The organism is Promicromonospora sp. NFX87 (assembly GCF_048564965.1).
In the GTDB taxonomy this organism is placed as follows: domain Bacteria; phylum Actinomycetota; class Actinomycetes; order Actinomycetales; family Cellulomonadaceae; genus Promicromonospora.
In genome coordinates this window covers 1,086,997-1,142,247 of the sequence record NZ_CP183413.1, presented here as the reverse complement: position 1 = coordinate 1,142,247, position 55,251 = coordinate 1,086,997, and the positions used below count along the sequence as shown (strand labels likewise).

The following is a 55,251-nucleotide window of genomic DNA, read 5'->3' as shown; positions in this document are numbered from 1 at the left end:
GCGCCGACGGCGGGGTGGTGTCCGACGAACCGCGAGTCCGACACCACCACGGGCAGCCGGGGCGGCAGCGCCAGCGAGTCCGGCGTGGCGGTCTCGGCCCGGATGATCACCAGGCCGTCGATGGCCTGGTGCGAGAGCCGGGTCGCCGCGGCGGAGACGACGTCGGACGACGGGCTCTCGACGTCGATCAGCGTCACCGTGTAGCCCTCCCGGCGCGCCGCCTCGACGACCGCCTCGACCGTCCGGGACTCACCGGTCCGGGCCAGCCGGTGGGCGATCACGCCGATCGTCCGGAAGCTGCCGTACCGCAGGGCACGCGCCGCGGTGTTGGGCGCGTAGCCGAGCTGCGCCATCGCCGCCAGCACCTTGTCACGCGTGACGGGGCGCACGTTGTCCAGACCCATCGACACGCGCGAAACGGTCTGCGTCGACACACCCGCCAGCGCGGCTACATCGGCCAGGGACGGACCTCTGCCCTCCACGGCATCCACCTCCTCGTGACGCGCCGGCGCACCGGCGCGCATTTGACACCTCGGTAACTCACGAGCACCCTAGTCCGGGTCACCATGTTTACGTCAACACGACGCCATGCTGACCCCACTCGTGAAGGAGCGACTTCTCTTGACCACGCTCGCATCGCCTCCGGCCGTGCCCAAGAACGTGCCCAGGACCATGGGACGGATGCGACACCGCAACCGCTGGACCGGCTGGGGCTTCGTCGGTCCGTTCATGATCGTGTTCGCCCTGGTGTTCCTGGCGCCGATCATCTACTCCCTGTACCTGAGCCTGTTCCAGACCAAGCTGGTGGGCGGCACCTCGTTCGTCGGGCTCGACAACTACGCCCGGGCGCTCGGTGACCCGCAGTTCTGGGACGGCGTCGGCCGCGTCACGCTGTTCCTCGCGGTCCAGGTCCCCGTGATGCTCGGCATCTCGCTGCTCGTCGCCCTCGCGATCGACAGCGGCCGCCTCTACGGGCGCGACTTCTTCCGGCTCACGATCTTCCTGCCGTACGCGGTGCCCGGCGTCGTCGCCGCACTCATGTGGGGCTTCATGTACGGCGACCGGTTCGGCCTGGTCGGCAACGTCAACGACCTGCTCGGCACCAGCATCCCGGACCCGCTCGCCTCCGTCCTGGTGCTCCCCGCGATCGGCAACATCGTGACCTGGGAGTTCGTCGGCTACAACATGCTGATCTTCTACTCGGCGCTGCGCGTCGTGCCGGCCTCCCTCTACGAGGCGGCGGAGATCGACGGCGCCGGGCCGTGGCGGGTGATCTCCGCGATCAAGCTCCCCGCGATCCGCGGCGCGCTCGTCGTGGCGACCATCTTCTCGATCATCGGCTCCTTCCAGCTCTTCAACGAGCCGAGCATCCTGCAGGCGCTGTCGCCCAACTACATCTCGACGCACTACACCCCCAACCTGTACGCCTACTCGCTGTCCTTCTCCGGCCAGCAGTACAACTACTCGGCCACGGTGGCGATCATCATGGGCGTGCTCACGATGCTCGTGGCCTACGTGGTGCAGCTGCGCGGCATGCGCAAGGAGGCCTGAGCCATGAGCACCAACACCCTGCTGACCGCGCCCACCGTGCGGAAGCCCCGGCCGCGCCCGCGCATCAGGAGCCGCCGCAGCTCGCACGCCCGGCCGACGCGCAGCATCCTGCTCACCGTGCTGACCGCGCTCGTCGGCATCTACGCCCTGATCCCGCTGGTGTGGCTGCTGATCAACGCGACCAAGACGCAGCCCGACCTGTTCAGCTCGTTCGGCCTGTGGTTCAGCAGCGACTTCGCGCTCTGGGACAACCTGGTCGGCGTCGTCACGTACGACGACGGCGTGTTCGGCCGCTGGTTCCTCAACACCCTGATGTACGTGGTGCTGGGCGCCGGCGGCGCGACCCTGCTGGCCCTGCTCGGCGGCTACGGCCTCGCCAAGTTCAACTTCCCGGGCAAGCGCGCGGTGTTCGCGACGGTGATCGGCGCCGTGGCCGTGCCGGGCACCGCCCTGGCCGTGCCCACGTTCCTCATGTTCGCGAACATGGGCCTGACCAACACGCCCTGGTCGGTGATCATCCCGTCGCTCATCTCGCCGTTCGGGCTCTACCTCATGTGGACGTTCGCCGCCGACGCGGTGCCGGACGAGATCATGGAGGCCGCCCGGATCGACGGCGCCAGCGAGGCCCGCACCTTCTTCCAGGTGGCCCTGCCGATGCTGGCCCCCGGCATCGTGACGGTGCTGCTGTTCACCGTCGTCGCGACCTGGAACAACTACTTCCTCCCGCTGATCATGCTGCGCAACCCGGACTGGTACCCCCTGACCCTGGGCCTGAACGCGTGGAACCAGCAGGCGACCACGGCGGGCGGCGAGGCCATCTTCAACCTCGTCATCGCCGGCTCGCTCCTCACGATCCTGCCGCTCATCGCGGTCTTCCTGCTCCTGCAGCGCTACTGGCAGTCGGGTCTCGCCGCCGGCAGCGTCAAGGAGTGAGCATCCCCCGCACGGCCATCCCGCACGGCCATCCCGCACGACCACAGAGACTCCGTTCGACTGACGATGATGTGAGAGGAACCACCATGACCATCCGCCACCACCGCGCAGTAGGTGCGCTCGCCGCCGCGAGCGCCCTGGCGCTCACCCTTACCGCGTGCGGGTCCGGGTCCGCCGGCGGCGACGCCCCCGCGGAGGAGGTGTCCGCTTCAGACATCTCCGCGGCGCTCGAGGAGGGCGGCGACCTGCTGGTCTGGGCATGGGAGCCCACGCTGGACAAGGTCGTCGAGGACTTCGAGGCCAAGTACCCCAACGTGAACGTCGAGATGGCGAACGTCGGCACCGGCAACGACCACTACGTCGCCCTGCAGAACGCGATCAGCGCCGGCTCGGGCGTCCCCGACGTCACGCAGATGGAGTACTACGCACTGCCGCAGTTCTCCATCGGCGAGTCGCTGGCCGACCTCGCGCCCTTCGGCGCGAGCGAGCTGGAGAGCTCCTACTCCCCCGGTCCGTGGGGCGCGGTGACCAGCGATGACGCCGTGTACGGCCTGCCGATGGACTCGGGCCCGATGGCGCTGTTCTACAACGCCAAGACGTTCGAGGCCGCCGGCGTCGAGGTGCCGGCCACGTGGGACGAGTTCGCCGACGCGGCGAAGAAGATCCACGACTACGACTCCAACACGTACATCACGTCGGACAGCGGCGACGCCGGTTTCGCGACGTCGATGATCTGGCAGGCCGGCGGTCACCCGTTCAAGGTGGACGGCACGAACGTCACGGTGAACCTTGCCGACGAGGGCTCGGCCAAGTGGGCCGAGACCTGGCAGGGCCTCATCGACGACGGCCTCCTCTCCGACGTCCCCGGCTGGTCCGACGAGTGGTTCCAGGGCCTGGGCAACGGCGAGATCGCCGCGCTCGTGACGGGCGCCTGGATGCCCGCGAACCTCGAGTCCGCCGCCGCCCCGGCGTCGGGTGACTGGCGCGTGGCCCCCATGCCGCAGTGGACCGCCGGTGAGACCGCGACCGCCGAGAACGGCGGCTCCGCGCTGTCGGTCACGGAGGCGAGCGAGAAGAAGGCGCTGGCCTACGGCTTCCTGGAGTACGCGAACGCCGGTGACGGTGTCGCCACGCGTCTCGAGGGCGGCAACTTCCCGGCCACGGTCGCGGACCTGAACGACCCGGAGTTCCTCGCCGTGGAGTCCGAGTACTTCGGCGGGCAGAAGATCAACGAGGTGCTCTCCGCCTCGGCCCAGGGCGTCGTGCCCGGCTGGCAGTACCTGCCGTACCAGGTCTACGCGAACAGCGTGTTCCCGGACACGGCCGGCCAGGCCTACACCGGCTCGACGTCGCTGGCCGACGGCCTGAACGCCTGGCAGAAGTCGATCGTCAGCTACGGCAACGAGCAGGGCTTCACGGTCAGCGAGTAGCTCTCCGGCTGAACCAGAACGCCGAAGTAGAGCGCCTGTCCCCCCTTTTCGATGAGGCTCGCCACGTGCGAGAACGGGACAGGCGCTCTACTTCGGCGAGCCGCCACATCACCCCCAGAGGAAATCGCATATGGCCATGTTCGAGATCGGACCCGAGGACTTCCTGCTCGACGGCGAGCGGATGCAGGTCGTCAGTGGCGCACTGCACTACTTCCGCGTCCACCCCGACCAGTGGGCCGACCGGATCCACAAGGCCCGGCTGATGGGCCTGAACACCATCGAGACGTACGTCCCCTGGAACTTCCACGCGCCGGTCCCCGGGGTCTTCGACCTGGACGGACGGCGCGACCTGGGCCGGTTCCTCGACCTGGTGGCCGCTGAGGGCCTGCACGCGATAGTGCGGCCGGGCCCCTACATCTGCGCGGAGTGGGACGGCGGCGGCCTGCCGGCCTGGCTGCTGGCGGACCCCGCCGTCGGTGTGCGCCGGCACGAGCCGGGCTTCCTCGACGCGATCGGCAAGTACTACGCCAGCCTGCTGCCGCTCGTCGCCGAGCGTCAGGTGACGCGCGGCGGACCGGTGCTCATGGTGCAGGTCGAGAACGAGTACGGCGCCTACGGCGACGACCCGCTCCCGGAACGACAGAAGTACCTGCGTGCCCTGGTGGACCTGGTGCGCGCGCAGGACATCGAGGTCCCGCTGTTCACCTGCGACCAGGCGAACGACGAGATGCTGCAGCGCGGCGGCCTGCCGGAGCTGCACAAGACCGCGACGTTCGGGTCGCGCACCACCGAGCGGTTCGAGGTGCTGCGCAGACACCAGCCCACCGGTCCGCTGATGTGCATGGAGTTCTGGAACGGCTGGTTCGACTCCTGGGGGCTGGAGCACCACCTGGCGCCCGCCGAGGCGAACGCCGCCGACCTGGACGACCTGCTCACGGCCGGCGGCTCCGTCAACCTGTACATGTTCCACGGCGGCACGAACTTCGGGCTCACCAGCGGCGCCAACGACAAGGGCATCTACCGGCCCATCGCGACGTCGTACGACTACGACGCGCCCCTCGCGGAGGACGGCACCCCCACCGCGAAGTACTGGGCGATGCGCGACGTGATCGCGCGGCACCTGCCCGTGGCGTCGGCCGAGGAGCTGGGCGAGCGTTCGGCGGCGCCCGTGCTCGACGTCGCGCTCACCGCGCACGTGACACTCCCCGACGTCCTGCCCGGTCTGCTCCGCGAGGAGCCGCACGCCTATCCGCACGTGCCGAGCACCGACGACCTGGAGCTGTGGTCGGGCTTCGCCCTCTACCGCACCGACCTCCGGGCCGACGACGCCGTGCTCAGCGTCGGCGAGATCCGCGACCGCGCGGTCGTGCTGGTCGACGGCGAGCAGGTGGGCGTGCTCGACCGCGGGTCGCACACGTTCGCCGTCGCGCTCCCGGCGCGCGCGGGCGAGCTCACGCTGCTGGTCGAGGACCAGGGGCGGGTCAACTACGGGCGACGGATCGGCGAGCCCAAGGGGATCATCGGGCCGGTACGCACCGCCGTGCGGATCGTGGACGAGTGGCAGGCTGCCGCGCTGCGCGTCGAGGACGCCCCGAAGCTGCTGCGGGCGGCCCTGGACGCTGCGGCCGGTGACGGGGCCGACGGCGCCGCGGTAGCGGGCCTGCACCGGGGTACGTTCGACTCGGTCGCCGGGGCGGACCACTTCCTGCGCCTCGACGGCTGGACCAAGGGTCTGGCGTGGGTCAACGGCGAGCTGCTCGGGCGCTACTGGAGCCTCGGCCCGACGCACACGCTGTACGTGCCGGGCCCGCTGGTGCGCGAGCAGGGCAACGAGCTGGTCCTCCTGGAGCTCCACGGCGCGGCAACGAGGCGCGCGTCATTCGTGGCCACCCCGGACCTGGGCGTCACGGAGCAGTAACCCGACGCCAAGTTCCGCGAAGTAGAGCGCTTGTCCGGTCTCCCCGCCAGGGAGACCCGGACAAGCGCTCTACTTCGCGGACCTTCCTCAGCCCTTGACCGAGCCGAGCATCACCCCCGAGACGAAGTACCGCTGCACGAACGGGTAGACGCACAGGATCGGGATGATCGTCAGGATCATCGTCACCGACTGGATGTTCGCGTTGATGGCCGCGGTCGTCGTACCCGCGGCCGCCGCCCCCTCCGACGCGGTGGTGGACGCGCCCGCGATGAGGTTGCGCAGGAAGAGCGTGACGGGGAAGAGCTCCTGCTTGTCGAGGTAGAGGAACGCCGCGAACCAGTCGTTCCAGTACGCGACCGAGTAGAACAGGACCATCGTCGCGATGACGGGCTTCGACAGCGGCAGGACGATCCGGCGGAAGATGCCGAACCAGCCCAGCCCGTCGATCTGCGCGGCCTCCTCGAGCTCCCGGGGCAGGCTCTCGAAGAAGGCCTTCATCACCAGCAGGTTGAACACCGAGATCGCCCCCGGCAGGATCACCGCCCACATGGTGTTCTTCATGCCGAGAGCGGAGATCAGCACGTAGTTCGGGACGATGCCGCCGTTGAAGAACATCGTGAAGACGGCGATCCCGATCAGCACGTTCCGGCCACGCAGGTGCGGCTTGGAGATCGCGTACGCGAACGTCGTCGTGAGGACCATCGCGATGGTGGTCCCGAGGAACGTGTACAGGACGGTGTTGCCGTACGCGTTCCAGAACGTCCCGTTCTGTGCGACGGCCCCGTAGGTGTCGAGGTTGAACCCGACCGGCCACACGCTGACCAGGCCGGCCTTGATCGCGCCGGGGCTGGAGAACGACTGGGCGAGCACGGTGACGAACGGGTAGAGCATCACCGCGCACACCAGCAGGAGCACCGCCGTGTTGATCGCCGTGAAGGCCCGGTAGCCCCTGGTGTCGCGCGGGCCGACCGATACCCCCGAGCGCGCCGAGACGGACCGCACGGTCATGGCGTTCTGCGTCACCACAGGCTTGCTCCCGTCAGTCGTCGCGAGATGAGGTTCGCCGACAGCACCATGACCAGCCCGATGCAGGCCTGGAAGAGCCCGATCGCCGCCGCGTAGCTGAGGTTGTTGGACACGAGCCCGACGCGGTACAGGTACGTCGAGATGACGTCGCCCGTGGAGTAGGTCAGCGGGCTGTAGAGCAGGAGGACCTTCTCGAACCCGACGTTGAGGAACGTCCCGATGTTGAGGATGAGCAGCGTGATCATCGTGGGCCGGATGCCGGGCAGGGTCACGTGCCACGTCTGCCGCCACCGGTTGGCGCCGTCGATCCGGGCCGCCTCGTAGAGCGAGGCGTCGACGGTCGTCAGCGCGGCGAGGTAGAGGATCGTCCCCCAGCCGAGGGTCTGCCACACCTCCGACCCGACGTAGATCACGCGGAACCACTCCGGACGCTGCAGGAACGGGATCGCCTCCCCGCCCACCGCCTCGGCGATCTGGTTGACGGTGCCCTGCAGCGACAGGAGCTGCATGACCATGCCGGCGACGATCACGACCGAGAGGAAGTGCGGCAGGTAGGAGATCGACTGGACCACCCGCTTGAACGCCTTCTTGCGCACCTCGTTGAGCAGCAGGGCCAGGATGATCGGCAGCGGGAAGCCGACGATCAGCGTGAGCGCCCCGATGGTGACGGTGTTGCCGAACACGTGCCAGAACATCGGGTCGTTGACGAACATCTCGATGTAGAGCAGCCCCACCCATTCCTCGCCGAAGATGCTCCCGCCCGGCCGGAACCGGCGGAACGCGATCACGTTCCCCAGCATCGGGCCGTAGCGGAAGATCAGGAGGAACACGACCGGCAGGAGTGCCATGAGGTACAGGACGCCGTCCCGCCGCCACACGACGCGCCACGGCACCTTGGACCCGTGGCCGCCCTGCCGGCCGTCGGCTCGCGGTCGGCCGACCGCGGGCCGACGGCCGACCACCGTCTCGGCGACCACTATCCGTTGCTCTCGGCGAAACGCTGGTGGGCACCGTTGATGAGGTCCAGGTACCCCTGCAGGTTCTGGCCCTCGAGCTCGGCGACGTACGCGTCCCACTCGCTGAGGTCGCGCTCACCGAGGATGAACTTCAGCGTGTTCGTGTTGACGGTGTCCGTGAGCGTCGTCGTCAGGAGCGAGGCCTGCTCGAGCTCCGCCTCGTTCAGCGGCGCGGGCGGGAACGGGTCGCGCGGGGTCCGCGTCGAGAGCACCGAGTCGATGTAGTCGACGAACTGCGGCGAGTTGTACGACTCCTTGAGGGCCCTGGACTCGGTGGAGCCCGCGAGCACCTCGTTGGAGAAGCCCAGGTCCTTCGCGATGTCCTTGCCCTCGCCGAAGTTGATGTTGAACGCGTCGAGCGAGTAGCCCGGCTCGAGCGTGAACTTCCCGTCGTCGGACTTGGTGTAGGTCTCGCCCTCGACGCCCCAGCGCAGCATCTCGCGGGCGTCGGGGTTGTAGTACAGCCAGTCCAGGAACTGCAGCATGGCGATGAAGTGCGGGTCGTCCTTGGCCTCGGCGTTGACCATGAAGCCGTTCCAGAAGTTGCGCGGCTCGACGACCTGGCCGGCCGGTCCGCCCGGCGGCGCGATCTGGACGACCTCGTGGTTGCCCTTGCCCGCGGTCTCGTCGAGCGCCGTCGAGAACTCCTGCACCGTGCCGTTCGCACCGGAGGCGGCGAAGACCTCGCCGGCGGCGAACTTCTCGGTGACGGTCCCGGCGCCGTCGTTGGTGGCGGTGAACGACTCGGGGTCCAGCAGACCGTCGTCCACCAGGCCGCGGAAGTACGTGACCATGTCCCGGTAGCCGTCCGACGTGCCGGCGTAGACGAACTCGCCGGACGCCTCGTCGAAGAACGTGCCGTCGCCGAAGCCCCAGCCGGCCCTGGTCCCGAAGGCGTGCGACGCGTAGTTGAGCATCGACGCGCCCTCGAAGCCGTCGGCCAGCGGGTAGCTGTCGGGGTACTTGGCCTTGATCTTCTCCAGTCCCGTACGGAGCTCGTCCCAGGTCTCCGGGATGGGCGCGCCGACCTCGTCGAACACGTCCTTGCGCACCAGGAGCGTGAAGACCGGGACAGAGACCTCCTGCAGGCCGGGCATCATGTAGTACTTGCCGTCCGCCTGGCGCAGGTTGTCGATCATCGGGCGCAGGTCCCACTCCTCCACGTACTTCTGGAAGTTGGGCATGTACTCCTCGTAGTCGCTGAGCGGCAGCACGGCGCCCGACGCCGCGAAGCTCTTCTCCTCGCCCGTGTAGACGAGCGGGATGATGTACGGCGCGTCACCGGCGCTGAGGAGGAGGCTGCGCTTCTCCGTCGCGTCGCTGAACGGGATGTTGGTCAGCTCGAGGGAGACGTTCGTCCGCTCCTCGATCTCGTCGAAGAACTGCCAGGAGTCCTTGACCGGGGACTCGGGCCAGTCCGTCCAGAGCATGGAGAAGTTCATCGGCTCGGTGGCCTTGAACTGCTGGTCGGCCGCGAAGGTCTCCATGGAGCCGGCGGTCTGCTCGAGGCCGTCGACCTCGCCGTCCCCGCCGCCGTCCGCGGTGCACGCCGCCAGGGCGACCAGCACCGTGGCGCCCAGGACCGCCGTCATGCGCCGGCCCACGCGGCGCGCTCGTCGGGATCTCGTGTCACGAGTCATGTCTCTCCTCATTGAGAACTGAGCCCGAGCGTCGTTACCCGGGCGTCGCCTGCGACGGTCACCCTCGACCGAAACCGTTTTCGACTGCCGAATTTTAGCGTTAAACTAGGCCAGAGCAGGGCGCCCGTCAACCCCCTGGTCCAGCCCCGGAGGTAGCAAGCAGATGGTCACGATGAGCGACGTCGCCCGCGAGGCCGGTGTCTCGATGATGACCGTGTCGAACGTGCTCAACGGCCACCGCCGCGTCGTGGCACCCACGCGCGACCGGGTCATGACCGCGATCGAGAAGCTCGGGTACGAGGTCAACCTCACGGCGAGACACCTGCGGTCGGGCCGCACCGACACGATCGCCCTGATCGTGCCGAGCTTCCACGACTACTTCAGCGCGGTCGCGGACCGGATCGCGCCCATCGTTGAGGCGAGCGGTCGCCATCTCGTCCTCGAGCGCACCGGCGCACGGCCCGAGAGCGAGATCGAGTCGTTGAGCATCGCCCGCCTGCAGATGTACGACGGCGTGGTCCTCTCCGTGGCCGGGCTGGACCGCGAGCAGCTGGAGAGCGTCAGGACCAGGGCGCCGATCGTCCTCCTCGGAGAACGGGAGGTGCCCGCGCGGTTCGATCACGTCCGGCTCGCGAACGAGGAGGGTGCCCGGCTCGCCACCGCGCACATGCTCGCCCGGGGCGCGCGCAGGATCCTCGTGCTCGGCGGCGCGCCGGGCGACACCTCGGGCATGGCCTCGTTGCGGCGGGCAGGGTGGGAGGCGGCGCACCGCGCGGCGGGAGTCCCTGCCGACGGCGCGCTCGTCGTCCCGGTGACGACGTACTCGGCACGCGAGTCGCGCGAGGTGCTCGGCGGCCTCCTCGACGCGGGCCTGCGCGTCGACGGCGTCTTCGCGGTGACCGACACCGTCGCGCTCGGGGCGATGGCCGCGCTGGCCGACCGCGGGATCGTCGTACCTGACGACGTCCAGGTGGTGGGGTTCGACGACCTGGACGTCGGGAAGTACCTGTCCCCGGGGCTCACGACGGTCGACCCGAACCACGACGAGGTCGCGCGGAGCGCGATGCGCCTGCTCGAACGGCGGATGGCGGGCGACGACGACCCGCCCGAGCGCGTGATGGTCCCCGTCCGCCTCGTGGTGCGGGGCTCGACGCGCCCCTGAGGCGGCCCGCTGGTCGAGCACTCGTTGGTCGAGCTTGTCGAGACCAGGGCCGCCGCAGACCTACCTCGGCAGGATGACCCGGGCGCTGTCCTTCCAGACCTCGGACACCAGCGGCACGCCCGGGCGGTAGGCCAGGTAGGTGTGGCTGGGGGCGTCCAGCACGGTGAGGTCGGCGCGAGCCCCGATACCCAGGTGGCCGACGTCGTCCCGGCGGAGCGCCACAGCGCCGCCCGCCGTCGCCGACCAGAGGGCCTCGGCGGGGCTCATCCCCATCTCGCGCACCGCGAGCGCCACGACGAACGGCATCGACGAGCTGTAGCCCGAGCCCGGGTTGCAGTCCGTGGCCAGCGCTACGGGCACGCCCGCGGCGAGCAGCCGGCGTGCGTCCGGGTAGGGCGACCGGGTGGAGAACTCGACGGCGGGCAGCAGGGTCGCGACGGTGCCGGAACCCCGCAAACCGTCCGGGCCAGCGGACCAGGACCCGGCCAGCGCGTCGACGTCGGCGCCGGTCAGGTGGGTGCAGTGGTCGACGCTCGCCGCGCCGACCTCGACCGCGAGCCGGACGCCGGGGCCCGCCGACAGCTGGTTGCCGTGCACCCGGGCGCCGAGCCCTGCCCGGATGCCGGCCAGCAGCACGGCCCGGGACTCCTCCTCGTCGAACGCGGTAGGCGCTGCGGGCTCGCAGAACACGTCGACCCAGCGGGCATGGGGCGCACAGGCGGCGAGCATCGGCCCGGTCACGAGGCGCAGGTAGCCGGGGCGGTCGTCGGCGTACTCGGCGGGCACGGTGTGGGCGCCGAGGTAAGTCGTCTCGTGCGTGAGCTCCCGGGCGATCCGCAGCGTCCGGGCCTCGGTGGCGACGTCCTGGCCGTAGCCGCTCTTGATCTCGACGGTGGTGGTGCCCTGTGCGAGCATCTCCCGGACCAGGGCCTGGGCGCGTGCCCGCAGGCTCTCCTCGGTCGCAGCGCGCGTGGCGGCGACCGTGGTCGCGATGCCGCCGCCGGTGTACGGCTCGCCGGTCATCCGCGCGGCGAACTCCGCGGACCGGTCGCCCGCGAACACCGTGTGCGAGTGGGAGTCGACGAAGCCGGGGATGACGGACCGTCCGCCGAGGTCGACGGCGACGTCCGCCGCGGGCGCCGACGCGGCGGGCCCCGTCCATGCGACCCGGCCGGCCTCCATGATGACGGCGGCGGCACCTGTCACGATCCCGAGGCCGCCCGCTCCCCCGGATCCCGGAGCCCCCGCCCCCGTTGGTCGAGCCTGTCGAGACCCGCCGTGCTCCGGATCGTTCGTGACCAGCTCGCCGATGTTCGTCAGCAGCACGCTCATGCTTCGCTCCCCTGTGTCCTGTCCCGGCCGGCGACCGCCCAGGCCTCCTCGATCGCGTCCGCGAGCATGCGCCCGACGTCCCCGGCCCGGTGCTCGCCGCCGCGCACCACCACCTCGCCGCCCGCCACGACGTCGGACACGTCGCCCGCACCCGCGACCAGCGCGACCTGCGCCGGGTCGATCCCCGCCGTGCGCACCGTGTCCAGCCGGACCGCCACCAGGTCGGCGGGCGCCCCGACGGCGATCCGCCCGGCGTCCGGCCGGCCGAGCGCGGCGTGCCCGGCGGACGTCGCCAGCTCGATCAGGGTCGCGGGCGGGAACGAGCCCCGCCGTCCCGTCGCGAGGCGTTCGTGCTCCTCGACGCCGCGTGCCTCGGCGAGCACGTCGGCGCCGACGTGCTGGTCGGTGCCGACCGAGAGCGGGCTGCCCGCCCGCAGCAGCCGCAGGCCGGGGGCGATGCCGTCGGCGAGGTCGCGCTCCGTCGTCGGGCAGAGGCAGACGCCCGTGCCCGAGGCGCCGAGCAGCGTCACGTCGTCGTCGGTCAGGTGTACCGCGTGCACGGCGGTGGTGCCGGGGCCGAGCGCTCCGGCGTCGTGCAGCAGGCGCGTGGGCGTGACGCCGAGGGCCGCGAGCGCGGCCTCGTTCTCCCCGGGCTGCTCGGAGAGGTGCACGTGCAGCGGCGCCCCGGTCCGCCGGGCCCAGCGGGCCAGGTCCGCGAGCTCCGGCAACGTGACAGCACGCACCGAGTGGGCGGCGGCGCCGACGAGCACGCGGTCGTCGCCAGCCCAGGCGGCGCGCAGCGCGTCGACGCGGCGCGCCCACGCCGCGACCGTGCCGTCACCGAAGCGTGCCTGCTCGGGCGCGAGCGGCTCGTGACCGTCGGGCCCCAGGCCGCCGTGCAGGTAGCAGGTGTCGAGCAGGGTGAGGTGTACCCCGGCGTCGCGCGCGGCGGAGCGCAGGGCCTCGGCCATGGCGTTCGAGCCGCCCTCGGCCGCCGGGTACGGCGTCCCGTCGGCGCGGTGGTGCACGTAGTGGAACTCGCCGACGGCGGTGGTCCCGCCCAACGCCATCTCCGCGTACACGGCGCGCGCCAGCCGCTCGTACAGCTCCGGGGTCAGGGCCGTGGCCAGCGCGTACATCCCCGCGCGCCAGGTCCAGAAGGATCCGCCGTCGGCGTGCGTCCGCCCGCGCAGGGCGCGGTGGAACGCGTGCGAGTGCGCGTTGGCCAGCCCGGGCAGCACGACGCCGCCCAGCCGCACGTCACCCCTCGACGCCGGCACACCCGGCTCGACACCGACGATCCGGCCCCCGTCTACCTCGACCCGCACGGACTCGACGACGCGACCCGCCGCGCCGCCGTCCCCGGGTACCCACGCCCGCTCGCACCAGAAGCTCATCGGGTGCCCCCGCTGGTGTCCCCGGATGATCGGTAGGACGTCAGGTCATCGGCATTCCGGGGTGCCGACCACCTGACATCCTGCCGACCACTCGGGGCCGTGAGCAGGTCTGCCAGGGCCGCCGTGAGCGCGGCCACGCCGGCGTCGCAGTCGGCCTCCTCCGCGAGCTCGGCGGGCGAGTGGGAGATCCCCGTGGGGTTGCGCACGAACAGCATCGCCGTCGGCACGCCGGCGGCGGCGAAGATCCCGGCGTCGTGCCCGGCGCCCGTCCCGATCACGGGTGCGGGCAGGTCGGAACCGGGCCGCCCGACGACGTCGGCGAGCCGCGCCGCGAGCGCCGGATCGAACACGGTGGCGGGCGTCCACGACTCCTCGACGGGCCCCCAGCCCCCGGTCGGCCCGGCCGAACGTAGGCCCGGTCGGTCCTCGAGGCCCGTTCCGGCGACCGGCCCTACGTTCGGCGCACCAACGGGTCCCGAGAGAGTGGACAGGACGGTGCGGACCGCATGCTCCGTTTCCGCGCGGGCGTCGATCCAGGCGCGGACCCTGGACGGGATCGCGTTGACGCCGTTCGGCTCGACCTGGACCTTGGCCAGCGTCGCGAGCGCCCCGGCGTGCTCGGCGGCGGCGCGGACGTCGGTGATGAGCCGCGCGAGGTCGAGCATCGGGTCGTGGCGGTGGGCCAGCGGCGTCGTGCCCGCGTGGTTCGCCTCGCCCGCGAGGTCGACGCGCCAGCGGCCGTGCGGCCAGATGGCGGCGCCGACGGCGACCGGCGCGGCCTCGTCCGCGGGCAGGTCAGCGAGGTAGCGCCCCTGTTCCACGTGCAGCTCGACGAAGACGCCGACCCGCGCGAGGGCCTCGTCGTCGCGCCCGTAGTGCTCCAGCGGCACGCCCCCGGCGCCGCTGGTCGAGCCGCCGCCGGTCGAGCCACCGCCGGTCGAGCCTGCCGAGACGGAGCTCGACCAGCGAGGCACCCGCCCCAGCACGTCCGCGAGGCTGTCCCCGCCGCCGTCCCGCAGCGCGAGCAGCCGGTCCGCGCCCACGGTCCCGGTCACCGCCCGCGAGCCGAGGCACGCGAGCCCGAACCGGGCGCCCTCCTCGTCGGAGAAGTTAACGATCCCGAGCGGCCGCTCCGGGCGCACACCCGCCGCGCGCAGGGCGTCCAGCGCCGCGAAGGCGCTCGCCACCCCGAGCGGGCCGTCGAACGCGCCGCCGCCGGGGACGGAGTCGAGGTGGCTGCCGGTCACGACGCCGGGCCCGTCGGCGTCCGGGTCGCCCCACCACGCCCACTGGTTCCCGGCGCGGTCGACCACCACGGAGAGCCCCCGCGCTTCGGCCTCGGCGGCGAACCACTCGCGCAGGGTCAGGTCGTGCGCCGTCCACGCGAACCGCTCGTAGCCGCCGGACGGCGCCCGCCCGACGTCGGCGATCGCGTCGAGCAGCCGCCCCACCGACGTCGTCCCGCCCGGCGCGCCGACCGCACCAGCACCAGGACCCGTCACGGCGTCTCCCGCATCGGCACGCGCAGCCCGCCGCGCTCGGCGGCCGCCACTGCGTCGTCGTACCCGGCGTCGACGTGCCGGAGCACGCCCGTCGCGGGGTCGTTGGCGAGCACCCGGGCCAGCTTCTCGGCGGCCAGCGGCGTGCCGTCGGCCACCGAGACCTGCCCGGAGTGCAGCGACCGGCCCATGCCGACGCCGCCACCGTGGTGGATCGAGACCCACGTCGCGCCCGAGGCGGTGTTCATGAGGGCGTTCAGCAGGGGCCAGTCGGCGATCGCGTCGGAGCCGTCCGCCATCGACTCCGTCTCCCGGTACGGGGAGGCCACCGAGCCGGAGTCCAGGTGGTCGCGCCCGATGGCGAGCGGCGCCGAGATCTCGCCGGACGCGACGAGCTCGTTGAACCGCACCCCCGCGACGTCGCGCTCGCCGTGCCCGAGCCAGCAGATGCGCGCGGGCAGGCCCTGGTACGCGACCCGGTCCTGGGCCGCGCGGATCCAGCGGCCCAGGTGGTCGTTGTCGGGGAACAGGTCGAGCACCGCCTTGTCGGTGACGGCGATGTCGCGCGGGTCCCCGGACAGCGCGGCCCAGCGGAACGGGCCCTTGCCCTCGGCGAACAGCGGCCGGATGTAGGCCGGTACGAAGCCCGGGAAGTCGAACGCCCGCCCGTACCCGCCCTGGCGGGCCTCGTCGCGGATCGAGTTGCCGTAGTCGAACACCTCGGCGCCCGCGTCCTGGAAGCCGACCATGGCCTCGACGTGCCGGGCCATCGACTCCCGCGCCCGGTCGGTGAACCCCGCGGGATCCTTCTCCGCGAGGTCGGCCCAGTCCTCCAGCGCGACGCCGGACGGCAGGTACGACAGCGGGTCGTGCGCCGACGTCTGGTCGGTGACGATGTCGATCTCGACGCCCCGGCGCAGCAGCTCGGGGACGACGTCGGCGGAGTTGCCGACCACGCCCACCGACAGGGCGCGACGCTCCTTCTTGGCCGCGAGCGCCAGCTCGACGCCCTCGTCCAGGGACCCCGCGACCACGTCGAGATAGCGGGTCTCGACGCGACGGTGCAGACGCGCCGGGTCGACGTCGACCACGAGGCACACGCCGCCGTTGAGCGTGACGGCCAGCGGCTGGGCGCCGCCCATGCCGCCGCAGCCGCCGGTCAGGGTGAGCGTCCCGGCCAGGCTGGCGGGACCGCTGGTCGAGCTTGTCGAGACCCCTGAGATCTTCGCCGCCACCGCGGCGAACGTCTCGTACGTCCCCTGCAGGATCCCCTGCGTCCCGATGTAGATCCACGACCCTGCGGTCATCTGCCCGTACATCGTCAGCCCGAGCTGTTCGAGGCGGCGGTGCTCGGGCCACGTCGCCCAGTCCCCCACGAGGTTCGAGTTGGCGATGAGCACGCGCGGCGCCCACTCGTGCGTCCGCAGCACGCCCACCGGCCGCCCGGACTGCACCATCAGCGTCTCGTCCTCGCGCAGGTCAGTGAGCGAGCGGACGATCGCGTGGTAGCTCGGCCAGTCGCGCGCGGCGCGGCCGGTGCCGCCGTAGACGACCAGGTCGTCGGGCCGCTCGGCCACCTCGGGGTCGAGGTTGTTCATCAGCATGCGCAGCGGGGCCTCGGTCTGCCAGCTGCGGGCGGTCAGGGTGGTGCCGCGCGCGGCGCGGACGGCGACGGGGGTACCCCGGTCGTACGGCTGGTTCATGGTCTGCTCCAGTTCGGTGTCGGTCGGGCTGCCGGTCGGGCGGTCGGGCGGTCGGACGGGCGTCAGTCGAGCTGTCCGACGGCGGACGCGGCCACCGCCGTGATCCGGCCGGCCGCCACGAGCTGGACCACGTGCTCGATCTCCGGCGCGAGGTAGCGGTCCGGTCCGGGACCGGGCACCACGGCTCGGACGGCGTCGTGCACAGCGCCCGTGCCCGCCGCCGGGGCCTCGGTACGGAAGTCGAGGGCGCGCGTGGCCGTCAGCACCTCGATGGCCAGCACGCGGGTGAGCCCGTCGACGGACCTGCGGAGCTTGCGCGCGCCCGACCAGCCCATGGACACGTGGTCCTCCTGCATGGCGGAGCTCGGGATCGAGTCCACGCTGGCCGGTGCGGCCAGGCGCTTCAGCTCCGAGACGATCCCGGCGGCCGTGTACTGGGCGATCATGTGCCCGGAGTCGACGCCGGGGTCGTGCGCGAGGAACGCGGGCAGCCCCTCGGAGCGGGAGACGTCGAGGAACCGGTCGGTGCGCCGCTCGCTCATGCTGGCCAGGTCGGCGGCGGCGATGGCGAGGAAGTCCAGCACGTAGGCGACGGGCGCCCCGTGGAAGTTGCCGTTCGACTCGACGCGCCCGTCGGAGGTGACCACCGGGTTGTCGATCGCGGAGGCCAGCTCCCGGCCCGCGACCGTGGCCGCGTGCTCCAGGGTGTCGCGGGCGGCGCCGTGGACCTGGGGCGCGCAGCGCAGGGAGTAGGCGTCCTGCACGCGGGTGCAGGCCGGGTTCCCGTTCTCGTCCAGCTCGCGGTGGCTCGCCATGAGGGGCGAGCCCGCCAGGACCCGGCGCAGGTTCGACGCCGACGCCGCCTGGCCCGGGTGCGGGCGCATGCCGATGAGGTCCTCGGCGAACGGCGCGTCCGAGCCGAGCAGGGCCTCGACGCTCAGGGCCGCGGCGACGTCGGCCGTGGTGAGGAGACGCCGCAGGTCGTGGATGGCGAGGCAGAGCATGCCGAGCATGCCGTCGGTGCCGTTGATGAGGGCGAGCCCCTCCTTCTCGGCCAGCACGAGGGGCGCGATGCCGGCGTCGGCGAGGGCTTGGGCGGCGTCGGCCCCACCGTTGGCCGAGCCTGTCGAGACCTCCGAGCCATCGCCGGCCGAGCCCGTCGGGACCACCCGCACCCGCCCCTCCCCCATCGCCGCAAGGGCGACATGAGCGAGCGGCGCAAGGTCCCCCGAGCACCCGAGCGACCCGTACTCGTGCACCACCGGCGTGATCCCGGCGTTGAGCATGGCGGCATAGGTCTGCGCCGTCACAGGCCGCGCCCCCGTATGACCGGTGACCAGCGTGGCGAGCCGCAGGAGCTGCAGCGCCCGCACCACCTCGGTCTCGACCTCGGGGCCGGACCCAGCGGCGTGCGACCGCACCAGGCTGACCTGGAGCTGCGCCCGCTTCTCCGCGGGGATGTGTCGGCGGGCCAGGGCCCCAAAGCCGGTGGAGACGCCGTAGTGCGGCACGGTGTCGTGGGCCAGGTTCTCGATGACGGCGCGGCTCTGCGCCATCCGGGCCAGACCTGTTTCGTCGATCTCGACCGACGCGCCGTGGCGGGCGACGGCGACCACCTGATCGACGGTCAGCGGTGTGCCGTCGAGGACGACGTGCTCGGGCAGGTCGGGGGCAGCAGCCGCATGGGTGGTCGGCGCCGGCCCCTCGTGGTGCAGGGTGCTCATGCGCTCATAGAACCCCGCCCTGAGCCCCGTGGCGCGGCCGTTACTCCGGATACAGTCTGGGATACGAGACACCGCCACCCGCATGGTCGGCAGTTCGTCAGGTGATCGGCAGCCCGGACTACCGATCACCTGACAGATTGCCGACCACTCGGATCACCTTGGAGAGGTATGGCCGGGAGCAGCGCCGTTCCTGCCGCGCGGAGCACCGTGCGGTTGCTGACGTTTCTCGCCGCGCAGACGGGGCCGGTGCCGGCAGGCGCCATCGCGCACGGCATCGGGATGCCCCGGTCCAGCGTCTACCACCTGCTGTCGGTGCTGCGGGACGAGGGGTTCGTGCGGCACTTCCCCGACGAGCGCCGCTACGGCCTGGGCGTGGCCGCCCTGGGGCTGGGCAGCGCGTACACCCGGCAGGCCCCGCTCTCGCGCCTGGCCGCTCCGGTCGTCGCCCGCCTGGTGGAGGCCGCCGGGGAGAACGGGCACCTCGCCGTCCTCAACGGCCGTGAGGTCCTCTACCTGGTGGAGCAGCGGGCGGCGGGCCGCCCACCCCTGGTGACCGACGTCGACGTCCACCTCCCCAGCCACCTCACCGCCAGCGGCCGGGCCGTGCTCGCGCTGCTACCCCCGGCGCAGGTGCGCGCCCTGTACCCGACGCCGGGGTCGTTCACCGACCTGACCGGCGCCGGCCCGCGCACGCTCCGGGAGCTGCGGACGGTGCTGCGGGAGGCCCGGGCCCGCGGTTTCGCAGTGGAGGACGGCGAGGTGACGGCCGGGTTCGCGTCGGTGGCCGCCGCCGTCGTCGACCACACGGGCCGGCCGGTCGCGGGACTCGCGGTGACGTTCCGCTCGGACTCCTACGACGACGACGCGCGGGCCGGCCTCGCCGAGCAGGCGACCCGCGCCGCGCGGGAGGTCAGCCGGCGGCTGGGAGCGCGGTGAGGCCAGCGCTACCGGTTCAGAAGTCGGCGTAGTAGATTCAACTACGTGAACGACGAGGGCTCCCCACCTGCACTGTTGACCGAGGTGGGCGACGAGTCCGAGGCCCACCGGCACGACTCGCTGCCCGAGGACGCCGTCGGACGACGACGTGACGCCGGCACTGCACCACGAGTCCTGTCGGTGCGACTGACCGATGCCCAGTACCGCAGGCTCGCCGCCATCGCCTCCGACCGGGACCTGCCCGTGTCGACGTTGGCTCGCCTGGCGATCCTCGAGTACCTCGACCAGGCCGCACAGCCCGCCTCTGGACCGATCGATCTGACGGCGGTCACAGCGGCGCTGCGCGAGGTGCTTCGACCTGAGTTCCTGAAGGCCGGCTGACACGTCACCGGCGACCACGACGCTGCGACGGAAGGCGTAGCCACTAGCGCCAACCATCAGCCCCGACGAACCGCAACGTGACCAGGTCCGCGCTCAGCCGACGGCCCCGAGGACGCCGCTGATGATCAGTGCGGTGAGCGTGGTCCAGGCGATGATGGCGATGGCCTGCCAGATCAGGATGCGGGTCTTGCCGACGCCGGACGCGGCGAGCATGGTGGCCGTGAAGTGGGTGGGCAGCAGGAGCGGGCCGAGCAGGCTCACGCCCGGGACCCCGTACCGCTCGTACGCGCGCTGGAACTTCGCCTTGCGTGTGGCGCTCCGCGAGCCGTCCTCGGCCGGCGCGGTCATCAGGACGGTCTCGCCGCCGTCCGCCGCTCCGGCCCGCGCGGCGACCTTCGCCCGGTGCCGCGTCACGACGGCGTTGCGGGCACCAGAGCTGAGCAGCACCAGCGCGGCCACGCAGAGGAAGTTGCCGACGGCCGCGGCGATCGCGGCGACGACGGGGTTGATGCCGCCGATGATGCCGATCGCGACCCCGCCCTCACCCTCGATGAAGGGGATCGCTCCGGCGGCCGCGACGATGACCGGCTGCAGCAGCTCGGGCACCTTCGCGACGAGGTCCTGGAGGATTTCGATGAGGCTCATGGTGTGCTCCTGTCGATGTGGGCTCTGGGGTCTTCCCCGTCCTGAACCCAGTTCACCGGCTGGGAGCGCGGCCCAGAAGTGCCCGGCTGTCACCGCCTCCCGGGTCCTTCGCACGCCGCATCCATGACATGTGTCATGGCCGTAACCTGGCCGGATGAGCAGCCAGCCTGACCCTGCCTCTGCGTCCGACGCAGCGGAAGCCCGCAGGGCACTCGTCCTCACCCGGAGCATCAACGTCACCTGGTGGTACGTCGCTTCCAGCGTCGTGTTCTTCGAGCTGATGGTCGCGGTCTTCTCGGTGGCCGCCGTCGTCGAGGCGGGCGCGGGCAACGTCGCGCGCGCCGCCGTCGGCGTCACCGCGTTGCTGTGGTGGCTCGCGACGTTGCTGCCGCTGTTCGAGTACCGCCGCCGCACGACCGCTCCAGCGCTCGTGATCTGGCGACACCACCTCGCGCCGTTCCTGGCCGCCGCGGTCTTCGGGCTCCTGGCCGGGCTCATCACCGGGCAGTGGGTGGCAGGCATCCTGCCGCTGATCCAGGTACTCATGCTGCTGAACTGGCCGCCCGGTGTGCGCCTGCGCATGGTGCTGGCCGCGACCGCCCTGCTCGTCGCGCTGGCGGTGATCGACTTCCGCCTCGCCTCCGGGGAGAGCATGAGCGCGAGCGGGTTCCAGCTGGGCGTCTTCGCCGTCATGCTCCCGGCCGTCACGGTCTCGTCGCTGTGGTGGTGGGACGTGCTGGTCGCACTCGACCGGGCCCGCGCCTCGGAGGCGAAGCTCGCCGCGACCCAGGAACGGCTCCGGCTGGCGACCGACGTGCACGACTTGCAGGGCCACCACCTCCAGGTCATCGCGCTGCAGCTCGAGCTCGCCGAACGGCTCATGCCGCGCGACCCGGACGCGGGCATGGAACAGCTGCGCGCCGCACGCGCCAGCGTCGACGACGCCCGGCAGGGCACCCGCGACCTCGCCACCCGCTTCCGGTCCGTGCCCCTGAGCGACGAGCTCGCCAACGCCGTCGACCTGCTGCGCGCCGCGGGTACCAAGGTCGAGGCCACGGTGGCCCCGGACGCGTCGCTCGCTCCGGCGTCCGCCCTCGGGCCGGTCATCCGCGAGACGACGACGAACGTGCTGCGCCACGGCGGCGGCAAGTGGGCGCACCTGTCCCTGACCCATACGGACGGGTCGTGGCGCTACGAGATCTCCAACGACGCCGTTGTCGACGCGCCCGAGAACGCCGACGGCGCGGGGCTGGACGGCATCGCGCGCCGGGCGGCCGAGGCCGACGGGAACCTCGAGGTGAACCGCGAGGACCGCACGTTCACCGTGGTCGTGACGGTCCCCGCCGAAGACCCTGCCGAGAGTTCTACCGAGAACGAGAAGAAGGTAGCCGGATGATCCGTGTGCTGCTCGCCGACGACGAGGGCATGATCCGCTCCGCGCTGGCTGCCCTGCTCCGCCTGGAACCGGACATCGAGGTCGTCGCGGAGTGCGCCGACGGCGCCGAGGCGGTCGCCACCGCGGAACGCGTGCGGCCCGACGTCTGCCTGCTCGACCTGGAGATGCCCCACCTGGACGGCGTGCAGGTCACCGAACGCCTCAACCGCACCCTGGCCACGCGGTGCGTCATCGTCACCCGCCACGCCCGACCCGGCGTCCTGCGGCGGGCGCTGGCCTCGGGAGCCGCTGGATTCCTGCCGAAGTCCCGCTCCGCGGACGAGGTAGCGGCAGTGATCCGTCGCGTCGCGGCGGGCGGGCGCTACGTCGACCCGGAGATCGCCGCCGACGCGCTCAGCGACGAACGCTCACCGCTGACCGACCGCGAGCTCGACGTCCTGCGCGCCGGCCGGCGCGGCGAGACGACCGGCCAGATCGCCCGCACCCTCTCCCTCGCGCCCGGCACGGTGCGGAACCACATCTCCGCCGTGCTGGGCAAGCTCGCGGTGGACTCCCGGCAGCAGGCGGTGTTCCTCGCGGAGGAACGCGGCTGGATCTGATCCCGCTGCTCTGGCAGCGCCGGTCCCGCTGCTCTGAGCAGCGCTGCTCAGAGCAGGCCTGCTCTCGGCAGATCCGCCCCCGTGGCGCCCGTCGCGGGGTGCACGGTGAGGGCATGACCGATGAATCGAAGCCGCCGATGTTCGGCGAGAGCACCCGACGCGAGCTGTACGAGCGACGCGTCCTCGTCCTGGACGGGCCGTTGGACGACGACAACGGCACGCTCCTGATGACACAGCTGATAGCGCTGGCCACCGAGGACCCGGCCACCGACATCGAGCTGTGGATCCACTCCCCGGGCGGATCGGTGCCGGCGATGCTGGCGATCCGCGACATCATGCGAACCATCCCCAACGACGTCTCCACGCTCGTGCTGGGCATCGCGTACAGCGCGGGGCAGTTCCTGCTCTCGGCGGGCACCCAGGGAAAGCGCCGTGCGCTGCCGAACTCGCGGGTGCTGATGCACCAGGGTTCCGCGGGGATCGCGGGCACCGCCGTCGACATCGAGCTGCAGGCGGACGACCTGCGGCACACCCGCGACACCGTGCTGCGGCTGATCTCCGAGGACACGGGCCAGCCGGTCGAGCGGATCTTCGACGACTCGCTGCACGACCACTGGTACACCGCCGAGGAGGCACTCGACTTCGGCTTCATCGACACGATCGTGCGGAGCTTCGAGGGCATCAGGCCGCGCGATCGTCAGCGAACCGGATTCACCACGGCAGCCGAGGGAGACGCACGATGAGCAGCTACACCATCCCGAACGTCATCGCGTCCCACCCCCGGGGCGAGCGGATCATGGACGTCTACTCCCAGCTGCTCTCCGAGCGGATCATCTACCTCGGCACGGCCATCGACGCGGGCGTCGCCAACGCCCTGATCGCGCAGCTGATCCACCTGGAGTCGAGCAACCCGGACGGCGAGATCCAGCTCTACGTCAACTGCGAGGGCGGCGACCCGAGCGCCGGGATGGCCATCTACGACACCATGCGCTACATCCGGCCCAAGGTGGCGACCACGTGCGTGGGCCAGGCGGTCGCCGTCGGCGCCGTCCTCCTCGCCGCCGGGGCCGAGGGACGACGGGCGGCGCTCCCCCACGCCCGGGTCATCCTGCACCAGCCCGCCGCGCAGGGCCGCGGCGCGATCCCGGACCTGATCCTGCAGGCCGACGAGGTGGTCCGGATCCGCGCGGACATGGAGGTCGCGCTCTCGAAGCACACGGGTCAGAGCGTCGAGACGCTCCGTGCGGACACCGACCGCGACCGCATCTTCACGGCCGGTGCCGCGCGCGAGTACGGCCTCCTGGACCAGGTGATCGACCAGCGGTGACGTGCGGCTCCCGGGTCCCGCGGCCCGGGAGCCTCACGCCGCGAGCGCGAACGCCGCCTGGCAGGTCGGCTGCCGCGTGGTGTCGCGGACGACGACCAGGCGGTCGGCGACGGCGGCGACCAGGTCGACGAGCGTGACGTCCAGCGCGCCCGTGATCGCCGCGATCATCTCGCTCGACGGCTCCTTGACGCCCCGCTCGATCTCCGAGAGGTACTGCGGCGAGATTCCCGCGCGGCGGGCGGTCTGGTCCAGCGTCTCGCCGCGCAGATGGCGCAGCTGTCGCAGGCGTTCACCGAGCATGTACCGCAGCAGCGGCTCTCGTCTCGTCGGCGTCGACGGTGTGCCTGGCCCTTCGGGCACCCCGTCGCGCCCTGGGCGCTGGGGCGGAGCGGTTTGGGTCATACCTGAGCGTAGGGCTGAGCCCCCGGCGGACGGCGGCGCTTCTGCTCACAGCAGCGCGCCCGCCGTCGGCCACCCGCTTGACAATAACGAGACGACTGGTCATATTGGTTTCTGGAGGTCATGATGGCACGCACCAAGACAGCAGTCTCGCTCGACACGAAGAGGCGCATCGCAGATGCGGCGCTCGAACAGTTCCATCTCAAGGGTTACAACGGAACGAGCGTCCAGGACCTGATGAGCGCAGTGGGCGCGCCGAAGGGCACGTTCTACAACCACTTCGCCAGCAAGGAAGCACTGGCGGTCGACGCCCTGCGCCGTTACGGAGACGGCTTCGGGCTGGCAGCCCTGGCGGACGCCGGATCCGGCACACCGCGCGAGCGGATCGATCGGCACCTGGCCGGCCTCATGGCTTCCGGACTCACGGTCGCGGCCGAGAAGGGCTGCCTCATGGCCAACCTCGCCGGCGAGGTCCCGGCGCACAGCGCGACGGTCGCTTCCGCGATCGGCGACTTCCTGCTGCTCTGGACGGCGACGCTCGCCGGAGCGATCGACGAGGCCAAGGCCGCGGGCGAGCTCACGTCAGACATACCGTCCGGCGATCTCGCCGAGTTCATCGTCAACGCCTGGGAAGGCGGCGCCGTGAAGTCCAAGGCGACGTCCTCCAACGAGTCGGTCCGGACCTTCGAGCGCATGGTCGCCCTGCTCCTGCGCTGAGGCCCCGTCCGGGCGAGCGCGGCTTCCGTTCGCCTATTACGAGACGACCAGTCATACACATCGCACCGCATTCCCGAAAGGAACTCTCATGACCGAGCTGCAGAACATCGTGATCGCCGCGCACGGCGACGTCGAACGGTGGCGTTCGTTCACCACGCTCACGGCCCACGTCCTCAACGGAGGCGCGCTGTGGAACATCAAGGGCCAGGACGACGTGCTCGACGACTACACCGCCACGATCGAGCTGCACCGCCAGTTCGCCAGCCACACGCCGTTCGGCGGTGCGGGGCTGCGCAGCTCGTTCACCCCGGACCGGGTCGCCGTGGAGACGACTGGCGGCGACGTCGTCGAGGAGCGCCGTGACCCGGCCGCGGCGTTCGCGGGCCACGTGCTCGCCACCCCGTGGGACCGCCTGCACGCCGCCTACTTCACCGGCTACGCGATGTGGAACTACCTCACCGAGCCGTTCACGTTCACCGAGCCGGGCTTCGAGTTCGCCGAGCTGGAGCCCTGGCAGGAGGACGGCGAGACCTGGCGCCGCCTGCAGGTCACGTTCCCGGAGAACCTCGTGACCCATGCCCGCGTGCAGACGTACTACATCGACGACGCCGGCCTGATCCGGCGGCACGACTACTCGCCCGATGTGTTCGGCCCGAGCGAACGGGACTCGGCGCACTACATCTGGGACCACCGGGAGTTCGACGGCTTCGTCTTCCCGACCAAGCGCTCGGTCCACCTCACCGACGAGAACGGTCACAAGCTGGCCGATCCCGTCGTCGTCTCGATCGAGCTCGACCAGATCAAGCTGTCCTGACCGGTCCACCACCACCAGCTCCCGCGTCAGTCGGCACGCCTGCCTGACGTACCGCGCGAGCGTGTCCGATAGGAGCGTAAGCACGTCCGGCTGACGGAGGCGGACCGGGTGCGTACTGCCGGAGGATCGAGTCATCCGATCCGCGGCAATCGCCGCCACCTGTTCAGGAGGCCCTTATGTTTATTGCGATCCTCGACCTCAGGACTGCTGCCACCGACCGTCCCGACGTCCTCGCCCAGCTCGACGAGGAGCGTGACCGTGTACACGCCATGCCGGGCAACATCGCTTACCGGGTCTACGCCGGGCGGGAGGACGACACGGCGGTCGCCGTGGTCCACGAGTGGGACGACGAGGCTTCGTTCGCCGGCTACCTGCGGTCCGACTCCTTCGCCCGGTCGGGCACGAAGATCCGTCCGCTCCTGACCGGAGCGCCGGTGAGCCGGCGCTTCAGCGCCGACCTGCGGGAGACGGTGGCCTGACCGGCGTCGCGACGGACTTCTATGATCGGCCTGTGCGAGACCGTCGATGACCCGCAGGGCCTACAGCTTCGCCCGTACGTTCGCGCCGGAGCCCGCTCGCGACCTGTGCACGGACCGCCACTACCTGCTCTGCGCCTCCACCGGAACCCTCCGGCTGGAGGCGCAGGGCCAGTCGTGGTTGCTGCCGCCCGCGCGGGCCGCCCTGAACGAGGCGGGGAAGCCGATCCGGGTGAGCATCCCGCGACCGGTCACGACCGCCTCGGTCCTGTTCGACACCGGATTCGCTCCGGCCCCGCCGACGCCCCTGACCGTGTTCGACCTCAACCCGCTGACACACGCGCTGCTGGCCGAGTGCCGCACGTGGGGCGAGGGCGACGAACCCCTCACGGCGTACGCGGAGACGCTGTTCGCCGCCCTCGCTGCGGTGACCTGGCGGCTCGCCGAGCAGCCGAGCCCCGTCGTCGTGCCCGCGGGGCGATCACCCGAGCTGCGCCGAGCCCTCGAGCTGACCGAGCGGCGGCTCAGCGGTGAGGTCCGCTTCGAGGAGGTGGCGGCCGAGGTCGGCCTCGCTCCACGGTCGCTGGCACGGCGCTTCGAGGAGGAGACCGGCATGACCTGGCGGGCGGTCCTGCGCAGGATGCGGGTGCTGCGTGCCATCGAGGAGCTTGCCGCGGGTGACACCCCGGTGACCGAGATCGCGTTCACGGTCGGATACACCTCGCTGTCAGCGTTCAACACCGCGTTCAAGGAGCTGACCGGCCGCACACCGACGGAGTACCGGGCCAGCTTTCGACCCTGAACCGGACGAGGATCGCCGCGGCGCGGCGTGCCAGCACCACATCCACGAAGTTTCGGACACCTCCCGATCCTCTACAGTTGACCTCGCGCCCCCACCCACGCCGTCCTGGGAGAGTTACGTGAGTTCACACCCGCGCGAGTTCCGTCTGCTCGTCACCGGTGGAGGGACCGGCGGCCACACCTATCCGGCGCTCACCACGCTCCGCGCCCTCCAGGCCAGGCTGGCCGAGACGGGCACGGCGGTCAGTATTCTCTGGGCGGGTTCCGCCGACGGCCTGGAGGCCAAGGTGACCGAGTCCGAGGGCATCCGGTTCACGCCGGTCGCCACGGGCAAGCTCCGCCGGGCGAGCAACCCGCTGGGCATGCTGACGGCGGAGAACATGAAGGACATGGCGCGCGTGCCGCTCGGCGTCGCGCAGGCCAGGTCGATCGTGGCCGAGTTCAAGCCGGACGTGATCCTGTCCACCGGCGGTTATGTCGCGGTCCCGATCGGGCTCGCGGCGGGCCTGCTCCGCCGTCCGCTCGTGGTGCACGAGCAGACGGTGCGGCTCGGGCTCGCCAACCGTCTGCTGGCCAAGCGGGCCACCCGGGTGGCGGTGTCCTCGCCGTCCACCCTCGAGCTGCTGCCGGAGGGTGTGCGCGAGCGAGCCGTCGTGACCGGTAACCCCGTCCGCGCCGAGGTGCTGGCCGGGGAGCCGCTCAAGGCCGTCGACACGCTGGGCCTGGACTCGTTCGACCCGGACCTTCCGGTCCTGTACGTGACGGGCGGGGCGCAGGGAGCGGTCCAGATCAACACGGTCGTCACCGAGGCGCTGCCCTGGCTCCTCCAGCACGCGAACGTCATCCACCAGTGCGGACCGAACAACCTCCAGGACATGTTCGAGCGCACCGCCAACCTTCCCGCCGAGCAGGCCGCCCGCTACCGGGTCATGGGGTTCGTCGGCGCCGAGCTGCCGGACGTGCTCGCCCTCGCCGACGTCGTCGTCTCCCGGAGCGGAGCCGGCACCATCGCGGAGCTGACCGCGCTCGGCAAGCCTTCGGTCCTGATCCCGCTCGCCTCGGCGGCCGGGAACGAGCAGTCGCACAACGCCCACCGGCTCCAGGACCTCGGAGCAGCCATCACCCTGGAGGGCGACGTCCACGAGAGGGACCTCCGGGCGGCGCTCAGGCCGCTGATCTCCGACGCCGGACGGCGCGCGCGGATGGCCCAGGCCGCCCGCGAGCACGGACGCCCGGACGCCGCCGAGCAGCTGGTCGACGTGCTGCTGGAGGCGAGCCAGTTCTCGTTACGCTGACCTCGTGCTGATCGAGCGAGTCCGCGTCAAGCCCGCCGCCGTCGAGGACGGCGCATGGCCGTGGAACGTCCCCGCGATCGGTGACCTGGCCGCCCACGGAGTCCGTCTGACCAGCAACATCGTGGTTCTCGTCGGTGCCAACGGCAGCGGGAAGTCCACCCTGCTGGAGGCGATCGCCGAGGGCTACGGGCTCGACGTCCGCGGCGGGCACGGCGGCCGGAAGTACGCCAGCGCCATGGAGACGAGCCCCCTGGGCGACGCGATCATGCTGGATCGCACCCGTGCGGGTTCGGGGATGACCCACCGCAACGCGAAGGGCTTCTACCTGCGGGCGGAGACCGCGTTCGGGATGCTCGAGTACATGACCGGCGCCGGGATGCCCGGGTACGGCGACAAGCCGTCCTGGGAGGTCAGCCATGGTGAGTCCTACCTCCAGGCGATCTTCGGGCGGTTCGACGGACCCGGCCTCTACCTCCTGGACGAGGCCGAGGGGCCGCTGTCGTTCGCCTCCACCCTCCAGCTGTTGTACCGGCTGCAGGACGTCGCGGACGAGCACGCGACGCAGATCATCTACGCGACGCACTCGCCAATGGTCGCCGCCCTGCCCGGAGCACAGATCCTCGAGATGACGGAGCACGGCATCGCCGAGCGCACGTGGGAAGAGCTGGAGTCGGTCGCCCTGTGGAAGAGGTTCCTCGGGCGACCGGAGACCTTCTTCGACGTCGGCTAGCGTCGCGTTTCCTTGTCAGTCGGCGACGTCAGTCGGCGACGGGGTCGGGCCGTAGCGGCGTCCGCCGCGGCCACGACGTCGTCTGCGGATTCCCGTGCATGTCGTCGAAGACCACCGTCGCCCACATCGCAGGGGTGAGCCAGACCTCGGCGTCGAACCGAGCCCGAACGGTGCGCGTCCAGGAACGGCTCGCCCCGCCGAGGAGGACCGTCTGTTCCAGGGCCAGGGACGGCGCAGCCTCGTCGGCGGTCCCGTCGTGCCGCAACCGGCGCACGGGACGGTCGAAGTGGATCGTGCAGTGAACGTTGTCGATCGGCATCCGGCCAGGGTTCGTCAGCGTGATCTCCAGTACCCACACCGCGGACCCGTCAGGAGCATCCGGCTTGTGCGGCCCGACCGTCGCCTGCCACATGACCGAGACGGCGCGCGTCTCCAGACTCTCGGCCTCGCGCTGCTGCCGGACCAGCTCGCGAACCTGCCAGCCTGCGAACACGGCCGCTGCGACCGTCGCCACTGCGACGAAGAGGTCGGCTACTCCCTGGGCATCGAACACGGCCCCATCCTGGCACCACTACGTCACCGCACAAGCTTCTGACCAGGAGAGATCACCCTCTGGCTGATCGTCAGTGCACCCATCGTTCGTACTGCAGGTAGAACCGCACCGTCTCCGACTCCACATCGATAACCCCGGCACACGCCCGCCGAAGGTCCAATAGGCCTAGGAAGGCGCACTCCTCGCCGTCCGGGAACACCTCGGCCTTGAGCTCCTCGTCCGACATCCCGAGCGGAGGATCGACCTTCAGCTCCCGCCAGCACCCTCCCGAGCCGCAGCCCATGTCCTCGCCGGTCACCCGCGCGCCCTCAGGCAGCGCGGGGAGAGCCGACGCCGGGGGCATCGCCATCTCGTCGACAGCCAGCGACAACGGCGGTAGCGCCAGAGCCACCACGGCGATCGCCGCGAGCACCACCACTCCCTTGACCACTGATCGGGTTCGAAGCATGAGCGGACCTTACGGTCCTCCTCGGCATGGTGGGCAATAATGAGCGACATTTCGCCCGCCACAAGGGAGCGTCGTCCATGATCCTCGTAGGCCCGCTCGCGGCCGGGAAGTCCACGCTCGGCGCACTTGTCGCACAGCGCCTGGGGCACCCGTTCGTCGACCTCGACGACATCGCCTGGACCTATTGCGCGGAGGTCGGCTGGGACCTGGACCGGCTCCTCGAACGGGACGAGGCGGTCGGCTGGGTGGCCGCGGAACGGGAGTGGGAGCCCGCCCGTGCGCACGCGGTGGAGCGCGCCGTACCGGACCACCCGGACACGGTCCTCGCCTTCGGCGCCGGCTACACCAGCTTCACCAGGCCCGAGTACGCCGACCAGGTGCGCCGGGCGCTGGCGCCGGTCCCCGACGTCGTCCACCTGCTGCCCAGCCCTGACCCCGTGCGTTCCGTAGCGGTGCTGCGCGAGCGTGCGATGGCGAGCCGCGGCAAGGACTGGATCATCGAGGGTCACGACTGGATCGCCGAGTGGGTTGCGGACCCGCTGGCCGCCGAGGTCGCCGCCGCCACGGTCTACACGGACGGGATCAGCCCGGACGAGTCGGCCGAGCAGCTCGTCGAGCTCAGGGAACGTCTGTACGCGGAGCTGGCGGCGTAGGTCGGCCCGTCAGGCGGCGCCTTCGGCCGCCGTCACGCCGCGAGCCGCCGTCACACCCTGAACAGCCCCGCGTTCAGGAACTCCGCCCCGAAGGTTCCCGGGACGCCGTCGCGCACCCGACGCACCTCGACGGGGTGCAGCGACGCGAAGATCCGTTCCAGGTCCTCGACCAGGAACGACATCCCGCCGCCGAGGTCACCGCTCGTCAGCACCTCGCGGTCAGATGGGCTCGGCTGGCTCTCCTGGGCGAACGCCACCACCGCGTAGCGCCCGCCGGGTGCGAGCAGCGGCAGGATCCGCTCGCGGTAGGTGATGCGCCGGTGCGGCGCCAGGTGGTGAAAGCATCCGGAGTCGTAGACGACGTCGAACGGCCCGGCCGGCAGCGGGTCGCGCAGCACGTCGAGGGCGGTCACGGTCATCGACCTCGGGAGGTCGGGCCGGACGGCGTCGAGCAGGGGCGCGGCCAGGTCCACCCCGACGACGTCGGCGCCCCGCTCCGCGAGCCACGCACCGTTGCGCCCGTTGCCGCAGCCGACGTCGAGCACCCGGGCGCCGTCGAGATCGCCGAGCAGACCGCGGCCGTGCCAGTCGACGAGCGGTTCGTCCGGGAGACGGGAGTTGAGCGGATGCCCCTCGCGGGTGAGCATGGCGGTCCAGTAGTCGGCGGCGTCCCTCGTCACGTCCCCTCGGCGGCTCTCGGCCACCACCCGGTCCAGCTCGTCGAACAGGTCCTCAACGCTCCCGATCCGCATCCGCCCATTTTATGAGGTTCGGCCCTTTCGCAGGTGGTTCAGCGCCCATGTCTCCGACGTGAACCTGACGGCCGTGCACCGCGACTGCACAGGTGAGAGGAGGCGAGATGAGCGATGAGTTGCTGGTGGTCCGGGCCCAGCTGGGCAGCCGGTCCGCCCTGGAGGAGCTGGTGGTGCGATGGCAGAGACCGGTCTGGCTCTACGTGCGCCGCATGCTCGACGCCGAACGCGCCGACGACGTGGCGCAGGAGGCGTGGGTCGCCGTCGTGCGGGCGCTGCCGAGGCTGCGTGAGCCCGACCGGTTCGCCCCGTGGCTGTTCACGATCGTCCGCCGCGCGGCCCTGAACCGGCTGCGTGGCCAGTACACCGACCGGCATGAGCTGGTCGGTGGTCTCGAGAGCGATCACGACCGCTCCGACGGCGGCGCGCGGGACCCGGTCGACGTGCTGGTGGACCGAGCGGAGATGGTCGCCCGGCTCGCGAGTCTCCCGGTGCTGGAGCGCGAGGTCCTGGTCCTGCACTACCTGGAGGACCTTTCCGTCGAGGACTGCGCACAGGTCTGCGGCGTCCCGGCCGGAACGATCAAGTCACGGCTGAACCGTGCGCGACGCATGCTGCGCGAGCACGTCGAGGAGGAGGGTGAGCTGACATGACGGACGAGGAACCCCGCGCCTCCGCACCGGAGGTCGTCGCCGGGCTGGGTGGGACGCTGTCGAAGGGCGCCCGGGTGCGCGCCGTGGGCGCACTGGTGGTCGGGCTGGCCGGCGCCGTGTTCGTCGCGGCGCTGTGGTGGACCGAGCCCGGTCCCCTACCGGTCCCGACCCAGCTCGCGTTCGGGCTGCTCACGCTGGTGTGCCTCGCGTGGGCCACCTACGGGACCTGGCTCCTGCGGTCCCGGGTCCCGCTGTTCGCGACCGACCGCGTGGTGGCCGCGTGGATCGGCCTGACGGCGTCCGTGCTGGTGGGCGGTCTGCTCATCGGCACCGTCGCACAGCGCGGTACGGCTACCGGGACGTGGGGCGTGATCGCGACCGTCGCGGCGCTCGTCGCGGTCTCGACGGTGCTGGTGGTCCGGGCGCACGCCCGGCGCGCGGCCCTGCTGCGCCGTGAACGCGCCCTGTCCGGCGACGACCCGTCGCCGGGCGCTCCGAGGTAGGAACGTCGCGAGCGAAGTGTGTTGCTGGGAGTGGACACTGTCCACTCCCAGCAACACACCTCGCGGAGCACATGTTCATGCCAGGGCCACGCCGGCCTCTTCAGAAAGGCCCAGCGCCCGTGACCTCTGTCGTCCTCGTCATCGACCTGCAGGTCGACGTCGTCCGCGGCTGCTTCGACGCCGACGGCGTCGTCGCCCGTTCCCTGGCCCTCGTCGAGCGCGCCCGGAGCGCGGGCGTACCCGTCGTCTGGGTCCAGCACCACGAGCCCGGCCTCGAACAGGACACTCCCGGCTGGGCCCTCGCCGACGGCCTGACGCCGCAGCCTGGCGAAGCCCTCGTCCACAAGGCGTACCGCGACGCGTTCGCCGACACCGAGCTCCGCGACGTGCTGGACTCGCTCGGCGCCACCCGCCTGGTCGTCGTCGGCGCACAGTCCGACTTCTGCGTGCGGACCACCACGCAGCGTGCCGCCGCGCTCGGCTACGACGTCACGCTCGTGAGCGACGGTCACACCACCAGGGACACGGAGTGGGACGGCGTGCGGATCACCGGCGAGCAGATCGTCGCCCACACCAACATGTACTTCTCCGGCCTCCGCTACCCGCGCGGCACGTTCGACATCGCCCGCCACGACGAGGTCTCCCTCTGACCTGACGCACGCCGTCCATCCCAGTTTCGAACCCGATTGAGAACCCGATTGAACCGATCGTCTCTTTCACCCGTAGTAGGGGGCAGAGGCCGGCAACGGGTCGGCCTGCGAACGAGAGGGGCGGACGTGCGCAGAGGGACAAAGGTGGCGGTCGGTGTCGGTGCGGCGATAGTCGTGGTCGGAGGGGCGGCGGCGATCTTCGGGCCGGGCCTGTACGCGGACTGGGCGAACTCGGCCGCCGCGGACGCGCCCACCCTGGAGTCGTCGGCGGTCCCGCTGCCCGACGCCGAGTCGGCCGCCGGCACGTGGACGGTCACCGACGGGTCGTTCGCCGGGTACCGCCTCGACGAGGTGCTGAACGGCGAGGACGTGACCGTCACGGGCCGCACCGAGGGCGTGACCGGTGCGGTGACGGTGGCCGACGGCTCCATCACCGAGGCCAACATCGAGGTGGACATGACGAGCGTGGCGACCGACGAGGCACCCCGTGACGCGTACTTCCGCGACACCGCGCTGCAGGTCGGCGAGTTCCCCACCGCGACGTTCGAGCTCACCGAGCCGGCGACGATCGAGGAGGGCGCCACCGCCGTCGAGCTCACGGGCGACCTCACCGTCCACGGCGTCACGCAGCCCGCCACGTTCGAGGCGGAGGTCGCGGGCGACGCGGCCAGCGGCGACCCCGTGCAGGTCATCGGCAGCATCCCGATCACGTTCGCCGACTTCGACGTCGAAGCCCCGTCGCTCGGGTTCGTGACGGTGGAGGATGAGGGCAGCATCGAGTTCTCGCTGCAGCTGCAGCCCGGACAGTAACCGACACCCGGAGGCGACGGGACCGTGACCACAGGTGACCCGCCCGCGGGCGCCGAGGACCAGCTCCTCGCCGCGGTGCACGACACGCACGCCGGTGCGCTGTACCGGTACGTCGTGCGCCGCACGGGCGACGAGGAGGAGGCGCGCGACGTCGTGCAGGAGACCCTGCTGCGCGCGTGGCGGCACCCCGAGGTCCTCGAACGGTCGGAGGAGTCGGTGCGCGCGTGGCTGTTCACGGTCGCGCGCAACCTCTCGGTCGACCACCTCCGCAGCGCCCGGCGCACCCGCGAGCGGGCCACGGGTCACGTTCCGGACCGCGAGGAACGGGACACGACCCAGGCCGTGCTCGACTCATGGCTCGTCGCCGACGCGCTCGTGTCACTCTCGCCGGCGCACCGAGCGGTCGTCGTGGGCGCCTACTACGGCGGCCGCTCGGTGGCCGAGCTCGCGACCGAGCTGGGCATAGCGCCCGGCACCGTGAAGTCGCGTCTGCACTACGGGCTGCGCGCGCTGCGCCTGGCCCTGCAGGAGAAAGGAGTCACCTCATGATCCCGGCAGACCCAGGACACGGCGGCGACCAGTACGCCGAGTGGGACGCGGCGTACGTGCTCGGCGCCCTGAGCCCGAGCGACCGGCGCGCCTACGAGCGGCACCTGGCCGAGTGCGCAGCGTGCCGCGCCGCCGTCGCCGAGCTCGCCGGCATGCCAGGCCTGCTCAGCACGCTGACGGCGGGACATGCGGAGGCGCTCGTCGCCGAGACACCCGGAGCGGGTCTGCCCGACGGCGGCGGGCCGGCCCCGTACGCCGTCGACCCCGAGCTCGCGCCGGTGGTCTCGCTCACGAGCCTGGCCGGCGCGGCCCGCAGGTCCCGCACCCGACGCCGGTCGCTGCTCGCGGTCGCGGCGTCGGCCCTGGTGGTCGCCGGTGCGATCGGTGGTTCGACGCTCGCGGGCAGCGGCCTGTTCGGACCGGAGGGTGTGTCCACGGCTCCGACGTCGGCCACCGTGGCCGGTGCGCGCACCATCGAGCTGCGCCCGGTGGGCGACGCCAGGATGCGCGCCGAGCTGGTCGTCACACCCACCGACTGGGGTACGAGCCTCGAGTGGAGCTGCGACTACCCGCCTGAGCCCGGGAAGCAGGCGGACGGCGACTACACGCCGCCGGAGCCGATCAGGTACGAGCTGGTGCTGGTCAGCCAGGACGGCGCGCGCACCGTCGCGGGCACCTGGTCGTGGTCGGGCGGCACCACGACGGACCTGGACGCGTCGTCGGCCATCCCGATGACCGAGGTGGACCGGATCGAGATCACTCTCGACGGGCAGGAGGAGGCACTCGCGACGGCGACGCTATGACAGCCGCCGCGGCTCGGGGCTCGGTCGCAGGACGACCACCGCGGTCTCGGTGGTCCGGAGCGCGGCGTAGGCGTCCAGGTTCGCGTCGACCTCCTGCCACCTGGCCCAGAGTCGTTCGCGCTCGATGCCCTGGGCGGCGTGCGCCTGCACGAACCGGGACCCGTCGGCCAGGTCCACCGTGGCCTCCGCGTGCACCTGCAGGTTGAGCCACCAGGACGGTTCGCCGTCGGCCCAGCCGTTCATCGCCAGGCAGACGAGGTCGGGGCCGTCCTCGACGTACGCGAGGATCACGCTGTGCTCGCACCCCGTGCTGCGCCCGGTGGTCGTCAGGCGCAGCGTTCCCCAGCTGCGTCCCCGCGGCTTGCGGAGCCCGACCCGGCCGGCCGTGATGCGGTAGACGCCGCGATGCAGCCCCCACATGGTGCGGACGAACCAGCGCGGCGGCACCCGCGGCACGGACCTGCTCGCTACCGATCTGCGTTCGTTCGACACGCTGACCCTCCGACCCTCCGTGCGAGTCGCCTGCCCGGTGCCCTGCCCACGCCGGCAAGCCTTCTCCCCCAGGGTAGGCATCCGGCCCGGATGCGGCCAGAGGCACGAGTTGTCAGACCCTGGTGACGCCATGGCGTCACCAGGGTCTGACAGCTCCGCTGCGTCGGGTCAGCCCCAGATCGCGTCCGCCCACTCCGGGTGGTCGATGAACGGGTTCCGGTTGTGCTGGTAGTCCTCGTAGATGACGTCGTTCCGGTTGGCCTCGAACGCCGACACCGGGTCCTCGTTGTTCCAGTCCAGCAGCACCGAGATCCTGCCGTGGAACGGGACCGTGCCGTTGGTGACCGCGTCGTTGGTCTCCAGGTCGACGAAGCCCTCCTCGCCCTCGTAGCGCACCGCCATGTAGAGGATCATGCGCGCGACGTCACCCTTGACCGCGTCCCGGGGCTCGAAGGAGTTGGAGTCGGTGAGGCTTCCCGGCGCACCGCTGACGGCGCTGCCTCCGTTGTCGAAGTCCTTGTTGCCGCGGATGCCGTTCACCTGCACGTCCTCGGGCCGCAGGTGGTGCAGGTCGGTGCCGGGGCCGGCCGACGTGCCGAAGTCCCCGTGCGACTGGGCCCACACATGCTCGCGGTTCCAGTCACCGACGTCGCCGCCGTTAAGGCTCTTCGCACGCGACTGGCCGCCGTACAGGAGGATCACGTTGTTCGAGTTGGCGGGGTCCTGGTCGGTGACCATCAGCGCGGTCCACACCTGGCTGTACGACAGCCGGGTGTTCCCGCTGATGATGTCGTTGAGCTCGGACTTCAGCGCCTCGCCCGAGAGGCCCGCCGTGCCGTCGTAGTAACCGGCCGGGATATCGGCCACTGCCTGCGTGGCGCCCTCCTGCGCGACGGCGCCCGGCGCCACCAGCACTCCGGCAGCAACCACGAGTGCGGAGAGTCCGCTCCCCCAAGCTCGTCCGAGACGTGTGCGCATCGTCGACCTCCGTATGAATCGGCCCGCGACCCCCTGCGGGCGACGGTGCGTCGGTCACACTTCCACGTCAACCCCTCGGCTTGGACCGGTTTGCGTAAATTCCGGGTGAAATCTCACCGGGTCCGACCATGCGGTTGCTGCCAGAATCAGATCGATCCTGGCAGCAGCTGCATGGTCATCCGGGCAGAACCGCCGCCGCCGACGTCGAGCCGGACTACTTGATCGCCCCCATCGACAGGCCGCGGATCAGCTGCTTCTGGGCGATCCAGCCCGCCAGGATCACGGGGAGCGACGCCAGGAGGGCCGCCGCGCTGAGCCGGGCGAGGAACAGGCCCTCGCTCGTCATCGTCGACACGATGAGCACCGGCACGGTCGCCGCCTGGGACGCCGTCAGGTTGAGCGCGAAGAAGAACTCGTTCCAGGCGAAGATCACGCAGATGAGCGCCGTCGCCGCGATGCCGGGCGCCACCATCGGCAGCAGCACGGACCGCATGGTGCGCAGCAGCCCCGCGCCGTCTATCGACGCCGCCTCGAGCACCTCGCCGGGCACCTCGATGAAGAACGACCGCATCATCCACACCGCGATCGGCAGGTTCATCGCGGTGTACAGCACCACGAGGGTCCAGATGTTGTCGAGCACCTTGAGCTGGCCCGCGATCACGTAGATGGGCACGATCACGGCCACCACCGGCAGCATCTTGGTGGAGATGAAGAAGAACAGCACGTCGCTGACCTTCTGCACCGGCCGGATCGAGAGCGCGTACGCCGCAGGCACGCCGAGCAGCAGCACCAGGACGGTCGAGACGCCGGTAGCGATCACCGAGTTGCCCACGTAGACCATCGAGCCGCTCTCGAGCACCGCCCGGAACTGGTCGAGGGTCGGCGTGAAGAACCACGTCGGCGGGTCGGAGGCGGCCTGGTTCTCCTGCTTGAACGCCGTCATGGCCATCCAGGCGACCGGGAAGAAGAACCCGATGGCGAGCAGCCAGGTGAGGGTGGTCAGGAAGCCACCGGACACGCGGCGGTTCGTGCCGCGCCGGGCGTCGGTCGTCCGCGAGGTGGCCACGGGAGTAGCGACAGACATGGTCACTCCTTCACTTCGAAGCTGCGGAAGATCAGGCGCAGCGCGGCGGAGGCCACGATGATCGTGGCGATCACGACGACGACGCCCATGGCGGCTGCCTGCCCGACGTCGAACCCGAGGAACGCACGCTGGTAGATGTAGAACGGCAGGTTGGCGCTGGCCGTACCGGGCCCGCCCGCCGTCATCAGGTAGATCTGGTCGAACGTGTTGACCACGTAGATGATCCCCAGCAGCACACCCAGCTCGATGTACCGGCGCAGGTGCGGCAGCGTGATCAGCCGGAAGGTGAGCCACGTGCCGGCGCCGTCGACGGACGCCGCCTCGAGCACGTCCTTCGGCTGGGCCTGCAGGCCGGCGAGCACGAGCAGCATCATGAACGGCGTCCACTGCCACACCAGGGCCATCAGGATCGCGATCACGGGGTAGGTCGACGTCCAGTCGACCGCCTCGATGCCGAACAGGCCGAGGGTCCAGTTGAACAGGCCGTAGGTCGGGTTCAGCAGCGCGATCGACCACAGCACCGAGGTCGCCACCGGCATCACCAGGAACGGCGTGATGAGCATGGTGCGCGCTACGCCGCGGCCGAGGAACGGGCGGTCCAGCAGCAGCGCGAGCGCTATCCCGAGGACCATCGCCACCAGCACGCAGCCGAGGGTGATGACCACGGAGTTCCAGGCGGTCTGGCGGAACGTCGAGTCGACGGCGATGTCGACGTAGTTCGACAGCCCCACGAACAGGTCGGACTCGGGACGCAGCAGGTTCCGCGAGTGCAGCGAGTACCAGATGGTCAGCAGGAACGGCAGCTGCGTGACGATGACCGTGAAGATCAGCGCTGGCAGCAGCGGGCCACGACGGCGCCACGTCTCCGCACGGCTGACCGGTCGCGACGACGCCTCGCTGCGTGCCGCCCGGCGTGAGCCTTCGAGCCGGTCGATGGTCGAGGTGCTCATTGCCCCTCCTCTGCCTGGTAGGTCTCCGCCACCGTCTCGGCGTACCGCTGGGACTGCGCGATGGCCTCGTCCACGGTGATCTGCCCGGCAATCGCGGCCGACATCTGCTGGCCGACGCGCGTGCCGAGGTCCTGGAACTCGGGTATCCCGACGAACTGGATGCCGGGGTACGGCACCTCGTGGGTCATCGCGGCCTCCTGCGTGGCCCCGTTCATCGAGTCGAGCGTCGCGTCCGCGTAGGCCTCGGAGACCTCCGCGTACTCGGGGAGCTCGTAGGTGGACAGCCGGCTGCCCGGCGGCACCCGCTCCCAGCCGATCTCGTTGCCGACCAGCTTGATGTACTCCTTGTCCGTCATCCAGGAGACGAAGTCCCAGGCGGCGTCCTTGTGCTCGCTCGTCGACGGGATCGCCAGCGACCAGCTGTAGAGCCAGCCCGCCGACTCGGTCTCGGCGACGGGCGCCGGGGCATAGCCCACCTTGCCCGCCACCGTCGACGACGCGGGGTCCTCGACCGAGGAGACCATCGAGGTCGCGTCGTACCACATGGCCGACTGGCCCTGGGCGAAGCGGGTGAGGCAGTCGCCGAAGCCCGACGTCGCGGCGCCCGGCTGGCCCGAGGTCCGCAGGGTGTCGATGTAGGTCTCGATGGCCTCCCGACTCTCGGGAGAGTCGAGGGTCGCGTTCCAGTCGGCGTCGAACCAGCCGCCGCCGAACGTGTTCATCACGGTGGTCATCGGGGCCATGTCCTCGCCCCAGCCGGCCAGGCCGCGCAGGCAGATCCCGGAGAAGTCCTCCTCGGGAGCGTTCAGCTCGGCCGCCAGCTCGCGCACCTCGTCCCACGTCGGGTTCGCCGGCATCTCGAGCCCCGCCTGCTCGAACAGGTCGGTGCGGTAGGCCAGGAACGACGACTCCCCGTAGAACGGCACCGAGTACATGTCGCCGTCGTAGGAGAGGGCCTCGCGGACGCTCGGGACGAAGTCCTCGGCGTCGTACCCGTCGGTGGCATCGATGTACGGCTGCAGGTTCTCGATCCAGCCGTTCTCGGCCCACATGGGCGTCTCGTAGTTGGAGATCATGACGACGTCGAACTCGCCGCCGCCGGTGGCGACCGACGCCGTGATCTTGGCGCGGGCCTCGTTCTCGGGCAGCGACACGAACCGCACGTCCACGCCCGGGTGGGCGGCACGGAACTCGTCCTGCAGCGAGATCGCGTCCTGCATCTGCGGGTTGGACACGATGGCCACGACTATCTGCTCGCCGTCACCGCCGCCCACGGCGCCCGCCCCGGCGCAGCCGGTCAGGGCCAGTGCGACGGCGGCCGTGGCGGCCGTCAGCGTCGCTCGCACCGAAGTACCCCTCGGAGGTCGGAACATCCTCGTCCTCTCCTCTGCACAGCGTCCACGCCGCGCTCATTTGAGAATATGACTTGCTCATCTGCATCCGCAGACTAGTTCGGTATGCTCAGGTGAGCAAGACCCTCCCAGACAAGTCGCTCAGATGTTCCCGCTGACGCCTGCGGGAGTGAGGACGCAGGTGACCCATCCCGATTCGAACCTCAGCTCGAACCTCTTGGTCGAGGTGAGCACCGACTACTACCTCGACGGCAAGTCGAAGGTGGAGATCGCGCGCCACCGCGGCATCTCCCGCTTCCAGGTGGCGCGCCTGCTCGCGCAGGCCCGGGACGAGGGAGTCGTCCGCATAGAGATCACGCCGCCCCGGGCCGACGGCGAGCGCGGCGCCCGCCTCGCCGCCCGTCTCGGGCTGCGCGAGGTCCTCATCGCCGCCAGCGGCGAGGACACCGCCGCCACCCGGGAGAACGTCGCGGTCGAGCTCGCCCGCACCGCGCGCGAGCACATCGCCGAGGGTGCGACGGTCGGCGTCTCGTGGTCGCGCACGGTCGAGGCGGCGGTGCGGCACATCGGCCGGCTGCCGCAGTGCGACGTCGTCCAGCTGGTCGGGGCGCTGCCCGTGGCGGGCAGCGGCAACTCGCTGGCGCTCATCAGCACGTTCGCCCAGATGCCCGGCGTGCGGACGTGGCCGGTCTGGTCGCCTCTCCTCGTGGCCGACGCCGCCACCGCCGCGGGCATGCGCCGGCAGCCGGAGATCGCCGACGCACTGGCGCGGGCCGATCACCTGGATGTCGCGGTCGTCGCGATCGGCCACTGGTCCGAGCGCACGTCCACGGTGTTCCCGCAGATCAGCACCGAGGAGCAGCAGGCAGCCACCGAGGCCGGCGCGATCGCCGAGTGCTCGGGCCGCCTGTTCGACGCCGAGGGCCACCCCGTCCGCACCAGCCTCGACGAGCGCGTGGTGGGCGTGACGCTCGAACAGCTCGCCGCGACGCCGCAGGTGATCGCCATCGGCTACGGCGCCGCCGTCGCCCCGGGCCTGGTGGCCGCGGTACGCGGCGGCATCGCCAACACCCTGGTGACGGACGACGCGGCGGCCAAGGCCCTGGAATCCCTCCTGAAGTAACCCGGGATTCGCCGAAGTAGAGCGGGCGTCCGGACACCCCCTCTACTTCGGCAACCTCGGTTCCGCGAAGTAGAGCGGGTGTCCGGACGCCGGCTCTACTTCGCGGGGCGGGTTACCAGGGTTTCTACCGTGGCGCGGGCGCCCTTCTTGTGGAGCGACTCCAGCGCCGCCGTGTACGCGGCCGTGAACCGCTCGTCGTCGACCAGGTCGCCGAAGACCTCGCGGTCGCGCAGGAACGCGAGCGGGTCGGTCCGCTGCGCGAGCGCCGCCGCGTGCAGCCGGCCGGCGAGCCGGTCGACGATCTCGATGGGCTCGCCCGCCTCGTCCACGCCCTCGTCGTACCGGGCCCAGGACGCGACGACGAGTGCGGCGTGCTCGATCGGCCCGCCAGTCGCCAGGTGGTGCCGCACCACGGGCAGCAGCCACTTCGGGATGCGGTCCGACGACTCGGCGCACAGCCGCGCGAGGGTGTCGGCCACGTGCGGGTTGGCGAAGCGCTCGATCAGCGTGCGCTTGTAGAGGTCCAGGTCGATGCCGGGCACCGGCTCCAGCGTGGGCGTGCCCTCGTCGTCCATGTAGCCGAGCAGGAACCGGGCGAACACGTCCTCGCCCGCCACCTCGTGCGCGTACCGGTACCCGGACAGGTAGCCGACGTAGCACAGGGCCTGGTGGCTCGCGTTGAGCAGGCGCAGCTTCATCAGCTCGTACGGTTCGACGTCGGCCACCACCTGCACGCCGGCGTCCTCGAACGGTGGGCGCCCCGTGGGGAAGCTGTCCTCCAGCGCCCACTGCTCGAACGGCTCGGCCACGACGGGCCACGCGTCGTCGATGCCGAAGCGTTCGGCCACCAGCGCGCGGTCGGCGTCCGTGGTGACGGGCGTGATCCGGTCGACCATGGAACTCGGGAACGCGACGTTCTCCTCGATCCAGGCCGCGAGGTCCGCGTCCTTGGCCCGCGCGAACGTCGTGAACGCCCGCCGCGCGACCTCGCCGTTGCCCTGGATGTTGTCGCAGCTCATCACGGTGAACGGCGGCACGCCTCGGTCCCGGCGGCGGCGCAGGGCCTCGGTGACCAGCCCGAACGTCGTGGCGGGGACGGCGCCGTCGGCCAGGTCCGCGGCTACCGCCGGGTTGGCCAGGTCGAACTCACCCGTCACGTGGTGGATGTTGTACCCGCCCTCGGTGACCGTGAGCGAGATGATGCGCACCTCGGGCGAGGCCATCTTCTCGAGCACGGCCTCCGGGTCGTCGGGCGCCAGCAGGTACTCCTTGATCGACCCGATCACGCGCGCCTCGAGGCGCCCGTCCGGGTGCTTGAGCACCATCGTGTAGAGGCCGTCCTGCGCGGCGAGCGCGTCGCGCATCCGGGCGTCGCCCGGCAGCACGCCGACGCCGCAGACCGCCCAGTCCAGCGCCTTGCCCTCGGACATGAGCCGGTCCAGGTACATCGCCTGGTGCGCCCGGTGGAACCCGCCCACCCCGAGATGAACGATCCCGGTGGTCAGCCGCGACCGGTCGTAGGTGGGGACCACCAGCTCCGTGCCGCTCGGCGCGGACGCCACCAGGCCGCCCACGGTCTCTTCGTCGAGTGCCGTCATCGTGCTCCTCCGCCGTCCTTCAGACTCCGTTGAACGTCCGGCCAGATTAACAGATGAGCGAACTCATGCTCACAGATGAGCGGAGGCGCCGCGCAGGAATCAGCACCGTAGGATCTGACGTTCACGTCAGAGGTACAGGCACATGAGACGAGGGGCACACGATGGCTCGGACCGGCGAGCTGATGCGGATCGGCGAGCTCGCCGGACAGGCCGGCGTGAGCGTCCGCGCGCTGCGCTACTACGAGGAGCAGGGCCTGCTCACCTCGGAGCGCTCCGCCTCGGACCAGCGCTACTACACGGAGGACGCCGTCGACCGCGTCCGGCTGATCCAGGTGCTGTACAGCGCCGGCCTCAACAGCAAGACGGTCCGCGACATCATGCCGTGCATGGACTCAGGCATGGCCTCGACGAGCATGCTCGAGCTGCTCGCCACCGAGCGCGACCGGATCGACGAGCGGATGCGCGAGCTGGCGGAGACCCGCGACCGGCTCACGACCGTCATCGAGCAGGGCCACGCCACCCGCGACTGAGCCCGTTCAGCCGACCGCCGCCGCGTAGCGCCGGGACAGCTCTGCCAGGTGCTCGACCAGCCCCTGCGGCTCCCGCACCGTGAAGTCGATACCGAGCACGCCGATCCACACGGCCACCATCTCGATGCTGTCGCCGCCCGTGACCAGCACGCAGGTCTTGTCGTCCACGGGCTCGACGGTGCCGACGGCAGGATTGATCCGGGCGAGCACGTCGCCGGCGGGCGCGTGCACCAGGATGCGGGCGTGCACCGCCCAGCCCGTCCGGGCCACCTCGCGCACCACGAGCTCGGTCAGGTCGATGGGCGGGTCGCTGGGCACGAACCGGCGTCCGCCCGGTGTGCGCAGCTCCAGCCAGTCCACACGGAACGGCTGCCACTCCCCCGAACCGACGTCGCGCCCCACCAGGTACCACCGGCGCTGCCAGGCCACGAGCCGGGCCGGCTCGATCTCGCGCGGCGCCTCGCGGTACCAGCAGCGCAGCCCCTGGTGGTCACGGATCGCGGCGGCCAGCTCGGTGAGCAGCGCAGGGTCGACGGCGGGGTCCTCGACGTTGCTGCTCGTGTTCACCGGTCCGGCGCTCGTGGCGTCGCGCAGCGCGGCCACCTGGCGGCGCAGGCGCTCGGGCAGGACGTGCTCGAGCTTGCCGAGCGCCCGGGCGCTGCTCTCCTCGATCCCCGCGACGGCGCTGGCGGAGCGCAGGCCGACCGCCATGGCGACCGCCTCGTCGTCGTCGAGCACCAGCGGGGGCAGCTTGCCGCCCACGCCCAGCCGGTACCGGCCGCCCGGCCCGCGCACGCTGTCGACGGGGTAGCCCAGCTCACGCAGGCGTGCGACGTCGTTGCGCACCGTGCGGTCGGTGACGTCGAGCCGGTCGGCGAGTTCGGACCCCGACCATTCGGCGCGGGACTGCAGCATGCCAAGAAGGGCGAGCAGACGCCCCGCCGTCGTACTCATCGCGGCTCCCAAGATGTCCGAACCAACTTGTCCGAGAAACTTCCACCCTTCAGAGAATAGAGGAACGAACGGTTCCTGAACTGCTCGTAATGTCTGAGACATGGAGACCACGCAGAACACCCAGGACACCACCGCCGCCGACATCCGCCCCTTCCGGATCGAGATCCCGCAGGCCGACCTCGACGACCTCGCGGACCGCCTCGCCCGGACCCGGTTCGCCCCGGCCGCCCCCGGCGACTCGTGGGACTACGGGACGCCCGAGGCGTACCTCCGCGAGTCCGTCGAGCAGTGGCGCAACGAGTTCGACTGGCGCGCGGTCGAGGGGCGCGCCAACTCCTTCCCGCAGTTCATCACCGAGATCGACGGCCAGAACGTGCACTTCGTCCACGTCCGTTCGGCAGAGCCCGGTGCGCGAGCCCTGCTCCTCTCCCACACCTACCCGGGCTCGTTCCTCGAGTTCCTCGACCTGATCGGGCCCCTCACCGACCCGGTGGCCCACGGCGGCCGGGCCGAGGACGCGTTCCACGTGGTGGTCCCGTCCACACCGGGATTCGGCTTCAGCACCCCGCTGAGCGAGCCGGCCGACGGCGGGAGCTGGACCATGGCCCGCGTCGCCCGCACCTTCGACACGCTGATGCGGCAGCTCGGCTACGACTCCTACGGCATCCACGGCAGCGACGGCGGTGCCATGATCGGGCGCGAGCTGGCAGTGCTCGACCCGGAGGGCTTCCTCGGCGCGCACGTGCTGCAGCTCTTCTCGTTCCCCTCCGGCGCGGAGGGCGAGATGGACGGGTTCGGCCCCAAGGAGTTCGCCGCCCTCGGCCACATGCAGTGGTTCCAGAGCGTGGGCGGGTACAACGCGATGAACGGCTCGCGACCGCAGACGATCGCCGCCGGGCTCAGCGACTCGCCCGTCGCACAGCTCGCGTACAACGAGCTGTTCGAGAACTTCGGCAACGGCACCAGCCTCGTCTCCCGCGACCAGGTGCTCGCGCAGGTCAGCCTCTACTGGCTCACCAACACGTCCGCGACGGCGGTGCGGTACCACTACACCGAGCAGCGTTCGGGCGCGGAGCCCGTGGTGAGCACCGGCCGGATCGGCGTGGCCGTCTTCGCCGACGACTTCCAGACCATCCGGGCGTTCGCCGAGCGGGACAACGCGCGCATCGAGCACTGGGCCGAGTACCCGAAGGGTGGCCACTTCGCGGCCCTGGAGGTTCCGGAGCTGGTGGTGCAGGACCTGCGGACGTTCTTCGGCCAGGCCTGAGCCCACGAAGCCCCACTGGTCGAGCGGAAGCCCCGCTGGTCGAGCTCGTCGAGATCCAGGTCTCGACAAGCTCGACCAGCGGGGCTTCCGCCTGACCAGCGGGCTTCCGCCCGACCAGCGGGGTCCGGCTTGCGTCAGTGCTCGTGCGCCTCCGTGCCCAGCACGCCGCTCAGCTCGTTCGGCGTGACGCCGAGGTCAGCCGACTTCCACACCTCGCCGGTCTCGATGTCGACCGCGTGGATCGAGTCGGTCGCCGGGTCGGTGACGTACACGGAGCCGTCCAGGGCGAGGATCGCCGGACGCGGGTCCTGCCACTCGACGGGCTCCTCCCACTCGTCGATCACGGGGATCGACTTGGTCAGCTTCGCCGACTCCGGGTCGATCACGTGGATCTGGCCGTCGGTGCCGAGCACCAGGGCCTCGCCGTCGTCGCCCCGCGCGAGCGAGCGGAAGGTGTAGGACGACGGCAGCTCGACCAGCTCGTGCTCCCCGTCGCGCGTGTCGATCAGCGACACCCGCGTGGGACGCTCCAGCTCGGCGTCCTTGTCCGTCTTGTAGTCGCCCAGCACGAACGGCGACTCCTCGGTGCCCGCCTGGTTCCCGATGCGGCCGTAGCCGTCCGGGGAGTCGACCTTGGTGATCTTGCCGTCCTTGTAGACGACGGCGCCGTCCTCGCAGCCGATCACGACCGCCTCGTCGGCCGCCACGGACTCCCCGTGCACGCCCGGGCACTCGTCGGAGGCCGCGATCTCCTCGCCGTCGCCGTCGAGCACCCGGATGCCGGTGCGCTCCTCCTCGGTGCCCTCGGAGACGACCAGCGTGTCGTCGGTCAGCTCGACCGCCACGCCGTGGTGCGGCGACGGCGTCGTGTACTCGCGGGCCGCGGCGTCGGCGTCGGCGATGTGCTCCGAGTCGATCACGCGGACCTCGCCCGTGCCGTCGTCGAACAGCGCGGTGCGGCCCTCGTGGACCACCACGTGACCGGGCTCGACGGCGTCGTAGGCCACGTCGGTGAGCGCGGGCTCGGTGGTCCAGTAGTGGGAGTGGTCGCCGTGCGCCTCGGCCCAGGTACCCAGGTCCAGCGCCTGGAACTTGCCCGCCGTCGAGACGAGCAGGTGGCGCTCGTCGCCGGCGGGGTTGAGGCGGTTGAAGCCCGCCAGCTCGATGTCGCCGACCGGCTCGAGGCTCATCGCGTCGAGCACCAGCACACCGCCGTCATACGTGACGGCGACGCGCGGGGTGCGCGACTGCATCTCGGTGGCGTCGGACGCCTCGTGCTCCTCGGCCCCGGCCGAAGGGGACTCCGAGGCGGAACCCGAGGCTCCGCCGTCGGCCGCACAGGCGCTCAGCAGGAGCAGGGACAGCGCGGCCCCCAGGCCGGCGACCGTGCGAGTGGTGTGTCTTCTCATCGTGGTGGGGCGGTCCGGTCCGGACCGCCCGCTCCTTCCTTCTAGAATGACAATCATTCTCGGTACCGGGACAGAGTGAACCAGAAATGAGAACGATTCTCAAACAGCCGGTTGGCGCGGGCTCGTGCCGGGCGCCTCCACCGGACGGTCCCGGCCTAGCCGAGGCTCGTGTACGCGACGTAGAACGCCACCGCGACGACAGCCGTGCCGCCGACCGCGAGCGCGACCGGCAGAGCACCCCGGATGCGACGTACGAGCAGGCCGGCCACGAGCACGAGCCCGGCCACGCCGATCAGCGTCCAGTAGACGGGACTCGTCGTGTCCCCGACGACGGTGAGCCCGTAGACGCTCTCCCCCACTCCGATGCCCGCCAGCAGCGCCGCACCGAGGGCTGCGCGGACGCCGTTGGCCCGCAGCCACGATGCCGCGACGCCGACGAACGGGCCGACCACCACTCCCACGACGGAGAACAGCACCGGGTCGTAGAAGAGGCCGCGCACCTGCGACACGACCATGTACCCGAGGACGAGGAGCACGAAGCTCGTGGCCCCCAGCACCGCCGCGGGCCCGGTGCGTGCCCGGGACCAGTAGACGAGCGCCGCGGTGAGCACGGTCCAGCCGCTCGCCGAGTTCGCGAAGGAGGCGAACGCGTCGGGCAGGAATCCCTGCGCGTAGGACGTGAGGCCGCCGAGCAGGAAGCTCAGGACCACGGCGATCCCGAGGCGCACGGCCGGGCGGGCGAGTGTCGCAGGGCGGGGTGAGGCGTGGTCCACGGTGGTCATGGCAAGAACCTAACGACCGGCACCGCGGCTGGCATCGACCCCAGGGCTGATCGTCGTCGTACCCAGGGTGGACATCAAGCCGGACGCCTCAGTGCCACGCCGTGCGGGGCGGCGCCGCCCACCTGGCTCAGGCCGCGCAGTACCGGTCCGCGTAGTCGCCGAACGCGGGCCCGACATCCGACGCTGCCAGCCCGTACCGGGACAGCTCGTACTCGTGCGAGCGCCCGGGACGGGTGCGCGCGAGGACGGCGTCCAGGTTTGCCGCGTCACGGTCCGTCCATGTCGCGCCGATCCGCTCGTAGAGCTCCGGCATGCGTGCGTGCGGTTCGTCGGCGAGCCAGGCGTAGGGAACGTCGACGAACGACGTCGCGGGGGCCTCGGCGCGTGCCGCACGCGCCCGCTCGACGGCGGAGGCCTGGAGCTCCAGCCACGTCCGCCCGATGACGTGCGGGTCGGGTCTGCGGACGTGCAGCGCCTGGGTGGTCTCCACCATCGAGCACACCGACCCGATCGCCGCTACCGGGTCCCGGTGCGTCCACACGACGGTCGTGCCCGGGAACACCGCGAGGAGCTCCGGCAGGTGGGCGAGGTGCGTGGGCGACTTGAGCACCCACCGGCGTCGTGGGCGGCCGTGCTGCAGCACCTGGACCGCCTGCTTGAGGTAGCCGTAGTCCGGCAGGTAGTGCCGGCTCCGTTGCCAGCGGTCGTAGTCGGGCATGTCCGCCCGCGCCAGGTGGGAGGTCCCGTGGGGCAGCACGTAGGTGCACTCGTCGGGCTTCTCGGCGTCGAGCGGGTGGATCACCCGGAACGCCGGGGCGAGCCGCATGAACGCGCGCGCCATCTTCCGGGTGTCCTCGATGTGGGCACGCCGGGCCCCTTCGCCCCGGTCGATGTCGGTGAACAGCAGCTCCCACAGGGCAGGACCGCGATGCCCCTCCGAACCGGCGAGGATGTTGTGCGCCAGCGTCGTCGCGGTCCGGGGCAGACCGACGACGACCACCGGGTTCTCTATCGGCTCGTCCTCGATCTCGGGAAACTGATGGATGAGGCGGTCTATCCGGAGCCGGTTCTCCAGGCGGACGCCGACGTCGGAGACGACGCTCTGCCAGCCCATCGGGCTCAGGCCGGGGCACGCGGCGAAGGAGCGCAGGAGCAGGCGAAGATCGTCGACGAACTCCGGGACCGCCGCCGCGTCCGCCCTCGTCTTCCGCTCCGCCTTGACCACCAGTGCGTCGAACGTGCGGTCGGGTGTCCGCGGCCCGGCGGTCGCCGGGCGCAGCAGCACGTTCAGAGCGCTGGTGGCGAGCGAGGTGCGTCGCACGGCGACTCCTCCGGAGGGCGGCTGAGCGGGCCGGTTCAAGCCCTTTCGTCACCCTAGTTCGGCGCGAACCGCCGGTCGAGGCATCGTCACGCCGGGCTGACGACGAGCCCCCGCAGGATCTCCCGCCCCGCCTGCCAGGGGCCGACGCCGCTCGCCTCGTTCACGTGGCCGGCCGCCCCGATTCCCACGACTTCGGCGCCCCACACGGCGGCCAGGTCCCGCGTCCAGCCCGCGTCCGCGTACGGGTCGTCCTCCGAGACGACGACGGTGACCGGGACCGGGAGCCGACGTCGGACGACCTCGAAGCCGCCCGCGACTGCGGCCGCAGGGAACGCAGGCCCGGAAGCGTCGGGGACGGCGACGAGCAGGGCACCGGCCACCTCGTCCGGACCGTGCTCGGCGAGCCACGACGCGGCGGTCAGACAACCGAGGCTGTGCGCCAGGAGGAGGACCGGTCCGGCTCCGTCCGACACGGCGCGGGTCAACGCTTCGGCCCAGTCCCGCGCGTCGGGCGCGTCCCACGAGGCGGGCCGGAACCGAACCGCCGGCAGGTCGCGCTCCCAGTGCGCCTGCCAGTGCTCCGGCCCGGACCCGCCGTACCCGGGCACGGTCACGTACCTCACCGGAAAATTCACCGGAGAACTCACCGGACGGCTCACCGGACGGCCGCCGCGTCGGCGCCCGCCGCACGCCGGACCGCCCGTGCGCGGGCAGCCGTCACGAACGCCTCGATCACGGCGTGCGGCTGCGCGTCCGCCAGCTCGGGCTGGAACGCCGTGCCCAGCCAGAACCCGTCGCCCGGCAGCTCGACCACCCGAGGCTCACCCTCCGGGCTCGTTCCCGAGACGACCAGCCCGGCCGCCACCAGCGGTTCGGCATCGGCGGCGGTCAGCCCGAACGAGCAGTGGAAGCGCTCGAAGCTCCGCTCACCGAGGGCCGCGGCCGCCCGGCTGCCCGGCACGACGTCGACCTGCCCGCTGCGGCCCTTGAGCGAGCACGCCAGCTCCGTGATGAGCGCGGTCGACGCCGGAGCGTCCCCGGCGTCCGCCATGACCGGGCTCTCGGCATGCCGGGCCCCGATGCCCACCACGTTGCGCGCGAACTCCAGGACCATGTGCTGGTACCCGCCGCACGTTCCCAGCAGCGGCGTCGCACCCGTCCGGGCGGCGCGGATCGTCTCGACGACCCGGTCCTCGTCGGCGTAGGGAGAACCCGGGACCACCCAGACGCCGTCGAATCCCGCAGCCTCGGCGGGCGTGAGGTCGGTGGTCGAGAGCCAGTGCAGGTCGACGTCGTCGTACCGGCCGGCGATCTCGGGGATCCGTTCGTGCGCCCGGACCGCCGTCGAACGGTCCCCGATCAGGGCGATGCGTGTGGGGTTCATGCGCCCATGCTGGGCCGCCCCCGTGTATCACGTCCAACGATGAATGCCGATGCCCGGATCGCAATTGCTGATACCCGAGCGCCCCGCCGGGAGATACTGGCGCCGTGGACACCCGCGCCCTGCTCAGCCTGGCCACCGTCGCCGAGACGGGCTCCTTCTCGCGGGCCGCGAGCGCCCTGGGCTTCACCCAGTCCGCGGTCTCGCAGCACGTCGCGGGTCTCGAGCGGACGGCGGGGACGCCGCTGCTGACCCGGCGCCCGACGGTCACCCCGACGCCTGCCGGGCGCGAGTTCCTGCGGCATGCCCGGCAGATCCTGGCGCACGAGCAGGCCGCGCGGGCCGCGGTGGCCCGGGTGACCGGGCACGACGAGGACACGCCGGTCTCGGTGGCCGTCACACCGGCCACCGAGCGGCTGCTCCCGGTCGGCGGGCGACTTGCCTCCGTCGTCGTGGTCGACGCCGCCGCGGCGGCCGCCGCCCTCATGTCGGGTGGGACCGACGTGGCGGTCGTGGACGGCATCGCCGCACCGGGCGACCCGTTGCCCGGCTCGGGCCCGGACCTGGTCGTTCGGGTGGTGCGGGAGGCGCCGATCGGCGTGCTGCTCCCCGCCACCCATCCCCTCGCGCGGCGATCAGGGATCGATCTGGCGGCGCTCACCGACGCGCGGTGGCTCGGTACGACCGGTGCCACCTGCTCGACGGCGGAGCTGGCGTCCGCTGCCAGGCTGAGCCTGCGTCGCGGCACCACGTACACCGGGACCTCGGCGGACACGGTCGCGGCGCTCGTCCGCGGGGGCCACGGCCTGCATGCCGTGCCGTCGAACGCCGTCCCGCCCGCTGGCCTCGCGATCGTCCCGCTCACGGCCCCGCGGCTGGTGCACCGCACCGAGGTGCGGGTGCACGCGGGGCCGCGGGCCGCGGTGCTGGCCCTGGCGGATGCCGTGGGGCGGCCGTGAACCATCCCGCGGCGCCCGCTCACGTAGGCTGAGCCGGTGGATCCGAGAACACCCCTCAGCTCGAACGGCGGGTTCTCCCGCGTAGTGGTCCGGACGCACGCCGGATGACCGCGATCAAGCAGGCCCCGACCCTGACCGGCGTCGACGGGACCGACGGGGCACTCGCGGCCCGGGCTGACGGCACGACCTTCCGTGACACGCTCACGCGCTACTACTCCCTGACGAAGCCCGGGGTGCTCTACGGCAACGTGCTGACGGCGGCCGCGGGCTTCCTGCTCGCGAGCCGCGGGCAGGTGGACCTCTGGCTGTTCGCCGCTCTCGTCGTCGGCACGACGCTGGTGATCGCGTCGGCGTGCGTGCTCAACAACGTGCTCGACCGCGACATCGACGGCGTCATGGACCGCACCAGGAAGCGGGCGACGGTCACCGGCAGCATCGGGGCGCGACCCGCCGTCGTCTTCAGCGTGGTGCTCGGCGTCGTCGGCATGGCGATGCTCGTCGCCTGGACGAACTGGCTGGTGGTGGCCGTCGGGCTCGGCGGGTTCGTCGTCTACGTCGTGCTCTACGGGATGCTCTCGAAGCGCCTCTCGATCCACGGCACGCTCGTCGGCAGCGTCTCGGGCGCCGCACCGGTCCTCGCCGGGTACGTGGCGGTCTCCGGTGTGGTCGACGTCGGCGCGGTGCTCGTCTTCCTCGCCGTCTTCCTCTGGCAGATGCCCGAGTTCTACTCGATCGCGATCTACCGGCACGAGGAGTACGCCAGGGCCGGCGTCCCGGTCATCTCGGTGGTCCGGAGCATCCGGAACACGAAGATCCAGATCCTGGCCTACACGGTGGCGTTCGTCGTCTCGACCCTGCTCCTGCCCGTGTTCGGCTACGTCGGGATCGTCTACACCGTGGTGATGGGCGCGGTCGGCGCCTACTGGACCTGGCTCGGCATCGCCGGGCTCCGGGCGGACGACGACGACCGCTGGGCGCGACAGATGTTCCGGTTCTCGCTCGTGGCCGTCCTGGCGCTCTGCCTGATGGTCTCCATCGGGCCGGTCCTGCCCTGACGGCTCGGGGCCTACTGCTTACCCGCGATCGAACGCAGCACGTCCACCACACCGTGCTCGGTGATGCTCCCGCACACCTCACCGGCCGCACACCGGACCTCGGCCGGCGCGTTCCCCATCGCGACCGCGCGGGCCGCCCACTCGAACATCGGCAGGTCGTTGTGCCCGTCACCGACCGCGATCGTGTGCTGCGGGGCAACTCGTAGACGACGGCGAACACGTTCCAGGGCGCTTGCCTTCGACAGGCTCGGCGCCGTCAGGTCGAGCCAGTCACCGGGCTCGGTGGTCGAGCCCAGCGTGACGGTCACGTCGAACCAGCCCAGCTCGCGCCCCAGCCGGGCGACGTCGGCCGCGTGCACGACGGCGCGCGTGGTGGGCGCGGCCCACAGGTCAGGGGTGCGCCCCACGACCTGCTGCCGGCCGTTGAGCAGCCCGTCCGGGAACGGGGCGTTGACCTGGTAGCCCTTGCCCAGGACCTCGGTCGCGAGCAGCGCGTCCGGAATGGCGTCGCGGGCCCGCTGCAGTACGCGGCCGGCGTCGAACCGCACCGCGTCCTCGACGATCAGACGGCTGTCGACGATGCACGCGGTCACCGCGCCGTTGGAGCAGATCACGCGGCCTCGACGCAGCCCGAGCCGCTTGACGATCGGCGCCACCCCGACCAGGGACCGGCCCGTCGCGATCACCACGTGATGGCCCGATGCGACAGTCGCCTGGACCGCTGTCACCGTCGCGTCAGGAATGTGCCCGTCCAACGAGAGCGTGCCGTCGACATCGAGCGCCACCAGGCACGCTGTCGTGGCGGGTGGCGTCGTCGGTGGCGCGGTCAGGGCTTTCTCGGTCACGGTCTTCTCCCGTAGGGGCGAGTCCTGGAGTGCCCGACGCCTGGGGGTCTGCGCCGGTATGCCCAATCTCGCCTTGAAGAGGGGGACGTCGTAACCGCATTCGCGGGCCGTCTTGGGGACATTTCAAATGTCCGGAACATGGACGCCAGGCGTCCCCGCCCGGCTGGCGGGCGGGGACGCGTGAGGGGTGTGCGGGTGCTCGGGACCTACCAGGTCCAGTAGCCCTGGAACGCGCTGATCCCCGAACCGATGGAGTCGCCCAGCTTGAGCTTCGACAGCGTCAGGTCGACCACGTCCTGGCCGACGTCCGGAACCGTCTTCTTGATCATCTTCTCGATGATCTTTCCCTTGGTGTAGTAAGACGACTCGACCACGAAGGCCGCACGGGCGTCCTGGTACTGCTTGCTGTGCTTGCCGTACTGCCGCCGGGATGCCCACGAGTTCAGGCCGGACTCCAGCAGGACGAAAGCGCCGAACGTCTCCGAAGCGAGCATCGCGTACTTGTCGGTCCCCTTCGTCCTGGCGAAGATGCTCTTGTCGACAGCCGATTTCACCGTAGCCGTCATCGTGGCGGAGTGACTCCAGATCTGCGCCCAGTTGATCTCCGTCCCCGACCAGTCGGGTGCGTCCGGGTCGCGGCCCTCGTAGCAGTAGACGACGGCGTCGCCCGAGGTGAGGTCCTGGAAGTCCTCCCGGGGATCAGTCACGAGATCCTCGTGGCCCTGCTTCCGCTCCGCCTCCTGCTCGGTCTTCACCGCGTCCTCCTGCTGCTTGCGCACGTACGCGACGATGGCGGCCTGCTGGGCGGCGGTCGCCGCCGCGGCGGCGTCCTGGCCCGCCGCGAGCGCGGCCGCCCGGGCGCTGGACGCCGAGCGCTGCGCGTCGAACGCGGACACGGTGGCAGAGCTCGCCGAGATCATCGCCTGCCGCACCGCGTAGTTCGCGGTCCGTCGCGCGTCCTGTGCCACGGCGGCCGCCTGGCGTGCCGACGCGGCGGACTGCCGGGCCGCGTCCGCCGACTCCTCGGCGGCATCGGCGTGCGACCGCGCCTCGGAGGCTGACGCCTGGGCCCGCGCCGCCCAGGACGCCGCACGCTCCCGCCACATCCTCGCCTCGTCCGCGGCTCCGTTCGCCGTCGCCGCCGCGTCCGACGCACGGGCCGCGTCCGCCCAGGCTTCCTCGACGGTCACCGCGGCACGCGCGAGCATGGCGGCGATCGCGGAGCGGTGCGCCTCGCGGTCCTGGTCGAGCCGCGCCATGTGAGGCTTCCCGGACGTCACGAACGCGTGCCGCATGGCGGTCGTCCCGTCGAGCGCGATCTGGGCGGCCCCCTGGGTGTAGGGGCCGCCGGTGTCCAGGAGGGCCAGGATCTCGGCCCGCTCGTCCTCCTTGAGCGCCACGAAGAACCCGTTCTTCAGGAAGCTCTGCAGCACGGCCGGCCGCCCGTCGTCCAGCGCCGCCCCGGCGGCGGCCCGCACGGCACGGCCCGGGGCCTCGGCGAGGATCTCCAGGATGCTCGCCCGGTTGTCGTCCACGCCCGCGACGGCAGCCCCGCCCCGGACGAACGCGCGCACTGCGTCCTCGCTGTCGCCGGCCAGCACCGCAGCCGCGGCCCGGGTGACCGCCGCGGGCGACGCGGCGGAGATCGACTTCGCGGTCTCCCGGTCGTCGAGGCGCAGGGCGCTGACCCGGTCGGTGCTGATCCACACGAGCTCGTCCTCGTCGGAGCCGGCCAGCATGCGTTCGGCGGCCGTCCTGGTCCAGGTGCTCGGTGAGTCGAGCAGCAGCACGGCAGCCCGCCGCCCTGCGTCGAGCGCGGTCGGCACGTCCCCGGCCGCGTGGGCGGTCTCCGCCTGGGCGATCAGGGCCCGCAACTCCTCGGACTGCAGGGCCTCCTGGGTGCGGTCCTTACTGGCACGGGTGATCCGGGTCGCCTCCTCCTCCGCATCC

General features: G+C 71.4%; 57 protein-coding genes (2 of these 57 cut by a window edge). 29 read left to right on the top strand and 28 right to left on the bottom strand.

Features of this window, described 5'->3' with window-relative positions; all coding sequences use genetic code 11:
* Nucleotides 1-524, bottom strand: the beginning of a protein-coding gene (locus ACNYC2_RS05075) for a LacI family DNA-binding transcriptional regulator (RefSeq protein WP_419705974.1). 541 nt of this gene lie to the left of the window's left edge; 524 of the gene's 1,065 nt are visible here — the first part of the coding sequence; the start codon lies at nt 522-524; the stop codon falls past the left edge of the window.
* Nucleotides 525-672: 148 nt separating this feature from the next.
* On the opposite strand from ACNYC2_RS05075, the gene ACNYC2_RS05070 reads away from it, so the two are divergent.
* The 4 genes from ACNYC2_RS05070 (at nt 673) to ACNYC2_RS05055 (ending at nt 5,832) form a co-directional block, all read left to right on the top strand.
* Nucleotides 673-1,551, top strand: a complete 879-nt coding sequence (locus ACNYC2_RS05070) for a carbohydrate ABC transporter permease (RefSeq protein WP_419707778.1) — start codon at nt 673-675, stop codon at nt 1,549-1,551.
* Nucleotides 1,552-1,554: 3 nt separating this feature from the next.
* Nucleotides 1,555-2,484, top strand: a complete 930-nt coding sequence (locus ACNYC2_RS05065; protein WP_419705973.1) for a carbohydrate ABC transporter permease — start codon at nt 1,555-1,557, stop codon at nt 2,482-2,484.
* An 86-nt stretch (nt 2,485-2,570) separates the two neighbouring features.
* Complete coding sequence (locus ACNYC2_RS05060) at nt 2,571-3,914, top strand: ABC transporter substrate-binding protein (RefSeq protein WP_419705972.1); 1,344 nt, start codon at nt 2,571-2,573, stop codon at nt 3,912-3,914.
* A 130-nt stretch (nt 3,915-4,044) separates the two neighbouring features.
* Complete coding sequence (locus tag ACNYC2_RS05055; RefSeq protein ID WP_419705971.1) at nt 4,045-5,832, top strand: glycoside hydrolase family 35 protein; 1,788 nt, start codon at nt 4,045-4,047, stop codon at nt 5,830-5,832.
* Between the two features lie 87 nt (nt 5,833-5,919).
* Here ACNYC2_RS05055 and ACNYC2_RS05050 read toward each other — a convergent pair whose 3' ends face one another.
* From ACNYC2_RS05050 to ACNYC2_RS05040, 3 genes are read right to left on the bottom strand one after another with little or no spacing between them, the layout of a single operon-like run.
* Nucleotides 5,920-6,840: a carbohydrate ABC transporter permease gene (locus ACNYC2_RS05050; RefSeq protein WP_419707777.1), complete on the bottom strand. Its 921-nt coding sequence runs from the start codon at nt 6,838-6,840 to the stop codon at nt 5,920-5,922.
* Nucleotides 6,841-6,851: 11 nt separating this feature from the next.
* Entirely contained in the window at nt 6,852-7,838 is a 987-nt protein-coding gene (locus ACNYC2_RS05045; protein ID WP_419707776.1) for an ABC transporter permease, read from the bottom strand.
* Nucleotides 7,835-9,514, bottom strand: coding sequence for an extracellular solute-binding protein (locus ACNYC2_RS05040; protein WP_419705970.1), 1,680 nt, complete (start codon nt 9,512-9,514; stop codon nt 7,835-7,837). Before ACNYC2_RS05040 ends, ACNYC2_RS05045 begins: the two co-directional genes overlap by 4 nt.
* Nucleotides 9,515-9,686: 172 nt before the next feature.
* Here ACNYC2_RS05040 and ACNYC2_RS05035 point away from each other — a divergent pair, with 172 nt between their 5' ends.
* Nucleotides 9,687-10,676 (top strand): LacI family DNA-binding transcriptional regulator, encoded by a 990-nt coding sequence (locus ACNYC2_RS05035; protein ID WP_419705969.1) that lies wholly within the window; start codon nt 9,687-9,689, stop codon nt 10,674-10,676.
* 60 nt (nt 10,677-10,736) lie between these two features.
* On the opposite strand, the gene hutI is transcribed toward ACNYC2_RS05035, so the two are convergent.
* The 5 genes from hutI to hutH all read right to left on the bottom strand — a co-directional run bounded on the left by hutI (nt 10,737) and on the right by hutH (nt 18,331).
* Nucleotides 10,737-12,008 carry an imidazolonepropionase gene (hutI, locus tag ACNYC2_RS05030; protein ID WP_419705968.1) on the bottom strand — a complete coding sequence of 424 codons (1,272 nt, stop codon included), beginning with the start codon at nt 12,006-12,008 and terminating at the stop codon, nt 10,737-10,739.
* A complete protein-coding gene (locus ACNYC2_RS05025; RefSeq protein ID WP_419705967.1) occupies nt 12,005-13,405 on the bottom strand; it encodes a formimidoylglutamate deiminase in 1,401 nt (466 codons plus the stop codon). The genes hutI and ACNYC2_RS05025 overlap by 4 nt, the downstream gene beginning before the upstream one ends.
* Nucleotides 13,402-14,907 carry a Zn-dependent hydrolase gene (locus ACNYC2_RS05020; RefSeq protein ID WP_419705966.1) on the bottom strand — a complete coding sequence of 502 codons (1,506 nt, stop codon included), beginning with the start codon at nt 14,905-14,907 and terminating at the stop codon, nt 13,402-13,404. The genes ACNYC2_RS05025 and ACNYC2_RS05020 overlap by 4 nt, the downstream gene beginning before the upstream one ends.
* Nucleotides 14,904-16,607, bottom strand: coding sequence for a urocanate hydratase (locus ACNYC2_RS05015; RefSeq protein ID WP_419705965.1), 1,704 nt, complete (start codon nt 16,605-16,607; stop codon nt 14,904-14,906). The genes ACNYC2_RS05020 and ACNYC2_RS05015 overlap by 4 nt, the downstream gene beginning before the upstream one ends.
* Nucleotides 16,608-16,669: 62 nt before the next feature.
* Nucleotides 16,670-18,331 (bottom strand): histidine ammonia-lyase, encoded by a 1,662-nt coding sequence (gene hutH / locus ACNYC2_RS05010; protein ID WP_419705964.1) that lies wholly within the window; start codon nt 18,329-18,331, stop codon nt 16,670-16,672.
* A gap of 168 nt (nt 18,332-18,499) precedes the next feature.
* On the opposite strand from hutH, the gene ACNYC2_RS05005 reads away from it, so the two are divergent.
* Together ACNYC2_RS05005 and ACNYC2_RS05000 are read left to right on the top strand one after the other, a co-directional pair.
* Nucleotides 18,500-19,267 (top strand): IclR family transcriptional regulator, encoded by a 768-nt coding sequence (locus ACNYC2_RS05005; RefSeq protein WP_419705963.1) that lies wholly within the window; start codon nt 18,500-18,502, stop codon nt 19,265-19,267.
* A 45-nt stretch (nt 19,268-19,312) separates the two neighbouring features.
* Complete coding sequence (locus ACNYC2_RS05000; RefSeq protein ID WP_419705962.1) at nt 19,313-19,648, top strand: hypothetical protein; 336 nt, start codon at nt 19,313-19,315, stop codon at nt 19,646-19,648.
* Between the two features lie 93 nt (nt 19,649-19,741).
* On the opposite strand, the gene ACNYC2_RS04995 is transcribed toward ACNYC2_RS05000, so the two are convergent.
* Entirely contained in the window at nt 19,742-20,293 is a 552-nt protein-coding gene (locus ACNYC2_RS04995) for a small multidrug efflux protein (RefSeq protein WP_419705961.1), read from the bottom strand.
* A gap of 154 nt (nt 20,294-20,447) precedes the next feature.
* On the opposite strand from ACNYC2_RS04995, the gene ACNYC2_RS04990 reads away from it, so the two are divergent.
* From ACNYC2_RS04990 to ACNYC2_RS04975, 4 genes are all read left to right on the top strand, one after another.
* Nucleotides 20,448-21,689 carry a sensor histidine kinase gene (locus ACNYC2_RS04990; RefSeq protein WP_419705960.1) on the top strand — a complete coding sequence of 414 codons (1,242 nt, stop codon included), beginning with the start codon at nt 20,448-20,450 and terminating at the stop codon, nt 21,687-21,689.
* Nucleotides 21,686-22,288 (top strand): response regulator transcription factor, encoded by a 603-nt coding sequence (locus ACNYC2_RS04985; protein ID WP_357505100.1) that lies wholly within the window; start codon nt 21,686-21,688, stop codon nt 22,286-22,288. The genes ACNYC2_RS04990 and ACNYC2_RS04985 overlap by 4 nt, the downstream gene beginning before the upstream one ends.
* Before the next feature lie 113 nt (nt 22,289-22,401).
* Nucleotides 22,402-23,031, top strand: coding sequence for a ClpP family protease (locus tag ACNYC2_RS04980; RefSeq protein ID WP_419705959.1), 630 nt, complete (start codon nt 22,402-22,404; stop codon nt 23,029-23,031).
* Nucleotides 23,028-23,615: a ClpP family protease gene (locus tag ACNYC2_RS04975; RefSeq protein ID WP_357505104.1), complete on the top strand. Its 588-nt coding sequence runs from the start codon at nt 23,028-23,030 to the stop codon at nt 23,613-23,615. The genes ACNYC2_RS04980 and ACNYC2_RS04975 overlap by 4 nt, the downstream gene beginning before the upstream one ends.
* A gap of 33 nt (nt 23,616-23,648) precedes the next feature.
* Here ACNYC2_RS04975 and ACNYC2_RS04970 read toward each other — a convergent pair whose 3' ends face one another.
* The gene (locus ACNYC2_RS04970; RefSeq protein WP_419705958.1) at nt 23,649-24,017 is read right to left on the bottom strand and encodes a helix-turn-helix domain-containing protein; all 369 of its coding nucleotides are present in this window, start codon (nt 24,015-24,017) and stop codon (nt 23,649-23,651) included.
* A gap of 123 nt (nt 24,018-24,140) precedes the next feature.
* Here ACNYC2_RS04970 and ACNYC2_RS04965 point away from each other — a divergent pair, with 123 nt between their 5' ends.
* The 6 genes from ACNYC2_RS04965 (at nt 24,141) to ACNYC2_RS04940 (ending at nt 28,847) form a co-directional block, all read left to right on the top strand.
* Nucleotides 24,141-24,731, top strand: a complete 591-nt coding sequence (locus ACNYC2_RS04965; protein ID WP_419705957.1) for a TetR/AcrR family transcriptional regulator — start codon at nt 24,141-24,143, stop codon at nt 24,729-24,731.
* An 88-nt stretch (nt 24,732-24,819) separates the two neighbouring features.
* On the top strand, nt 24,820-25,545 hold the full coding sequence (locus ACNYC2_RS04960) for a hypothetical protein (RefSeq protein WP_419705956.1): 726 nt from the start codon (nt 24,820-24,822) through the stop codon (nt 25,543-25,545).
* A 176-nt stretch (nt 25,546-25,721) separates the two neighbouring features.
* Nucleotides 25,722-26,024, top strand: a complete 303-nt coding sequence (locus ACNYC2_RS04955; RefSeq protein WP_419705955.1) for a putative quinol monooxygenase — start codon at nt 25,722-25,724, stop codon at nt 26,022-26,024.
* A gap of 46 nt (nt 26,025-26,070) precedes the next feature.
* Entirely contained in the window at nt 26,071-26,823 is a 753-nt protein-coding gene (locus ACNYC2_RS04950; RefSeq protein ID WP_419705954.1) for an AraC family transcriptional regulator, read from the top strand.
* Nucleotides 26,824-26,941: 118 nt separating this feature from the next.
* Nucleotides 26,942-28,117, top strand: coding sequence for a UDP-N-acetylglucosamine--N-acetylmuramyl-(pentapeptide) pyrophosphoryl-undecaprenol N-acetylglucosamine transferase (locus ACNYC2_RS04945; RefSeq protein WP_419705953.1), 1,176 nt, complete (start codon nt 26,942-26,944; stop codon nt 28,115-28,117).
* 4 nt (nt 28,118-28,121) lie between these two features.
* Nucleotides 28,122-28,847 carry an ATP-binding cassette domain-containing protein gene (locus tag ACNYC2_RS04940; RefSeq protein ID WP_419705952.1) on the top strand — a complete coding sequence of 242 codons (726 nt, stop codon included), beginning with the start codon at nt 28,122-28,124 and terminating at the stop codon, nt 28,845-28,847.
* A gap of 28 nt (nt 28,848-28,875) precedes the next feature.
* Here the strand turns inward: ACNYC2_RS04940 and ACNYC2_RS04935 are convergent, their stop codons facing one another.
* The gene (locus ACNYC2_RS04935; protein ID WP_419705951.1) at nt 28,876-29,400 is read right to left on the bottom strand and encodes a hypothetical protein; all 525 of its coding nucleotides are present in this window, start codon (nt 29,398-29,400) and stop codon (nt 28,876-28,878) included.
* Nucleotides 29,401-29,470: 70 nt separating this feature from the next.
* Entirely contained in the window at nt 29,471-29,848 is a 378-nt protein-coding gene (locus tag ACNYC2_RS04930; RefSeq protein WP_419705950.1) for a hypothetical protein, read from the bottom strand.
* A gap of 77 nt (nt 29,849-29,925) precedes the next feature.
* Here ACNYC2_RS04930 and ACNYC2_RS04925 point away from each other — a divergent pair, with 77 nt between their 5' ends.
* Nucleotides 29,926-30,501 carry a shikimate kinase gene (locus ACNYC2_RS04925; RefSeq protein ID WP_419705949.1) on the top strand — a complete coding sequence of 192 codons (576 nt, stop codon included), beginning with the start codon at nt 29,926-29,928 and terminating at the stop codon, nt 30,499-30,501.
* A 50-nt stretch (nt 30,502-30,551) separates the two neighbouring features.
* Here the strand turns inward: ACNYC2_RS04925 and ACNYC2_RS04920 are convergent, their stop codons facing one another.
* Nucleotides 30,552-31,253, bottom strand: coding sequence for a class I SAM-dependent methyltransferase (locus ACNYC2_RS04920; protein WP_419705948.1), 702 nt, complete (start codon nt 31,251-31,253; stop codon nt 30,552-30,554).
* A gap of 107 nt (nt 31,254-31,360) precedes the next feature.
* On the opposite strand from ACNYC2_RS04920, the gene ACNYC2_RS04915 reads away from it, so the two are divergent.
* The 6 genes from ACNYC2_RS04915 to ACNYC2_RS04890 all read left to right on the top strand — a co-directional run bounded on the left by ACNYC2_RS04915 (nt 31,361) and on the right by ACNYC2_RS04890 (nt 35,221).
* Nucleotides 31,361-31,906, top strand: a complete 546-nt coding sequence (locus ACNYC2_RS04915) for an RNA polymerase sigma factor (protein WP_419705947.1) — start codon at nt 31,361-31,363, stop codon at nt 31,904-31,906.
* Entirely contained in the window at nt 31,903-32,409 is a 507-nt protein-coding gene (locus ACNYC2_RS04910; protein ID WP_419705946.1) for a hypothetical protein, read from the top strand. The genes ACNYC2_RS04915 and ACNYC2_RS04910 overlap by 4 nt, the downstream gene beginning before the upstream one ends.
* A gap of 119 nt (nt 32,410-32,528) precedes the next feature.
* Nucleotides 32,529-33,059, top strand: coding sequence for a cysteine hydrolase family protein (locus ACNYC2_RS04905; RefSeq protein ID WP_419705945.1), 531 nt, complete (start codon nt 32,529-32,531; stop codon nt 33,057-33,059).
* 126 nt (nt 33,060-33,185) lie between these two features.
* Nucleotides 33,186-33,869, top strand: a complete 684-nt coding sequence (locus tag ACNYC2_RS04900; protein ID WP_419705944.1) for a YceI family protein — start codon at nt 33,186-33,188, stop codon at nt 33,867-33,869.
* 24 nt (nt 33,870-33,893) lie between these two features.
* Nucleotides 33,894-34,418: a sigma-70 family RNA polymerase sigma factor gene (locus tag ACNYC2_RS04895; protein ID WP_357445433.1), complete on the top strand. Its 525-nt coding sequence runs from the start codon at nt 33,894-33,896 to the stop codon at nt 34,416-34,418.
* On the top strand, nt 34,415-35,221 hold the full coding sequence (locus ACNYC2_RS04890; protein WP_419705943.1) for an anti-sigma factor family protein: 807 nt from the start codon (nt 34,415-34,417) through the stop codon (nt 35,219-35,221). The genes ACNYC2_RS04895 and ACNYC2_RS04890 overlap by 4 nt, the downstream gene beginning before the upstream one ends.
* Here ACNYC2_RS04890 and ACNYC2_RS04885 read toward each other — a convergent pair.
* The 5 genes from ACNYC2_RS04885 to ACNYC2_RS04865 all read right to left on the bottom strand — a co-directional run bounded on the left by ACNYC2_RS04885 (nt 35,216) and on the right by ACNYC2_RS04865 (nt 40,098).
* Nucleotides 35,216-35,713, bottom strand: a complete 498-nt coding sequence (locus ACNYC2_RS04885; RefSeq protein ID WP_419705942.1) for a nitroreductase/quinone reductase family protein — start codon at nt 35,711-35,713, stop codon at nt 35,216-35,218. The genes ACNYC2_RS04890 and ACNYC2_RS04885 overlap by 6 nt on opposite strands.
* A gap of 168 nt (nt 35,714-35,881) precedes the next feature.
* Nucleotides 35,882-36,691, bottom strand: a complete 810-nt coding sequence (locus tag ACNYC2_RS04880; protein WP_419705941.1) for an endonuclease I family protein — start codon at nt 36,689-36,691, stop codon at nt 35,882-35,884.
* 214 nt (nt 36,692-36,905) lie between these two features.
* On the bottom strand, nt 36,906-37,775 hold the full coding sequence (locus ACNYC2_RS04875) for a carbohydrate ABC transporter permease (RefSeq protein WP_419705940.1): 870 nt from the start codon (nt 37,773-37,775) through the stop codon (nt 36,906-36,908).
* Nucleotides 37,776-37,777: 2 nt separating this feature from the next.
* A complete protein-coding gene (locus tag ACNYC2_RS04870; protein WP_419705939.1) occupies nt 37,778-38,725 on the bottom strand; it encodes a carbohydrate ABC transporter permease in 948 nt (315 codons plus the stop codon).
* Entirely contained in the window at nt 38,722-40,098 is a 1,377-nt protein-coding gene (locus ACNYC2_RS04865; protein ID WP_419705938.1) for an ABC transporter substrate-binding protein, read from the bottom strand. The genes ACNYC2_RS04870 and ACNYC2_RS04865 overlap by 4 nt, the downstream gene beginning before the upstream one ends.
* A 160-nt stretch (nt 40,099-40,258) precedes the next feature.
* Between ACNYC2_RS04865 and ACNYC2_RS04860 the strand changes: the two genes are divergently transcribed.
* Nucleotides 40,259-41,200: a sugar-binding transcriptional regulator gene (locus ACNYC2_RS04860; protein WP_419705937.1), complete on the top strand. Its 942-nt coding sequence runs from the start codon at nt 40,259-40,261 to the stop codon at nt 41,198-41,200.
* A gap of 95 nt (nt 41,201-41,295) precedes the next feature.
* Here the strand turns inward: ACNYC2_RS04860 and ACNYC2_RS04855 are convergent, their stop codons facing one another.
* Complete coding sequence (locus ACNYC2_RS04855) at nt 41,296-42,798, bottom strand: mannitol dehydrogenase family protein (RefSeq protein ID WP_419705936.1); 1,503 nt, start codon at nt 42,796-42,798, stop codon at nt 41,296-41,298.
* Nucleotides 42,799-42,959: 161 nt separating this feature from the next.
* Between ACNYC2_RS04855 and ACNYC2_RS04850 the strand changes: the two genes are divergently transcribed.
* Nucleotides 42,960-43,328: a MerR family transcriptional regulator gene (locus tag ACNYC2_RS04850; protein WP_419705935.1), complete on the top strand. Its 369-nt coding sequence runs from the start codon at nt 42,960-42,962 to the stop codon at nt 43,326-43,328.
* Nucleotides 43,329-43,334: 6 nt separating this feature from the next.
* Here the strand turns inward: ACNYC2_RS04850 and ACNYC2_RS04845 are convergent, their stop codons facing one another.
* The gene (locus tag ACNYC2_RS04845) at nt 43,335-44,282 is read right to left on the bottom strand and encodes a helix-turn-helix transcriptional regulator (RefSeq protein ID WP_419705934.1); all 948 of its coding nucleotides are present in this window, start codon (nt 44,280-44,282) and stop codon (nt 43,335-43,337) included.
* Between the two features lie 100 nt (nt 44,283-44,382).
* Between ACNYC2_RS04845 and ACNYC2_RS04840 the strand changes: the two genes are divergently transcribed.
* On the top strand, nt 44,383-45,549 hold the full coding sequence (locus ACNYC2_RS04840; RefSeq protein WP_419705933.1) for an epoxide hydrolase family protein: 1,167 nt from the start codon (nt 44,383-44,385) through the stop codon (nt 45,547-45,549).
* Between the two features lie 134 nt (nt 45,550-45,683).
* Here the strand turns inward: ACNYC2_RS04840 and aztD are convergent, their stop codons facing one another.
* The 5 genes from aztD to ACNYC2_RS04815 form a co-directional block, all read right to left on the bottom strand.
* A complete protein-coding gene (gene aztD / locus ACNYC2_RS04835) occupies nt 45,684-46,958 on the bottom strand; it encodes a zinc metallochaperone AztD (RefSeq protein WP_419705932.1) in 1,275 nt (424 codons plus the stop codon).
* A gap of 155 nt (nt 46,959-47,113) precedes the next feature.
* Entirely contained in the window at nt 47,114-47,740 is a 627-nt protein-coding gene (locus ACNYC2_RS04830) for a DUF6518 family protein (RefSeq protein WP_419705931.1), read from the bottom strand.
* A 127-nt stretch (nt 47,741-47,867) separates the two neighbouring features.
* The gene (locus ACNYC2_RS04825) at nt 47,868-49,061 is read right to left on the bottom strand and encodes a sulfotransferase family protein (RefSeq protein ID WP_419705930.1); all 1,194 of its coding nucleotides are present in this window, start codon (nt 49,059-49,061) and stop codon (nt 47,868-47,870) included.
* Between the two features lie 86 nt (nt 49,062-49,147).
* Nucleotides 49,148-49,684, bottom strand: coding sequence for an RBBP9/YdeN family alpha/beta hydrolase (locus ACNYC2_RS04820; RefSeq protein ID WP_419705929.1), 537 nt, complete (start codon nt 49,682-49,684; stop codon nt 49,148-49,150).
* A 32-nt stretch (nt 49,685-49,716) separates the two neighbouring features.
* Nucleotides 49,717-50,445: a glutamine amidotransferase-related protein gene (locus ACNYC2_RS04815; RefSeq protein WP_419705928.1), complete on the bottom strand. Its 729-nt coding sequence runs from the start codon at nt 50,443-50,445 to the stop codon at nt 49,717-49,719.
* 104 nt (nt 50,446-50,549) lie between these two features.
* On the opposite strand from ACNYC2_RS04815, the gene ACNYC2_RS04810 reads away from it, so the two are divergent.
* Both ACNYC2_RS04810 and cyoE read left to right on the top strand, forming a co-directional pair.
* On the top strand, nt 50,550-51,401 hold the full coding sequence (locus ACNYC2_RS04810; protein WP_419705927.1) for a LysR family transcriptional regulator: 852 nt from the start codon (nt 50,550-50,552) through the stop codon (nt 51,399-51,401).
* A gap of 104 nt (nt 51,402-51,505) precedes the next feature.
* Nucleotides 51,506-52,456 (top strand): heme o synthase, encoded by a 951-nt coding sequence (gene cyoE / locus ACNYC2_RS04805; RefSeq protein ID WP_419705926.1) that lies wholly within the window; start codon nt 51,506-51,508, stop codon nt 52,454-52,456.
* Between the two features lie 11 nt (nt 52,457-52,467).
* Here cyoE and ACNYC2_RS04800 read toward each other — a convergent pair whose 3' ends face one another.
* Complete coding sequence (locus ACNYC2_RS04800; protein ID WP_419705925.1) at nt 52,468-53,301, bottom strand: HAD family hydrolase; 834 nt, start codon at nt 53,299-53,301, stop codon at nt 52,468-52,470.
* A gap of 206 nt (nt 53,302-53,507) precedes the next feature.
* Nucleotides 53,508-55,251, bottom strand: partial view of an ALF repeat-containing protein gene (locus ACNYC2_RS04795; protein WP_419705924.1) — the 3' portion only. Its footprint extends 1,685 nt past the window's final position; the window shows 1,744 of its 3,429 coding nt (coding positions 1,686-3,429); its start codon lies beyond the right edge, outside the window — the gene reads right to left on this strand; the stop codon is at nt 53,508-53,510.

Coding starts and splice junctions, on each gene's coding strand:
- ACNYC2_RS04990 (WP_419705960.1), top strand. CDS start 20,448: ATGAGCAGCCAGCCTGACCCTGCCTCTGCGTCCGACGCAGCGGAAGCC.
- hutI (WP_419705968.1), bottom strand. CDS start 12,008: ATGAGCGTGCTGCTGACGAACATCGGCGAGCTGGTCACGAACGATCCG.
- ACNYC2_RS04910 (WP_419705946.1), top strand. CDS start 31,903: ATGACGGACGAGGAACCCCGCGCCTCCGCACCGGAGGTCGTCGCCGGG.
- ACNYC2_RS04975 (WP_357505104.1), top strand. CDS start 23,028: ATGAGCAGCTACACCATCCCGAACGTCATCGCGTCCCACCCCCGGGGC.
- ACNYC2_RS04930 (WP_419705950.1), bottom strand. CDS start 29,848: ATGCTTCGAACCCGATCAGTGGTCAAGGGAGTGGTGGTGCTCGCGGCG.
- ACNYC2_RS05050 (WP_419707777.1), bottom strand. CDS start 6,840: ATGACCGTGCGGTCCGTCTCGGCGCGCTCGGGGGTATCGGTCGGCCCG.
- ACNYC2_RS04875 (WP_419705940.1), bottom strand. CDS start 37,775: ATGTCTGTCGCTACTCCCGTGGCCACCTCGCGGACGACCGACGCCCGG.
- ACNYC2_RS04970 (WP_419705958.1), bottom strand. CDS start 24,017: ATGACCCAAACCGCTCCGCCCCAGCGCCCAGGGCGCGACGGGGTGCCC.
- ACNYC2_RS04830 (WP_419705931.1), bottom strand. CDS start 47,740: ATGACCACCGTGGACCACGCCTCACCCCGCCCTGCGACACTCGCCCGC.
- ACNYC2_RS05060 (WP_419705972.1), top strand. CDS start 2,571: ATGACCATCCGCCACCACCGCGCAGTAGGTGCGCTCGCCGCCGCGAGC.
- ACNYC2_RS04890 (WP_419705943.1), top strand. CDS start 34,415: ATGATCCCGGCAGACCCAGGACACGGCGGCGACCAGTACGCCGAGTGG.
- ACNYC2_RS04980 (WP_419705959.1), top strand. CDS start 22,402: ATGACCGATGAATCGAAGCCGCCGATGTTCGGCGAGAGCACCCGACGC.
- ACNYC2_RS04850 (WP_419705935.1), top strand. CDS start 42,960: ATGGCTCGGACCGGCGAGCTGATGCGGATCGGCGAGCTCGCCGGACAG.
- ACNYC2_RS05040 (WP_419705970.1), bottom strand. CDS start 9,514: ATGACTCGTGACACGAGATCCCGACGAGCGCGCCGCGTGGGCCGGCGC.
- hutH (WP_419705964.1), bottom strand. CDS start 18,331: ATGAGCACCCTGCACCACGAGGGGCCGGCGCCGACCACCCATGCGGCT.
- ACNYC2_RS05035 (WP_419705969.1), top strand. CDS start 9,687: ATGAGCGACGTCGCCCGCGAGGCCGGTGTCTCGATGATGACCGTGTCG.
- ACNYC2_RS04985 (WP_357505100.1), top strand. CDS start 21,686: ATGATCCGTGTGCTGCTCGCCGACGACGAGGGCATGATCCGCTCCGCG.
- ACNYC2_RS04995 (WP_419705961.1), bottom strand. CDS start 20,293: ATGAGCCTCATCGAAATCCTCCAGGACCTCGTCGCGAAGGTGCCCGAG.
- ACNYC2_RS04920 (WP_419705948.1), bottom strand. CDS start 31,253: ATGCGGATCGGGAGCGTTGAGGACCTGTTCGACGAGCTGGACCGGGTG.
- ACNYC2_RS05055 (WP_419705971.1), top strand. CDS start 4,045: ATGGCCATGTTCGAGATCGGACCCGAGGACTTCCTGCTCGACGGCGAG.
- ACNYC2_RS05005 (WP_419705963.1), top strand. CDS start 18,500: ATGGCCGGGAGCAGCGCCGTTCCTGCCGCGCGGAGCACCGTGCGGTTG.
- ACNYC2_RS05025 (WP_419705967.1), bottom strand. CDS start 13,405: ATGAGCTTCTGGTGCGAGCGGGCGTGGGTACCCGGGGACGGCGGCGCG.
- ACNYC2_RS05070 (WP_419707778.1), top strand. CDS start 673: ATGGGACGGATGCGACACCGCAACCGCTGGACCGGCTGGGGCTTCGTC.
- ACNYC2_RS04840 (WP_419705933.1), top strand. CDS start 44,383: ATGGAGACCACGCAGAACACCCAGGACACCACCGCCGCCGACATCCGC.
- ACNYC2_RS04915 (WP_419705947.1), top strand. CDS start 31,361: ATGAGCGATGAGTTGCTGGTGGTCCGGGCCCAGCTGGGCAGCCGGTCC.
- ACNYC2_RS04880 (WP_419705941.1), bottom strand. CDS start 36,691: ATGCGCACACGTCTCGGACGAGCTTGGGGGAGCGGACTCTCCGCACTC.
- ACNYC2_RS04955 (WP_419705955.1), top strand. CDS start 25,722: ATGTTTATTGCGATCCTCGACCTCAGGACTGCTGCCACCGACCGTCCC.
- ACNYC2_RS05065 (WP_419705973.1), top strand. CDS start 1,555: ATGAGCACCAACACCCTGCTGACCGCGCCCACCGTGCGGAAGCCCCGG.
- ACNYC2_RS04855 (WP_419705936.1), bottom strand. CDS start 42,798: ATGACGGCACTCGACGAAGAGACCGTGGGCGGCCTGGTGGCGTCCGCG.
- aztD (WP_419705932.1), bottom strand. CDS start 46,958: ATGAGAAGACACACCACTCGCACGGTCGCCGGCCTGGGGGCCGCGCTG.
- ACNYC2_RS04950 (WP_419705954.1), top strand. CDS start 26,071: ATGACCCGCAGGGCCTACAGCTTCGCCCGTACGTTCGCGCCGGAGCCC.
- ACNYC2_RS05015 (WP_419705965.1), bottom strand. CDS start 16,607: ATGAACCAGCCGTACGACCGGGGTACCCCCGTCGCCGTCCGCGCCGCG.
- ACNYC2_RS04845 (WP_419705934.1), bottom strand. CDS start 44,282: ATGAGTACGACGGCGGGGCGTCTGCTCGCCCTTCTTGGCATGCTGCAG.
- ACNYC2_RS04960 (WP_419705956.1), top strand. CDS start 24,820: ATGACCGAGCTGCAGAACATCGTGATCGCCGCGCACGGCGACGTCGAA.
- ACNYC2_RS04815 (WP_419705928.1), bottom strand. CDS start 50,445: ATGAACCCCACACGCATCGCCCTGATCGGGGACCGTTCGACGGCGGTC.
- ACNYC2_RS04925 (WP_419705949.1), top strand. CDS start 29,926: ATGATCCTCGTAGGCCCGCTCGCGGCCGGGAAGTCCACGCTCGGCGCA.
- ACNYC2_RS04865 (WP_419705938.1), bottom strand. CDS start 40,098: ATGTTCCGACCTCCGAGGGGTACTTCGGTGCGAGCGACGCTGACGGCC.
- ACNYC2_RS04870 (WP_419705939.1), bottom strand. CDS start 38,725: ATGAGCACCTCGACCATCGACCGGCTCGAAGGCTCACGCCGGGCGGCA.
- ACNYC2_RS04965 (WP_419705957.1), top strand. CDS start 24,141: ATGGCACGCACCAAGACAGCAGTCTCGCTCGACACGAAGAGGCGCATC.
- cyoE (WP_419705926.1), top strand. CDS start 51,506: ATGACCGCGATCAAGCAGGCCCCGACCCTGACCGGCGTCGACGGGACC.